Raw genomic sequence first — 57,671 nt, forward strand, 5'->3', positions numbered from 1 at the left:
TGTCTTCTTTGAGGGCTTACATCTGTAGCGGTGGCAAGGTGACGTCAGAACAGATAAAGAAAAAAGACCAAAAAGGTGAGAATGCGGACAAAAGACACAAATTCACCTTGAACCTGGAGGAGATCTTAGGTCCCGTTATAAGTGAGCTTGGATGCATAACGGTACTGAAAACGGGAAAGGTAACGCCCTTATACACGACCTTAAGGGGCATATGTCATGGCGGGTTTGATTTTTACCTAACCTAAAAGACGTTGCCCTTTAGGACACATGGGGAGTGGTTCCTAAAAATCCTACAAAAACTTGACGCGGTCGTTGGTGCCAAAGCACTTGACGAGAATCGCATGATCATGATAAACTTTGTATTGGTTGCGTCATGTGTTTATTATAATAAATCGTTAGGAGGATTACGTAATGTTACGTGATCATGAATACACATTAGATAAAGAATTGAGACTTGATAAGAACGAAAATCCCTTTGAACTTCCTCCATCTCCCAGGGAAGAGATGCGACAGATAATCTCTAAAATCGACCTAAATCGCTACCCCGATCCCCTTGCAAATAAATTACGAAGCAAATTAAGCATGAAGCTAAATTTCCCTCAGGAAAGAATCGTCATTGGCAATGGAGGCGACGAAATACTTTCCATGTTGTTTATGGCCTATGTTAAGCCTGGTGATAAAGTACTTACTTTATATCCTTGTTTTTCAGAGTACAAACGGCTTTGTAAAATATTTGGAGCCGAGCAACATGTAGTTCCCATTAATTTTAACGACAAACATATCACCCTGGATGTGGAGCAAATTTTAGATGCGATAGCAAGAATATCTCCAAAACTAATACTGCTCGATAACCCACACAACCCGACAGGGACGTTCATAGATCCCGCGCTTCTGATAAACATCGCAAAAATGTCACCCTGCCCCTTCGTGTTGGATGAGGCATACGTCGAATTCGCCTCCAGATCTTCTCTTGACGTTTTGAAGAAAAATTTTCCCTCCAATTTATGCATCTTAAGGACACTATCTAAGGCATGGGGGCTGGCGGGATTAAGGGTTGGTTACTCACTTTGTTCCGATGAAATTGCCAAGACATTGAATGAAATAAAAAGCCCTTTTAACGTTAACGTCATTTCACAGGAGATTGCCTGCATAATGCTAGATTACGACGAGTGGATGAAAAGCAGAGTTTACAGCATAAGATTTTTGCGCGACAAATTCATAGAAGAAGTTAATGAAATAGACACCTTCTATGCATATCCCAGTCAGAGCAACTTCGTTCTTATACGGTCAGAGCTCGACAGGGACTATATAAAGGCTTTCCTGCGGGATAAAGGAATAATGATAAATCTCCTGGACTTAGACATCGACGGCTTTACTTGGATGCGCGTTTCGATTGGAAAAGAGGAGGAATTGAATTATGTAATTCAAGCATTTCGTTCCATTGTACGACAACCAAATGCTGAATTTGTTATAGCTTAGATAATTCCCCCCTTGACAAATGCACGTTTAAAACTGTAGTATTTAATTCAGCAATGATAAGTCACACAGTAAAGTGTGAATCATCATGATATACGATAAAAAGGGGGGATAAAAGATGGCAGACAAATGGAAAGATCGGTTAACCGATCAACTCTGCAAAGCATTTTTGGCCTTGAAAAACGTCGATGAAATTTACAATTTCCTAGAGGATGCAGCAACGATTGGAGAAATCAGAGCCCTCGCCCAAAGGCTTGAAGTAGCTCGTTTGCTCGAAGAGGGATACACCTATCCTCAAATAGCACAACAGACAGGGGCGAGCACGGCTACCATAAGCCGTGTGAAGAAATTTCTGGAATATGGTGCCGATGGATACAAGTTGGTACTGGAGAGGCTCAAAAACTTCGAGGGTGATACGAGACCAGAATAGTTTGAAACTATATGATCTTGTGCGATAACAAAGAAAGGGGACATCGAAACGATGTCCCCTTTCTTTGTTATCGCGTCTTCCACCGAGAAGCGCTACTTACATCCTAAGGAACTTCATCAACATATTTTCATGGACTTCCATGGCTCCTGTAGGACACATCTCGTGACAACACAGACACTTAACACACATTGCTCTGTTTATGCGAGGAAGGGGGTCCATTCTGATAGCTTTCCGAGGACAGACATCGGCACAAATCCCGCACTTTACGCATTTCTCTTCCCGGAGGCGGGGAGATAATGCAACCCATCTATGCGTCCAACCTCTAAGCCATGTGGGCAAAAGCCTCAGAGATGAACTGCTTTTAATGAACCCCTTTGCTTCAATCTCATCAGGTTCCACACCTATAATTTCTATTTCATCGAAGGAAGATGGTCCAATTCCCCTTTTTGCCGCGATGTTCAGCAATGGTATGTTTAAGGGATTCTTATACCCCATAACCTTTGCCGCCACGAAGTCCAAGGCAAGGGCGTTTTTCGATGCCATAATAAGACCAACAAATCTGGGATGTCCGTGGGTAGGGCCGTTTCCCTCCATAGCATATATGGCATCTAATACGTTCAATTCCGGTGGCCTTGCTAAATATAGATCCACTATAGCGTTGCACAATTGATTTATAGATAGAGAAAAGTGAGCTCTTTTCCTGGTGCTGGTATCAGCTATCCCAAAACAATTCTTCACACATGCAGTGATCTCCGTTTCTGCATGTGTTTTCAGTTTGGCAATATTGATCACGAAAGGCGCCTCAAAATAGCGTTTCGAAACGGTAAGCTCTTTTAGTACCACGTTTTCATCTCGTCTGAGAACGACAAATCCGCCATCGGACAATATAGTAGCAGTAGCGTTATCATCGATTTCAACGGCACTTGTCATCCCTGTCAGCCTTAAAAGCTCCTCTTTCCTGTCGGCATAAAGATGCCCTGGCGAGTCTGCAACTGCAATTTCCCCCAAATGCCCTTTTTTTCTGGCCACTTTAATAAGAGCCTGAACGATGGAAGGATGAGTCGTTACGGCTAACGTAGGTTTTTTGGGAGCGAGGAGGTTTACCTTTAAAAGCAGTTTTTCGAACAAAAATCGGGAGGGGATCCATTCCTCAATAGCATCCAATGTGAAATTTAAAGCCTCATACACCTCATCGAGTTCATAGGACGAAGCTCGTCGAAGAGCTACTTTATATTTTTTCGTCACCTTTTTTCTCCTCCATGACAAAAAGGCATAAATTTCGAGCATTTAACGGACATATCGTGCACTTGGGTCTTCTTGAGACGCAGATATTTCTTCCGTGAGATATGATGTCCAAATGGGCCGACCAGTATAAATCCGAAGGTATAACCGATCCCATTATCTTTTGCGTCTCTTCAGGTGTGCTTTTAGGGCTTACCCAACCTATTCTTTTACAAAGTCGGTTGACATGTGTATCCACAGGAAAAGCCGGTATCCCGAGATCGAAGAGAAGGACACATGCAACGGTCTTAGGACCCACGCCCGGAAGAGAGCTTAAAAAATCTATTATTTCTTCTTTTTTCATGCCCTTCAAAGGCTTTAAAGAACAACTTCCAAATCGCTCGGCTATAAGGCCGAGCACGCTTTTTATCCTCGACGCTTTTATATTAGATAAACCTGCCGGTTTGATTACCTCAGCAAGCTCGGTTTCTGCTGTCACTAACACATCCTCCCATCGAGGATAGCGTGACCTTAAAAGCTCGTATGCACGATCTCTATTCTTGTCGTTCGTATTCTGGGACAATATGGTCAATATCAAACCGTCCAGGGGCTCGTCACTCGTCGTTTTAGCGGGCCGCAAGTGAGACCAAAGGCCCGCTAAAACATCGATCACGTTAAGAACCCATTCTCTTAAAGACAGCTCTGTAAGATTGCGCTCTATTAACATTCGATCAGTACCGCCAGAACTATTTACGGCTCCTTGTAATTTCGTCATTCTTAATTGTTCTCGTTGTTTTCTTCCCTTTCTGTCTTTTGAAGGGCTTTTTTAAGCTTTGCAGCTTCTTCCATGAAAAATCTAAGTCTTTCTTTGGCCTTGCCGTGAACAGTTTCGTCGGGATATTTGCCCGATTCATCCGGAACGCCCGCAGGAACACCTGTCAAAATTTCCAAACCCTCATCAACGGTATCGATTGCCCATATGTGGAATTTTCCCTCTTCTACGGCTTCTATCACTTCGTGATCCAACATCAGGTGTATCAAATTTTGTTTAGGAATCATAACACCCTGTTCGCCCGTCAATCCCCGTAACTTGCAATACCTGAAAAATCCTTCGATCTTTTCGTTAACTCCTCCAATAGGCTGAATATTGCCAAATTGATCTACCGAACCCGTCACTGCAATGCCTTGTTTCAAGGGATAGCCCGAAAGGGACGACAGAAGACAATATAGCTCCGTAGAGGAGGCGCTATCCCCTTCGATTTCTTCGTAGGTCTGCTCAAAGGCAATCCTGGCAGTTAGAGTGAGCGGCATATCTTGGGCATATTTCTTGCCCAAATAACTGGAGAGAATTAACAGACCCTTATTGTGAATTGGGCCCGTCAATTTTACCTCTCTTTCGATATTGACGATGCCCTCCTGCCCCATATAAACGTTAGAGGTTATTCTAACGGGATGACCGAAGGAATGTTCTCTCATATCTATCACGGTAAGACCGTTGATTTGCCCTACTCTCTCGCCATCGACTTCAACGCGAAGGATTCCATCCTCAAAGGCCTTGAACATACGGTCCTCTATTAAGCTGACGCGATAGCGCATTTCTTTGATAGCTTTCCTGACATCCGAAGCCTCTACTAACTCTTTACCTTCGGCCCTAGCCCAAGCGGTCGCTTCAACTAAAACTTCCGTTATTTTATTCATCTGGGTGGTCATACGTTGCTTGTGATCCGCCAAACGAGATGCATATTCTATGACTTCGCCCACTGCTTCTCTGTCATAGGGAAGCAAGTTTTCCTGCTGCGTATATTCTGCTACAAATACGGCCATATCATATTCGGTATTCTCGTTTCTCGGCATATCTACGTCGAAATCAGCTTTTATCTTAAAGAGCTCCGAAAACTCTTTATCGTACAAGCTCAATAAATAATAAATCAAACGAGTGCCTACTATTACTACCTTTATGTTCAGTGGGATAGGTTCCGGCCTTAGAGAGGATACGGGCAAAAAGCCTAATTGTTCTCCCAAGTTTTCGATCGTAAGCTTCTCATCTTTGAGGGCACGTTTCAAAGCATCATATGACAAATATTGCCTTAACAGCTCTTCGGCCTCCAGAACCAGATATCCGCCGTTAGCCCTATGAATTGCACCTGCAACTATCTTTCTGAAATCAGTATAAAGATAACCCTGTCTGCTCTCATATTCCACCTTGCCCATCAGGTTGTAGTAGGTCGGATTGGACTCTCTAATTACAGGAGCGCCCTCTTCGGGATCATTGCTGACAAAAACATTAACCATGTATTTACCGAAATCAACTTCAATGTTTTCATCCCTGGCCGCCGCAACGAAAATGTTGAAGTTTTTTATAACGTCCTCTTCCATCGAGGCGATCCATTCCAAAAGTTTCTGGGATTTTCCGTATTTTTCCCTTAATTCGCTGAGAAAAGGACTTATAGCGCTTCGCGAAATATTTCTCTCTAATTCCTTAATCCTGTCCTTAAGGTTTTTTTCTAAGTCCCTTATCTTTCTTAGGGTCTCAAGGGTGTGCTGGGAAATCTTCTCAGATATTTCCTGAAGCCTTTTCTGTTCCTCCTCGGGAAGTGCTTCAAATTCCTCCTGTTGCATTTCCCTTTGAACTACCTTTCCATCCTCTTCGACTTTAACTAAGGGGATATTCACGAAACCCTGAGGCGTACGTTTTATAAGGAATCCGTTTTGTTGCGCTATATTTCGCAAACGATCCATTAATTCATTGACCTGTTCTTGAAATTCTTTTACCAATTGCGCCTTTGCATCCTCGTATTGGCTATCTTCAAAGGCTTTGCTCAAGGTTGACTTAAGCTCCTCTATCATTTCGGTCATGGCCTGAGCAAACCGCTTGCCCTGCCCTGCCGGCATATTGATGGCAATTGGGGAGCTTGGGTTTTCAAAATTATGCATGTAAAGCCAGTCATCCGGCGCAGGTAACTTTTTTGCTTTGGCTTCTATCTGTCGCATAGCGTAGGTCATTCGTCCGCTGCCCGGGTTGCCAACTACAAAAATATTAAACCCCTTTTTATCGAGCGATAGTCCAAAAGAAACCGCCTTTGCAGCACGCTCCTGCCCTATCAACCTTTTATCGCTAACCAATTCAGCAGTGGTTGAAAACGAAAATTTCTCCATGGAAACCCTGGAGCGCAACGATTCTTTCGGTACTCTTTTTTCTTCTAAAATTGACGACATTTATCTATACCTCCTTTGCTTCACTACAGCCGGCTATAATACCTCCACCAACTACAACGTCTCCATCATAAAGGACGAGCGACTGCCCTGGCGCTACTCCCCAAAAAGGACTCTCCAAAGCCTTAACTGTAAACCCTTCTTCCCCACTATCCGTCAATACAACCGGTTTTGGCCTAGCCTTGTATCTGTGCTGAGCCCTATATACTTTTCCAATTTCGAGCCCTTCCAGCCAATGAGGAGAGTAACATTTTACAAATCGTCTTTGCAAATCCTCTTTTCTTCCAACTATTAGGGTGTTTTCTGAAGCGTTAATTTCCGATACATACCATGGACCGTTTGGCAAACCAAGACCCTCTCGCTGTCCGACGGTATAATATCCGACCCCCTTATGGCTGCCTAAAAACTCCCCTTGCAAAGATAAAATTGGCCCCTCTTTAATATCGATTCTCGAAGATAAAAAACCCCTTAAAGTTTCGTCACGCCTCAAAAAACATAAATCTGCGCTTTCTTCGACATCATCGAAGATATTCCCAAAAATCTCTCTGGCTTTCTTTTTCACTTCGGCCTTCGTCAGATCACCCAGTGGAAAGATTACACTGGTCAACCAATTTTTAGGGAGGCGGTAGAGCATGTAGCTTTGCTCTTTTTTGGGATCTCTCCCTCGGACGAGATGGTAACTCAAGTCATTTTTATAAATTCTAGCATAATGTCCCGTAGCTATGAAATCGGCATTATAGCAGTTGAGCAGATCGAATAATGTTTTAAATTTAATATTTGGATTGCAAAATACACAAGGATTAGGAGTTTTCCCATTGGAATAAGATGTGATTAAGGGCGCTATTACTTCACTTTTAAATTTCTCTCTTATATCAATTGCATAAAAGGGGACTTTTAACAATTCGCAAACCCTCCGCGCCCTATCGACATCTTCTTCGTGACCATCGGACATCACCAAAAAACAGCCGATTACTTCATGTCCTTGTTTCGTCAGCAAAGATAAAGCAAAGGAGCTATCTATTCCACCGCTTATGGCAGTAATTATCCTCAATTTCCATGTCACACACCTTTTATCAATTTATAAAATTGTAATACAAATGTAGGAATCAAAGCACCTATTAATACTATACCCCATTCACCTGCAGACAAAGGGACTATCCTCAATACTCTTTGAAATATAGGAATATAGGTTATGGCGACTTGAAGTAACATAGACGCCAGCACACCTAAAAAGAGATAAGGGTTTTTCAGCAGATCCGCAGGGTTTCTCAGGATACTTGATTCTCTAACGCTGAAGACGAAGAACAATTGAGTTAAAACTAAACTGTGAAAGCTGATCTCAGTAGCCTTCAAGCTAGAAAAGCCCAAATATTTTAGGGAATACAATGTAATGCCGAGAACGCCAAGAAACATTACAATCCCGAAAAAGCCTATCTTAATTTGGTGCGCCCTCGTGAGGATATCCTCGTCCTTTCTTTTAGGAAGCCTTTTCATCGTGTCTACCTCGGGCGGATCCAAGGACAAAGCCAATGCCGGAATTACGTCTGTCACAAGATTTATCCATAATATCTGCAAAGGCAACAGTAAAGCGGGAAGCTTTAACAATATCCCGCCGAAGACGACAAGCACTTCGCTTAAATTGCAGCAAAGCAGGTAAATAACGGCTTTCCTTATATTGTCGAAAATTCTTCGACCCTCGGCTACCGCATTAACGATGGTAGCGAACCGATCGTCCTCAAGAATGATATCGGCGGCCTCTTTGCTTACTTCAGTGCCTTGAATGCCCATAGCTATGCCAACATCGGCTTGTTTTAAGGCTACTGCGTCGTTCACTCCGTCGCCAGTCATCGCTACTACTTCGCCTGCTTTTTGAAGACCCTTTACGATCTTAGATTTATGTTCCGGAAATACTCTAGCTATCACTGCTACCTCTCTCGCTCTCCTTGCGATCTCTTCTTCGTCCATCTCAGATATTTGTCTGCCATCAAGTGCTTCCAGGCCATGATCGTCCATAATGCCCACTTCTTTTGCTATGGCAACAGCTGTGGTAACGTGATCTCCAGTAACCATGATTACATGGATGCCTGCATCTCTGCAGGAGGCGACGGCTTCTTTGACCTCTTCTCTGGGCGGATCCATTATCCCCACCACGCCCAAAAAGGCCAATTCATCAAGTGAACGTCCGAAAGCAAAGGCAAGGGTCCGCATCCCCATCTTGGCCAGCCTCTCCACATCATCCATCCATTTGTCCTTAAGTGTGGAAGAAAGGGGCTTCAACGCATCATTTTCGTATATAAAACTACAATCCTGGAGCAAGCGTTCGGGAGCCCCCTTGACTGCAATACCATCATCGTGGTATGTCGCCATCCTCATGATGGAAGAATCAAAAGGATCTTCCTTTAGTCGTGGATATTCTCGCCTTATTTCGTTGGGATCAAACCCACTATCATAAGCCCATTTGAGCAAAGCCACTTCCATGGGGTCGCCAATTTGATTTTCGTGATTTATTGAAGCATTGTTACATAATACGGCCACTCTAAATAGAAGTTCTCTCGCTTTATCGCTTGCGATGAGCGATTCTCGAACCGTCATCTTGTTAAGAGTGATCGTTCCGGTTTTATCTGTACATATAACTGAAGTGCTTCCCAAGGTCTCTACGGAAGCAAGATTTCGAACGAGGGCGTTAAGCTTAGCCATACGATGGACGCCCAGGGCAAGAGTCATCGTCGCTACGAAGGGAAGACCCTCGGGAATAGCAGCAACCGCAAGGGCAATACCTGTCTGAAACATAGCCAATAGCTCATTACCCTCGAGCACTCCTATGGCTACTATAAGAACTACGATAGCAAGTACGAGTTTAATGAGAAATTTGGTGAATTTGGCAAGGCGAGCTTCCAGGGGTATCTCTCTCTTTTCGACTTTTTGCAGCATAGTACTTATACGTCCAAGTTCTGTGTGAAGACCGGTAGCGCATACCAACATTTTGCCATTACCTCTTACCACGGCCGTTCCAGTATAAAGACAATTAATCCTATCCGGAAGCAATGTATCTTCGGGCAAAGTGTCGGTAGTTTTATCAACAGGTACGGATTCTCCCGTTAAAGTAGATTCGTCGACGGCCAATGAGAAAGCTTCTATTAATCTTCCATCGGCGGGGACGACATCACCGGCTTCCAGCAAGACTACATCACCTGGGACCAGCTCTTGTGAAGGTAGTAACCGTATCTCCCCGTCTCGAATAACCTTAACCTGCCTTACAACCATCGATTTTAAAGCCTGAAGGGCCTGCTCGGCTCGGTATTCAGTCAAAAAACCTATTACAGCATTGATCAATATGACAGCAACTATAGCCCCTGCATCCAGCCTTTCTCCCATAATGATACTGATACAGGCAGCTAAAGCTAAGACGTAAACCATCGGACTTTTGAACTGCCTCAAAAGAAACTTCCACCAGGGAACCTTCTCCTCCTCAGCCAATTCGTTGGGTCCAAAAAATTGAAGCCGTCTGGCGGCTTCATCTTGTGACAAGCCTCTTGTATCCGACGAGTTAAGTTCTGCGAAAAGTTCCTCCTCCGAAAGGCAGTGAAAGTTTTTCAACTGACTGGCGCTATTCAACAAAGGTCCTCCCTCTTTATTAATATTCTACGCCCTTTCTGGCCAATACATTTTTTTGATAGGGATGTTTTATCTCCACCATCTCAGTAACTAAATCGGCTACTTCTATTATTTCCTTTGGAGCATATCTACCCGTCAAGACCACTTCAATTGAGGCAAGTTTCGCGCTGATTAAGTTTAGCACATCCGAAACCTTCAGCAAATCAAAATGGACTGCAACATTTATCTCGTCCAACACTACCAAATCGTATTTTGGATCGGTCAGACATCTCTCAGCTATCTCTAATCCCCGCCTGGCTTCTCTTAAATCGACTTCGGTATGTTCGCCTTTTTTAAAACATCTATCGCTACCGGTTCGAAAGAGCTCCACACCCGGAAGATAGCTCAATCCCTTAATTTCTCCATAAAATGGCCATCCCTTCATAAACTGAACCATGGCCACCTTTCCTTCATGACCCACGCAACGCACTATTAAACCCATGGCTGAAGTGGTCTTTCCCTTACCGTTTCCCGTATAAACATGAATTAAACCCTTTTCAAACAAAGACAAGAATATCGCCTCCATTGAAACAAATTTATGATAGGATTACAATGCCTTTTGCAAGGAGGTATGTCAATAGAGATGAAAAAAATCTTTCTCGTTAAAGGTGTCGTGCAGGGCGTTGGTTTCAGACCCTTTTGCTCAAAATTAGCCAAGGAGCTAAAGTTAGGAGGAAGCGTTCAAAATAACTCTTCGGGCGTCTTGATAGAACTGCACGGCGACAGAAAAAGCATAGAATTATTCGCAGAAAAGCTCCTGTATGAGGCTCCGCCTCTTGCGATGATTCAGTCAGTAGAGTCGATATACGAGGATGAAGCCTCGACAGATTCCGAGGATTTCATAATAAGAGAAAGCGAAAAACAGGATATTCAAAAGGTCCTTATACCTCCGGATATAGCCACTTGCGAAGATTGCCTAAAGGAAATGAGAGATCCTAATGACAAAAGATATAGATATCCCTTTATAAATTGCACGAATTGCGGTCCCAGGTACACAATAATAAAAGAGCTTCCCTACGACAGAACAAAAACTACTATGGCATGCTTTCCAATGTGCGACGAATGCCGTAAAGAGTACTCCGATGTCTCGAACAGGCGTTATCACGCACAACCAAATGCATGCCCCAATTGTGGACCAACTCTGTGGCTTTGCGATGCCAAAGGAGAAAAATTTGCTATAAACGACGATGCCGTTTTATTAGCGAGCAAATACCTGAGGGAAGGCAAGATATTGGCAATAAAAGGAATAGGCGGATATCATTTGGCCTGCGATCCTAGAAACGACAGAGCTGTTAAAGAACTTAGAATTCGCAAAAAAAGGCCTGACAAACCCTTTGCTTTAATGGCAAGAGATCTCAAAGCTGCAAAAAGTATAGTGCTGATAAACGAAAAAGCGATGAAATTACTGTTTTCTCCTCGAAGGCCAATTGTCGTATGTCCAAAAGGCAAAGACGACAATCTATCCAGATATGTAGCCCCAAATATAGATACCTATGGAATAATGTTGCCCTACACCCCAATTCATCATTTGCTCTTGGAGGAACAGGACCTTCTCATAATGACGAGTGCCAACATCTCCGACGAACCCTTAGTTGCAGGAAATAGAGAGGCTTTGAAAAAGCTAGGTTCGATAGCCGATTATTTTCTGATGCACAACAGGGATATTTACATGAAAATCGACGATTCTGTAATCGCCATGGCTGGAATGACCCCGATTTTTACCAGGAGAGCACGCGGATATGTTCCCCAGCCTTATATTTCAAAAAAAGCGCTTCCACCTATATTTGGTGCCGGCGGCGAAATGAAATCGACCTTCTCTGTAACACATGATCATTACATATTCACAAGCCAATATCTCGGAGATTTAAAGGACATATCAAGCATTGCTTTATATGAACATGTAATGGACATGTTCTTGTCTCTATACGAAATATCTCCTTCATATTTAGTATACGATAAACACCCACTATACTTATCGACTCGAATAGCAAGCAATAAGCTGTCAAGCCTAAAATGTAAACTGTCCGTGCAGCATCATCATGCCCACCTGGCAGCCTGTCTTTGGGACAACGATTTCTCGGGAGAGGCAATAGGATTGATGCTTGACGGCACAGGCTTTGGTGATGACGAAAGTATATGGGGTGGCGAGATTTTGATCGGCAGTGCAAAATCTTTCTCCAGGGCAGGACATCTTTTGCAGGCTCCCCTTCCCGGAGGCGACAAGGCAGTTTTAGAGCCCTGGCGTTTTGCCCTTTCTTTGTTGCTACAAACTTTCGAAAAAATGGAAGCCCTCCAAATTGCTCTCCAGCTTTGGCCAAAGGAACAGGACAAAATAAAGCTCATTGCTCAAAACGCTGATAAATATGTCAAAACTTCTTCGACAGGGAGGCTCTTCGACGCTGCAGCCTCTATATTGGGCCTACGAAATAAAGTATCTTATGATGCTCAGGCCGCGATCGAGCTCGAGGCTATAGCAAAGGGAAAGGAATGCGCCCCCTTCGAAACTATAGAAAAAGGAGATGTATTGCTTATTGACTGGCGTCCCGCAATTCGCTGGTTGATAGAAGGCATGAATAAAAAAAATAAAGCCCAGCTTGCAGCCGGGTTTCACGACGGACTCTCCAAGGTTTTAGTAAATGTCAGCACAAAACTTGCTGCGCAATCGGGAATACGACATATAGCACTATCGGGAGGAGTCTGGCAAAATAGGAGGCTTTTAAACGTAACTTGTGCTCTGCTAAAAGATGCAGGGTTAATACCCTTAACCCACAAAAGGACTTCGCCTAACGACGAATGCATATCGCTTGGCCAGGTCGCCGTTGGGATTGCTCATTGGCAGTAAAAAACAAAGGGCGACGGTTGTCGCCCTTTGTTTTTTGCCTCGGATTTGAAGGGGGATTCTTAAACACGTTTTACATGCGCTGCTTGAGGTCCCTTAGCCCCCTCAACAACTTCAAACTCTACCTTGTCACCCTCCTCAAGGGTTTTGAAACCCTTCATATCAATAGCTGAATAATGCACAAAGACGTCTTTACCATCCTCCGACGTAATGAAACCATAGCCCTTCGTTGCATTAAACCACTTGACAGTCCCTAACATTCTTTGCTCCTCCCAATTACAAAAATCAACCGCACTCAACGATGCGATGTTGTCATTAACTATAACAACATTTTGCAGTTCCGTCAATAAAAAGTTGCCCCTCAGAGCTAATAACTGATGTTTCAAGTACCAAAATTTGCTTTTTCATTAAAGCAGTCACCCTACTCCATCCAATAATTAGGCGCTTCCTTGGTTACCACTACATCGTGGGGGTGACTTTCCTTAACAGATGCAGCTGTAATTTTGATGAATCTCGCCTTCTCCTGTAAGGACTTTATATCTAAAGCCCCAACATAACCCATTCCTGCTTTTAATCCACCGACCAGCTGGTATATGAGCGCTGATAACGGACCTTTATAAGGCACCAAGCCTTCTATCCCCTCAGGAACCAGCTTTTCATCAGCAACTCCTTCCTGAAAATATCTGTCCCTGCTTTTTCCTTCTTTCATAGCTGCTAGAGAACCCATACCTCTATAACTTTTGAAAGACCTGCCGCGATAAATTACCTCTTCGCCAGGACTTTCCTCTGTCCCGGCGAATAGCGAGCCTATCATTACCACATCAGCTCCGGCAGCAATGGCTTTAGTGATATCACCAGAATATCTTACCCCTCCGTCGGCTATTACTTTAACGCCTTTGGGCCTTGCTATTTTCGAGGCATTCATAATTGCGGCTATTTGAGGTACACCTATTCCAGCTACAACACGAGTCGTGCAAATAGAACCAGGCCCCACTCCAACCTTGACTCCATCTGCACCTGCATCTATCAAGGCCTGCGTTCCCTCAGAAGTGGCGACGTTTCCCCCTATAACCGGCAGGTCGTTATATCTTTCCTTAAGTTTGCGAATCGTTTCGAGAACAAGCTTCGAGTGTCCATGGGCAGTATCGACAACTATTGCATCTACTCCTGCAGCAACCAGCTGCTCGGCCCTGGCTATTGCCTCGGGGCCGACGCCTATGGCAGCTGCTACACGCAATCTGCCCTTCGTGTCTTTAGACGCATTAGGAAATTCCTTTGCCTTGATTATATCCTTTATAGTTATGAGTCCCTTCAGATGACCTTCGCCGTCGACAATGGGTAATTTTTCCACCTTATGCTTCATTAAGATAGCCTTGGCATCTTCCAGCGTGGTCCCGATATGTGACACTATTAAATTTTCCTTGGTCATCACGTCCTTTATGGACTGATCGTAATCTGTAATAAAGCGCAGGTCCCTATTGGTGATTATTCCAACGAGCTTCATTTCGGCATCGACAATTGGCACGCCGGAAATATGGTAGTGTTCCATTAAAGCAACGGCGTCACGAAGGGTATCTTCCGGGTGCAAATAAAAAGGGTCAACTATTACGCCCGACTCGGAACGCTTTACCTTGTCGACCTCCTCAGCCTGGGCTTCAGGCGTCATGTTTCGATGTATTACGCCAATGCCGCCCTCTCTCGCTATTGCAATGGCTAAACGGCCATCGGTTACTGTATCCATGGCAGCGCTACATATGGGAATATTAAGTCCTATCTGAGAAGTAAAGAAGCTTTTTACGCAAACTTGGGAAGGTATTACCTCGCTGTAGCTTGGTTCAAGTAAGACATCATCGAAGGTAAAGCCCTCGTATTCGACAAATCTTTCAGAAAGATCCATCGTTATAATCCTCCTTTAATTTTAATCTACTAATCTTGATATGACTTCCTCTTTGCCCAAGACTTCCATGATCAGCGGCAGAGGGGGACCCGAAATTTTACCTGTTACAAAAATTCGCAACGGATGAAAAAATTCCCTAGCTTTCAAACCAAGCCTTTTCTGAAAAGCCCTGAGCATATCCTCGATTTTAGCTTTATTCCAGTCACCTAATTTAGAAAGTTCCGCTTTTAAATCCCTCATCCAGGGAGGAACTGCTTCATGAACTTGAGGCCTTAGAAACAACCAATTTAGGCTTTCTAGCAGTTCAACTATGGTGGCTTGACCCGATAAAGCTTCAGGGAGCAGCAAAGTCAGCTCCTCGGTAGTAATCCTAACGGGCAAGCCGTCCTCACTGGCCTTTTTTACGATTACATCTGCCAGCCACTTCAAATCCTTTCTTTTGATGGCTTCACTCCCCCACCATCTCAATCTTTCCTCGTCATGTATTGGAGAAGATTTCGATATTGAGGAAAGTTCAAATCGCTTAGCCATTTCATTAAGGTCAAACAGAAAATCCTCGCCTTCAACCGCCCAACTTAATGTTGCTAAATAAGCCCTCACCGCTTCCGGGAGATAGCCCCTTTGCCTAAGATCGTCGATGCTTTCGGCTCCCTCCCTTTTGCTCAATTTCCTGCCTTCTCTGGAGAGTATCATTGGAATGTGAGCAAAGGATGGAGGTTGCCACGAAAGGGCCTCAAACACGAGCAGTTGTCTTGTTGTATTCGGAAGGTGCTCGTCACCCCTAATTACATGGGTTATCTCCATAAAATGGTCGTCTACCACTGCGGCAAAAAGATAGGTGGGAATTCCATCGGAACGCATCACGATGAAATCTCCAACTTCGCTATAAGACAGAGCATAAGTACCATGAACTTCATCGTGAAATTCTATTCTTCCATCCCTCTGCTGGACCTTGAAACGCCATGAGGGAACTCTCCCCTCCCTTTCTAGTTTCTTTCGATCCTCTTCGGTAAGATTTCTGCATTTTCCGGAATACCTCGGGGGCATGCCCCTGGAAAGCTGCGCTTTTCTTTCAGCTTCAAGCTCTTCTGGCGTACAATAACAGGGATATACGCAGTCGGTTTCTTCAAGTTTTTTTAAAATTTTAAGGTATAAAGGCAACCTTTCGCTCTGTCTGTATGGGAGGTGGGCTCCCCCCACGTCCGGACCTTCGTCCCATTCCAATCCCAACCACTTTAAATCTCTTTTTATTGAGTCTTCAAATTCAGGCGAAGAGCGGTCTCTGTCTGTATCTTCGATACGAAGCACAAATTTTCCATTCCATTTTTTGGCCCAAAGCCAATTAAATAGAGCTGTCCTTGCACCACCTATATGCAAATTCCCGGTAGGCGATGGGGCAAAACGTGTTTTGACGCTCATTACGCGAATGCTCCTTTCTGTTCTTTGGTTACTACTCCGGCAAGTGAAGAACCTCCATTCTTAATTTCGCAACACCTATACGGGTTATGCCCAACAGTTCAGCGGCAAGCCTGGACACATCTATTATGCCGCTTTTAGCGCAACGATCGTTAATCCTTACAATTATGCTCTTGTTGTTCTTCGGGTTATGAAGTTTCACTATGCTATTGAAGGGAAGATCATTTGAGGCAGCAGTCAGCTTCCAGTTATAAAAAATTTCTCCGTTGGCTGTTTTGTTTCCTTCCCACTTTGGGCCTCCATACCATGTAACCGTAACATAATCTTTATATATAGCTGTATCGTGCAAACCATAAAGAGCTTCGTAAACATTTGACAGCCAGATCCCTGCTAACAACTGTGGAGTGCTCTTGTGATATTCAGCGATATCGGAAGTTACGACAAAGATGTCCTTCCCGTTTTTGGAAGATATGACAAAAACATCCTCATCGAGCTTGTTTATTTTAAAGTACAAACCTTTATTGTTTCTTTCGAAGAGTTTTTGGAGCTTCTCGTTGGACGAATATATCATATCAGCCATTTCTGCGGGCGCAGAGGCAACTAACTTTCCATTAACGTATAATTTAACGGAGGTCCCCGCATTACTGACCCATGTGTAGGGGTTTAGGGCAATGGCTCTTTTTGGCAACAGGAGGGAGCACAAAATGAGCAAGGCCAATAAAAGAGATCTTTTAGTCAACACCTTTACCACTCCATCGCCCCCCTCATCGCAGCTACGGCATGACAACGCATGCAACGAGCTGTTCCTACGGCGCCCACTCCTTCACCAGACTTTATCTTCAAATTTACAATATCGCTGCGCCTACAAGTCAAAACTGACAAAGCCTTTTCGAGATTGGTTTTAAAAGTATCGACATAACATCCGAGTTTAGGCAGCTGTGCTTCCAATGTCACATCCAGAGAAATCAGGATCCAAGCTTTTTCGAACAATAGGTGTGCTATTTCCTCGAGAATTAGAAGGCTATTAGCGTTTTTGTACCGCTCATCGGAAGAAGGGTATAGACTCCCCAAATCCGGCTCTCCGGCAGCTCCCAACAAAGCATCGGCCACTGCATGAGAAATTACGTCGCCATCGGAGTGACCATCCAACCCTAGAGGAGCACTGGGAATGAATTCCCCTGCAAGAATGAGTTTTCTCCAGGGACGTAAAGGATGAATATCAAAGCCGTGGCCAACCTTAAGGGGGCTCATGCCCTCAACAATGTTATGACAAAGCTTGAAATCGCTTTCGTAAGTTATCTTCACGTTGCTCGGCTCGCCTTCGACAAAATTTATGTGACGTCCTGCCTTTATCCACGCTTCTGCTTCGTCAAATACGCCATCTCCTACCATCTCCATGACCGAGATCAACTCCCTTCTTGAAAAAGCCTGAGGTGTCTGTGTACACCAGAGGTTCTCTCTAGAGACTGGCACGATTTCTCCTCCTTCGGAAACCCTCTTTAACGAATCCCTTATGGGAATTAAGGGGATAACACCGGCTTCCGGAGATAGGGCCGATATAACTTTTTTGACTAAATTTGACGAAGCTAGGGGACGAGCTGCATCGTGAACGAGAACGTAATCGCCGTCGGAAACTTTGACGCCTAAAATTGAAGACATGGCCCTTGTATCGCCGCCATTTATGGCCTTAAAAGGCATCTTATGAGCTTGTAAAACCTCTACATGAAAAGAAAAATCATAGTCCTTTGGAAAAACTACGACCACCTCACAAATGAGGTTCATGTCGTAAAGTTTTCTCGCCAGCTTAACACCCCATACCCACAGAGGAATGCCTCCCAAAAGCCTAAATTGCTTAAAAGGGGTGTTCATCCTGGCACCTTTTCCGGCAGCTAGTATCACGAAAGAGCAGTTTTTCAAACTCATCAGCTCGTCACTCGTCTCACTCTGCCGAATATCATTCTCCCGGCAGAGGTTTGTAATAATGACGTTATAACTACCTCAACCCTTTTTCCAATATATTTTTCTCCATCTTCTACTACCAACATCGTTCCGTCGGTGAGATAAGCCACTCCCTGATTGGGCTCTTTTCCTTCTTTAATAACATCTACCTCAAGAGTTTCTCCTGGTATCAAAACCGGTTTAAGCGCATTGGCTAGATCATTAACATTTAAAACGTCAAGTCCCTGTATGCTTGCAATTTTGTTCAAATTATAATCAGTAGTAATTATCTTTGCCTTCAATTTTTTGGCCAGCTCGATCAAACCCTCATCGACAGTATCAACTTTCAGCTCTTTTAAAGGCTGTTCCAATATTTCGAGCTTGAAGTTGGGCAATTTTTGGAGTTCCTCGACAACTTCCATTCCCCTTCTCCCCTTTGCCCTCCTTAACGGATCCGTCGAATCTGCAATTGCTTGGAGTTCCAACAAAACAAACCCGGGAATGCACATAACGCCTTCTATAAATCCGACTTTTGCTATATCCAATATTCTGCCATCTATTAACGCGCTCGTATCAAGCAATTTAATGCTGTCATGGTCAAACTCCTCGCGCATTTTTTTGCCCTTTAAATGAAGCCTGTCCCTTAGAAGTTCAAAGGACGACCACATGCTGATGATTTCATCTTTTCTTTTTAAAAAGAGGATCAAACCCACATAACCTAATACTACATTCAAGAGAATTGCCAAATAAAATCCCAAATTCGGGATTGAAGATAGGGGCATGGCCAATAGATTTGCTACAATCAAACCTATAATTAAGCCTAAGATTGCAACGAACAAATCCTGCCATGCGAAAGTCTGCAAAGATCTTTCGAATATGATACCAATTCGGGCAATTCCTCGAACGAACAGGGGGGCAAGCAAATAGCCCAGAAGAGCGGGAATCATTATAACAAACCCCCACATCGCCATGCCCCAAATCCACGCACTTGTTGGCCACCACGAACTGGATGATAGATATTGTGCCAGTTGATATCCTGCTATGACGCCTAATATGCTGAGAATAGTTCTAGCTATTATGTTGACAAGTCGTCCCATGCCTTCTTGCATATAAACGTACCTCCTCTTACTGTCTGCCTTCGCCTCTTTTGATGTATGTCCTTGCTTCAAGGGCGGCGTGCAGGGTCGTCCTATCAGCGAAACTTACACTACCACCGACAGGTAGGCCATACGATAATCTGCTAACTGTTACGGGCAGGGGCTCCATGATCTTAGATATCAAATTCATTGTTAACTCTCCTTCGACCTTGGGACTAAAGGCTAATATGACCTCCTTAACCTCTTCTTCAGAAACCCTTTTCACCAAGCGCTCTAAAACTTGAGGGACTATTTCCTCATCGTCTAAAGGAGAATATAGCGATCCCAATACGAAGTAAAGTCCGTTATATATGCCCGCCTGTTCGATTGTAATGAGATCCTCGACCGATTCTACGATACATATGGTCGACTTATCCCTGAAGGGATCACAACATATAGAACATGGGTCCTCATCAGTTATATTGCCACACCTGCTGCAGGGATGGAGTAAGGAATTGCATTTTGCAATACACTCAGCCAATGATTCAGAAAAGCTTTTGGGCTGCTGTAATAAAAATAGCACCATCCTCCTCGCGCTTTTCTCGCCAATTCCGGGAAATCTCTCAAATAGACGTATTAAATCCTCCAATGCCTTTGCCAAAGCCAATTAGGTCACCTGCTTCACAAAAACTACATGAGCCCCGGCATGCCAAAACCTGCGCCAAACTTGCTGAGTCTTTCGTTAGCCAACTCCTTGCTCTTTCGTTGAGCGTCATTAATGGCCGCCAATATCAAATCTTCCAGCATCTCTACGTCTTCGGGATCGACGACATCCGGTTCGATGGATATGGAAAGGAAATCGCCCTGTCCGTTGCACTTTACCTTTACCACTCCTCCACCGCTTTCGCCTTCGACAACTTCCTTCGCGAGTTCCTCTTGAATCTTCATCATCTGTGCTTGCATTTTCTGAGCCTGTTTCATGATTTTGTCCATATTCATAACTAATTACCTCCTTTAAGTTCTCTTTTTTTCATCCAACTTTTCGTGACAAAGCGTTCTTGTCTTTCTCTTTCATTTAAGTAAAAAACTATCTGCCGTCTTTCCGCTTCAAGCTGTGGTATTAGGTTTTGTTCCATAGTGTTTATCTTCAAAAGCGTTTTTTTTAACTCCCTCTCAAGCGATCTCAATTTTACATGTAAATTTATATACTCCCAAAGCAGTTCTTTGGCCTCCGCCAGATCTTGTATCAATAAATCCACATAAAGGGAAAATAACATGGGATCGTAAAGTTGTGAAGTTGCCGGGAACCCGCCACTGGGGAAAAACGAAGGGTATTTGCATCCCATCGCTTGATTAATGCTCCTATCAACCTTATTTAAGGGTATGCTTATTCCAAGGAGCGATATGGAAGCCTCTCCATCGTGCAATCTGGCCAATGCATAGGAAGAATATATTTTTGCACAACTTTTTAAAAATGTCTCCCTTACCTCTCTGAATTTCTTCCTGTCGCTTTCAATCATTTGCAAAAGGGCATCCCTTTTTTTCTCAAGGATCTCCTTCCCTTTTTTCATTGATGAAATGGTTCGTTTAAGCTCTAACAATTGATCCCTGGTCGGCGGCCTTCGGCTCATGCCTTTGTTCCCCTTTTAAGCATCACTTCATCTATGAGATTTACAGGCAATCGATGAAGTTCGTCTTTGGGTAAAGTCAAGAGACAATTCCATGCATGTTCCAATGTTTCATCTAGGCTTCGACGTCTCTCCCCTTGATTTACAAATTCAGATTCAAATTTCTCTCCGAAACTTAAATACGACATCTCCGTAGGCGTGAGTCCCTCTTCGCCAATAATGGTTTTTAGTCTGACAAGATCCTTAAAATGCCCATATGCTGCATAGAGCTGGTCGGATAGGGCGCGATGTTCCGGAACGGTCGAGCCCTCCCCTATACCCTTGTTCATTAACCTGCTCAAACTAGATAATACATCTATGGGAGGATATATCCCCTTGCCGTGAAGTTCTCTGTCCATGACGATTTGCCCTTCGGTTATATATCCTGTCAAATCCGGTACGGGGTGGGTCAAATCATCATCTGGCATTGTAACGATAGGTATTTGTGTAATGCTGCCTTTGATGCCTGATATACAACCTGCTCGCTCGTAAATGCTTGCTAAATCAGAATACATATAAGAAGGAAATCCCCTACGTCCCGGTATTTCTTCTCGTGCTGAACTTATCTCCCTTAGGGCTTCACAATAATGTAACATATCGGTCAGAACTACAAGGACATCGTATCCCTTCTCAAAAGCAAAATACTCTGCCACTGTCAAGGCCATTCTGGGGGTTAATATCCTCTCAATTGAAGGATCTCCCGCCAGATTAAAGAAAAACACGCCTCTATATATGGAGCCGCTCTCACGAAAGGCTTCCCTAAAATAAGATGCTTCTCTTTGCGTTATGCCCAAAGCAGCAAATACTACCATAAATGGCGACGAATCCGCAGAGGTCGCAGGCGTTCGAGCGTACTTTACTATCTGGGCCGCTAATTTATCGGCTGGTAATCCGCTCCCCGTAAAAATGGGAAGTTTTTGCCCTTTAACTAAGGTATTCATCAAATCAATTGTCGATATCCCAGTCTCGATAAATTCATGGGGGCTTTTGCGACGCCAAGGATTTATAGCATTGCCCTGGATCGGGGCCCATTTTTCGATACATGATATAGGGCCTTCTCCATCTATAGGCATTGCTCTGCCGTTTAACATGCGCCCCTGAAGAGCTATACCTAAAGGAATCTTTACGACATCTCTTTCTAGCCATACTACCGTATTATTTGGTGCTAGCCCCATCGTTTCGCCAAAGACCTGGATGACGCATAAGTCATCGACAATTTGCAGTATTTGACCGTAATCTTCTCCAAAGTTGGACTCTATCTTTACTATTTCCCCTATACCGCCTCTCGCAACCTTGCTCACAAAAAGAAGGGGCCCTGCTATCTTTTCAATGGTCTTGTAGCCTTCTTTTAAAAGCTTCATCGTCACTACACCCTTCATCTATATAAGATCTGATAGCTCCTCTTTCAGCTTTGTAATATATGAAATCAAGCTGGTTTCGTAATCTTCAGCATTTTGAGATCTTAATTTCATTAAGTCCGCAACAAAAGCAAATTGAGAATCTATCTGTTCGAACAACGCCCCGCTATTAAGAGCCCATCTTATCTCTTCATCTAACAACTTTAAAGTGTTTAACATAACAAGCTGCCTGTTAGGATCGCAATAGGCGTCGTTCGAATCAAAGGCGTTCTGCTGCAGATAGAATATGTTTATCAGCTCCGACAATTTAAGTATCCACTTTTCCTCCTCGGTAAGCCCGTCTCTGCCCACGATCTGAACCATCTCCTGCAAAGACTTGCCGTCATGTAATATATTGAGAGCAAATTCTCGCAAGGGCACCCAATTTTCGGATATTTCCCTTGTAAAATAACGATCTAGGTTCTCGTGATATAAAGAGTAACTTTGAGCCCAATTGATGGATGGAAAATGCCTTTTTGTAGCCAGCCCCTTATCCAGAGCCCAGAAACACCCTGAAAGGCGTAACCCTGATTGCGTAACAGGCTCGGAAAAGTCGCCTCCCGGGGGTGATATAGCGTTTATGACGGATATTGAACCGTTGCGCTGAGGGCTGCCAAGGGGCACCACATTTCCGGCACGTTCATAGTAACGGGCCAACCTAGAGGCTAAATAGGCGGGATATCCCTCTTCTCCCGGCATTTCTTCAAGTCGGCCTGAAATTTCTCTCAACGCTTCAGCCCACCTGCTGATGGAATCCGCGATAATTGCCACATTGTATCCCATATCGCGATAATATTCGGCGATTGTCATTCCCAGGTATATACTCGCCTCCCTTGCGGCAACTGGCATATTGGACGTATTTGCGATCAGTATCATTCTGTCCATCAGTGGGATTCCCCTGCGTACATCCGTTAACGAAGGGAACTCCTCTAGAACTTCCGTCATCTCGTTACCGCGTTCCCCACAGCCAATGTAAATCACTATGTCCGCATTGGCCCATCTTGCTATGGATTGCTGTGTAACTGTTTTGCCTGTCCCAAATCCACCAGGAATCACAGCTGTTCCCCCCAAAGCGAGAGGAAAAAAAACGTCCAATATGCGAGTCCCCGTCAAGAACGGCTTGTCTAAATCGAGTTTTCTGCCGACATTTCGGGGTGTTCTTATATTCCACCGCTGAGACATCTTAACTGTCGTTTCACCGATTTTACATATTACATCGTCCACAACATACTCGCCCTTCGGTGCTATCCAACTGATCGTGCTGTTTTTGCCCCTAAAAGCCAAGGGGGCCATTATAAAATGTTTAATGCCCTTTTCTTCAACTTCTCCCAATATATCCCCTGGTCCAACGTCATCTCCCCTCTGCAGGCGGGGTATAAAATACCACTTTTCGCTGTCGTCTACGGCATCGATATGCGTGCCTCTGGATATATAGGGCGACTTTTTGCCAAGCCTTTCAAGAGGACGTCCTATGCCGTCTAATACCTGTCCCAATAACCCGGGGCCTAACTTCATAGATAACAACTCTCCGGTAAATATCGTATGGTCGCCAATTTGAAGGCCCGTAGTATCCTCATATACTTGAATATCAGCGACATCCCTTCTGACGCGTACCACTTCGCCAAGCAACCTTTCGCTGCCTACATACACAACTTCATATATGGAGGTATTGGGAAAACACGTAGATGTGACGACTGAACCGGAAATTCCCTTAATATATCCCCTATTGTCCTGCAACTAGGCTCTCCCCTTCTCGTAATAACGTAGGAAATTTTACCCATGCAGGAGCAACTGAGCGTTCTGCTAAGATTCGAAGCCTTAGTGGCATTCTGGCAAACCAATCTTCCTCCACGACGATCACAGCGAGATTCTCCGACATGAGTTCTTTCCATATCAAATACACATCATTGGGATTCTCGCATATTACGGATCTGAAACCGAATAATCTCCATAGATCAGTAAAGATCTCCTTGCCCAAGGCGATTACTTCGAATTCATCGGTTATATCTTTCATAATAATAAAATTCCTCCCAAAAAGATCACTTTACAGGGATTAGCCGGCCTATGATTTCATCTGGATGTAAACCAAAGGCAATTCCTATGGCAATCATATTTAAGTTGCTCCACTCCGCCAAAGCTTTTGCAATATATCCAAAAGGAACTTCGAAACCGAGAGGATCCCTGCGAAAAAGCGATACTTGCCATATCCAAAATTCCTTTTGGAGATGCCATTGAAATTCGTGAAACGTCATAAAAGCTCCTTTGCTTATTGCCCTTCGCCATGGAGTGCCCTGTACGGCTTCAGTTATAACTTTAGCCTTTGACAAAACTTTATCGTCAATCCACGCTCCTCCTGGCAAATATCCTACGCGAGTTTCTTTCGTCTGTATCCCGGATCTTTCATGGATCCAAAGATTTAAGTTCCAAAGATCAACTAGCCTTCCCAAAAATTCTTTAGCTATTGCACCGTTTTTATTTTGATATTTAGAAATAACGTCCTGATGGTATTTCAGATGATTTAATAGCAGTACTCTTTCGGCCTTAACCAAGTTTCCCGTACTCTGCAAAGCTACCATAGCCTCATCTAATATCATCCCATAGGGATCACCATACAAATAAATCCATTTTCTGGCTGAGCTAATGTCATCTGCCTCCCAAACGTTCTTGAAAAAATCCCTTGAAAGATTCCCATATAAATGCCATAGGTATTCCTCCGACTGACCGCTCCTATCGCTAGCAAATCGTCTTAAAATTATGCGAAAGTTATGGAGATCTCCCCTGCTTAATACCACAGACATCAATTCATGAGGTTCTCCTTCTGCTTTTAAATGAGCTGATCTTAAACGCTTTGTTATCTCGAACATTATTGCAAGCTCGATCTTGCGCAAGGGCGAAAAAAGCGAAGAAAGTATCTGGGAACGGTAACTTTCGCTGTAACGGCCCTCTAAAAATTCTGATTCCAAAGCTTTAAAGTCGCCTCGAGCTAGGGCGCACAGCTCATCCCATTTATAAAATCTGGCCGCCCTCGCTCTGAGGGCGGCACATAAGTAGCTATAATTTTCGCTATGCCCTCTCAATCTCCTCCAGAAGAGGAGACATGATCTCCCCAATCCTTTGTCGGACGAGGGGTGTGAGTTTTCCAAATCGACTTTTGATTGTATTTTCGACAATTCTTTCACCTTTTTCGTCGACCACTATGGGCCCTCCCCAAAAGTCGGAGTTGCCAGCGAATACTATGCTGTAAAATTTCGACAAACCTTTGGCTATCTCTTCTTCCTCCCGAGAGAGTTGAACCGTAATCTTATCGTCTGATATTGCTTCAACCGCTTCGTCGATGAGGGTTTTTAGCATCTTGGCATAATGTGATTGTTCTTTTCTGGCATCTTCCGTCCTTTGTTTGACCCTCTCTTCGATGGAACAAAAAAGTGCGTTTGCTTCTTTATTTATTATATCCTTTCCCAACTTAATTGCCTTAAGCCGAAAGAGGGTCAAACGCTCCTGTATTATCTTTGAATGAAGCTTTTCTATCTCACCCATTTGCCTTTCAAGTTCCAACATTTTAGAGGCAGCTATATCGGCCAATTCTTCCTCTATCCGTCGCTTATAGTCCTTTATGCGTTCATCATATTCCCTTTTTAGGTTTTCCTTAAATTTATTGAGTTCATTTAAATCCATGGACGGCCTCTTCGGTTCTTATCCTAATTGCAATATCAGCATTATAGCTACAACAAAACCTAATATTACCATAGTTTCTGGAATGGCCTCAAGTATTATCATTATGGCAGACGTTTCGGGCTTCTCCGCAACTGTCGCAGCGCCGGCACTTCCTATTTTCGCCTGAGCGTAAGCTGTAGCTAAGGCCGGAATCCCCACTGCCAACGCGGCAGCCAGCCCTATTAAGGCTTTCTCCAAGCGGTTCCCCTCCTTCGCTTAATAGGTTTATATTGTTTACCTTTGCCTTCGTAAAATTTACCAAAAAACTCGACATAATGTAAACGGGCCGAGTGCAATACCGATCCAGCTATAGCTATTATTAAATTAAGCAAGTGTATCAGGACGGCCAATAAAATTCCAAAAAAAGTCACTCCCAACACATCCACGAACTTTGTCGCTACCATAGCCAATATGGCAGAAGATAAACCTATAGCCGCAATTCTTATGTAACTTAATACGTTACCCACAGAACCAATGGTTTCCACAAATCCCGATAGATTTCCTCCTTTAATCAATAATGCAAGGCCGGTCACCAAAAGTGCAACGACAAAAGGTATCAGGTTGAGTTCAATTAAATTAAAGTAACCGACTACAAACAATACAATCCCCAGCAGCGTAAACAACGTTCCCAATCGCTCATATGTATGATGTTTGTTCTTGTATTTGACTCCTTCATATGCCCCCAAGGCCAAACCTAAGATAACGTGCGCAACACCCAAAGAAACGGTAAAACCCATGACAGGAATAATGCCATGCGTTCTCTCAACCCATAGAGGTTCCATATGAAATAACCTGTGGCCAAGATCACCAAAAAATTCCCCATATAGGAATCCCCATATAATGCTCATTACCGATATGTTTATAAGTATCTGCGAAACGCCTTTAAGGATCGGATTTTTCCGCCTGAATGCCTTTAAGCTAAACAAGCCGATAAGGAGAAAAATCAAGCCATAGCCAATATCGCCAATCATGCAACCGGCAAAAAGAGGAAAAAATATGGCTATAAAGGCAGTAGGATCCGTACTTTTATAGCCCGGCATGGGCATTAATTTTAGAAACAATTCAAATGGTTTAGCCCATCTTGGATTGTCCAGCAAAATGGGCACTTTAGGCCATTCGCGCGGCTCGGGTGATCTCCATGTAATTAAAACTCTCTCTCCAAACCTATTTTTCAGCGATGATTTTACCTTCTCAAACTCCGACGACGGTATCCATCCCGTCAAGGTAAAAATTTCCCCTTCGCTCGATAGTTTCTTTTCTAAAATTAAAGACTCCAACCTGTCATCAATTAATATATATAAAGCCGCTAAACGGGGACCCCACTCTTCTTTCGTCGAATCCAGCGTCTTCTTCGCTCGCTCCAACCTCTCCGGCAACCACTTAAGTTCCATTTGGGCCGCCATGGGGGATTCTATGGTAGACTCACCCGCAACTGTCTTGGGCATAGTGTAGGAAATACATCCAAACTCGTCCATAATTTCATGAACAGCAGAGATTTTATCCTGATCCACACTAAGGGCCATTATAGAGATGTTTTCTCCCTGGGAAAGCAACTTGTGGTTAACATAAGGCCTTTCCACAACAGGAGTCGCGGAACGAATTTTCCTTTCAAGCTTTTTCAGTAACCCGCTTATCTTGTCAGTTTCTACCAGCCAAAAGGATATTGCTTTCCCCCTTTTTTTCTCCTCAGTAAAAAAGTTATAGAAATGGTTAGCTATATAATGAACCTGCTTTAGGGCAAAAATTGATTCCTCCAATGCCTTTATCTCGTGAGCCATTTCGGATAGGCGCCCCTTAAATTCCACCAGACTTTTTTCTATTTCGTCTAAGGCTGCCATATCATCTAGATGAACAGCATTCCCTAAAGATTCCACGAGATCCTGGGGCAGGCTACTCCAATCGTTCCAACTAAGATCTTCTAAAAGGCCCAATATGCCAGCCCGCAAAAATTTCATCTTTTCGACCATTGGTTCATCGGCTATTTGCCTGTATTCGACGGCCTCTTCGATTTCCACATGGAAAACCCCAAGGTCACGAATATGCTCTATTAAATCTTTACTATCCTTTTGCAGGCCTATTATCTTGAGATGGATCATTTCCGCTATCAAACTTCATCCATACCCCTTTTCCAATCCTCAATATTGCCTTCCTCTTCGCTTCCCCTGTCGAGGTTTGGCCATAAATCCTGCGATATTTCCGATATAATGGCATCTATTAGGCCGGGCTTATCTATTTTACCCGTCATATCCTTTGCTAGATCCTGATATTTTGTTTCCAGCTCGTGAGCCTGAAGCAAAAGAGTCTCCTCTTCTTTTTTGAGCTCTTGTTTGAAGAGCTCCATCCTCTTCACATACATTTCCTGAATTTGCCTTAAGGTTTCCTCTCTCGTTTTGTTCGCTTCGGCTATCCTCTGCTTATATTCAATTTCCAGTAAATTTTTGAAGGACTCCAACTCTTCAGTTAAATCATCATAGATTCCGTCTGTTTCCCCATCCTTATTGTTCACCCAAAACTCCTCCTTCCATGAGAAACTCACAGAAAGCACTTCTGTCTATTATCCCAATATATTTCCCATCCTTTGCCACGGGAAGCCTTTTGATCCTTTTTCGAATCATCAAATCCGCAACGCTCATCAAACTCGCAGAAGGGTCTACGCTTATGACTTCTCTTGTCATGAATTCTTCGACTCTTCTCAGGCCGATATCATGTATCTTGTCAAAAAGGGATAATTCCCCATTATTGCTTAAAAATGTCGATGAGGTAATGGTTTCAAGATAGGTTGGGAGTGCCGCTTTCAGGATGTCGCTTTCGGAAATGAAGCCAACTAAATACCAATTCCCTTCTACAACTGGCACGCCTGTAACTTTATGAATATAAAACATTTTCACGGCATCTATAACCAAATCGTCTTTCGACAAAACCGTTAGATCTTTTTGCATCACCTCTTGAGCTTTTATGGCCATTAATCCATCCTCCTATTGCACAACCCCAACTTTGTCAAAAAAACCAATACCACGAACAGGGGCAATCTCATTATGCGCTTTAGCCTCCACGGTTCCTGTATCGTCCGGTACAACCACTCTAAGCCCAATCTTTGCCAGGCAACAGGAGCTCTCTTTAAGCGTCCCGAGATCACGTCAAAACTTCCACCCACCCCTATTGCAATTACACCCTTTAAATGCTTCAAGTTTCGATAGATCCATATTTCCTGCTTAGGCACCCCAAGGCCAACGAAAAGTATCTTGGCCCCGCTTTCGTTGATCAATTTACAAATATCAGAATCCCTCTCCTCGGAAAAGTAGCCATGATGAAAACCTGCTATTTTTAGGTTTGGGTAGCTTTCGTTGAGGCGCGCCGAGGCCTTTTCGACCACATCTTTGCTACCCCCAAGTAAGAATATAGACATACCCCTGTTTTCTGCCATTTCACACAAATTGTTCATAAAATCGATGCCGGCTATTCGTTGCTGTATTCTCACGCCCAATAACTTAAAGGCCCACACTAACCCCATTCCATCCGGTAAAGACAAATCGGCGGATTTTACAGCTTCTCTAAGCTCAAAATCATACCTCGATCTTTCGGCAACTAAAGCATTGGGGGTGACGATCATGTAACTTTTATCATCTTCTTGACTTGCCCAGAATATCACTTTATTTAAGACATAATCCAAAGAGACGTTATCGACGAATATACCCCATAAAGATGGTCTGCGCTGATCCTTGGGTGCAGCATTTTTTGCAACATAAATCAGAAATACCACTATTCCTGCCGCAAGAGCGGTCATTGATATTTTCAACCCCCATGGCGATGGGACAAGCTGAAACAAAGCCACCGAGGTCCCTATGGTCATACAAAAAGCCGCGACCAACCTAACAGCCTGGGGGTGATCTATGCCTCGAGACACTAATTTCTCATAAAGAGAGACATTTCTCCAGCGGGCACTATCGGCAAAAGTCTTTCCAACAAAACCGAGAGAGGCTTCCATTAGCGGCAATGCAAATAGCGACAGAGGCAACAAAATAGTCGCAAAAGTAACGCCCTTACTAACCCCTATGAGGGACGTACCGGCAATTAGGGTAGACCAAAAATACACCAACGGATCGCCTAACCTCCGATAAGTATGGCCAATCCTGCTCCAAAATATAAGACAGAGCGATATCCCAGCAAAGGAAATCCACATAGAATCTTTTAAACCTTGGTCCAAAAAGAAACTGACACCCCATAAAAGCACCCACGTTATGGCCATCAGGTGCCCGGATAACCCCGATATTTCATCGACCTCTGACAAAAAAGTCTGGCATAATAGCAACCAAGTCGCCGTAGCAATTATTGCCACACCTGAAGACAGATAGTAAAAATTCTCATTGCCCAAAGTTATGAATTGTATTCGCGGCCCCACAAGAGCAAATGCTATAGCCAAGGCAATCCTCAAAAAAGGCCAAAACGGTGAAGAATACAACCTTTCCGCTGTAGCCACAACGGCGAAAATAATCCCAAAAGCCATTATAATGGAGGAGGTTTTTGTCCCAATTACAAGGGACAATAAAGACATGCTGGCAATCATAAGCATATCTCTTGTATAATCCCATTGGTCAGTCGTCAATCGTCTTTTTGTGATTTTTTCAAAGATCAAGCAAGCCAAAGCCGTAACTGCGATCAAGAGGTAATCTGTGTCCATCTGAGATACACTCCTCCTTCGATTGGTTTGTTTATTAATTTTATCATGAAAGGGTCGGTGTATAGAATGAAGTTAAAGAAAAAAACAATTTCTTCAATATTTAGAAGTTTTTTAAAGATTTGTCTTGCCTGCTCGATAATAACCCTTATTTTGCCCTTCAATCGAGCCTACGGTTCATCGGTAGAAAAACTTGCGACGGCCTTCACTAAAGAACTTACTCCAGAGCAAGCTATTATAATCGTCGACAACCCACCGACAGATGACGGATATGTGGGTCATTTGTATGTAAACTTAAAGGGGGCAGTTTTAGAAGGTTTAAGGATCGATGAAATATCACTCGAAGCAAAGGACGTATACTTTAACCCTCCAGCAAAATGGGATGAAAAACTGCGCCCCCAAAAAGTAGCAGAAGTATCATTTGAAGCCCGATTGCTTGAGGACGACATTAATAAAGCTTTAAAAGAATACGAACTAAAGGACAAAAAATGGAGCAACTTCAAGTTCGATTTGAGAGATGGCCAGATTGTCGCCATTGCCGTCTATGAGCAACCCCTGCTTCTTTTTAAACTCAACGTGCTGGTCAAGCTATCGGGTAAACTGGAAGTAGTCGATAAAGATAAGATATATTTGGTAGATTACAAACTTTACGCTGACGGCTTCCGACTTCCCGAACAGGCGACACGAGATCTCGTTGAAAATGTACAACCACTTCTTGACTTCAGTGAGTTTATGTTTCCCGTTAAACTGGACTCTGTCTATAATGACGAAGAAGCTCTATTTATACGCACTAAAGAAAAACCTGAACCATTTGACAGCGCCCACCAATGGACTTACTCCTTAGCTAGCGAAAGTGTCGTATCTCGGTAAGTCCTTTCATATAAGGCACCAATGCATCGGGGATTTTGATCGATCCATCGGCCTGCTGATAATTTTCCATTATCGCTATGAGACACCTGCCAACGGCTATGCCTGAGCCATTTAAGGTGTGAACGAAGCGTGTTCCCTTCGCACCCCGAGGTTTATAACGCGTATTCATGCGTCTGGCTTGAAAGTCTTCGCAATTACTGCAAGAACTGATTTCCCTGTATGTATTTTGAGAGGGCAACCATACCTCCAGGTCATAGGTCTTGCTGGCAGCAAATCCCATATCGCCGGTACACAAACATACGACGCGATAGGGAAGTCCTAGTCTTTTCAACACCTCTTCTGCATTTTGAGTGAGCTTCTCCAATTCATCGTAACTCGTCTCCGGCGTGCATATTTTTACAAGCTCTACTTTATCAAATTGATGCTGTCGAAGCATGCCCCTCACATCCCGACCGTGACTGCCTGCTTCTCTTCTAAAACAAGGCGTGTATGCAGTATAATAAAGGGGCAATAGGTCTTCATCCAAGATTTCTTCGGCGTGCATATTGGTAAGGGGGACTTCGGCTGTAGGAATCAGCCATAAGTCATCGCTGTCGCAATGGTACAGATCATTGGCAAACTTTGGCAATTGTCCCGTTCCCGTCATGGTTTTAGAGTTCACGATGAAAGGGGGTTCAAATTCCAAGTAGCCATGTTCGCGCGTATGCAAGTCCAACATGAAATTTATCAGCGCCCTAGCTAAACGCGCTCCATTTCCTCTCAAAACTGTAAACCTGCTTCCAGCCAACTTTATGCCAGCCTCAAAATCCATCATACCCATCTTTTCGCCCAGTTCCCAGTGAGGTTTGGGCTCAAAGTCAAACTTTGGCAGTTCACCCACAGAACGCACTACAACATTATCTTCCTCCGATTTGCCGACAGGAACGGATTCATGAGGCTTATTAGGGATCTGGAGCAATAAATCTCTAAGATTTTCTTCGATATCCTGAACTTCTTTGTCCAGGACTTTGATGTCTTCGTTGATATTTCTTATTTCTTCCATCAAGTCAGAGGGGTCTTCGCCCTTAGATTTTAACTTAGCAACCTTTTTGGATCCCTCGTTTCTTTTTGCTTTTAAACCCTCTACCTCAATTAACTTTTGTCTACGCAAAGAATCCAGATCTAAAAGTTCATCAAGAGGATATTCGTAGCCTCTGTTTTGGAGCATCCTCCTTGCCACATCCGGATTTTCTCTGATCCATTTGATATCAAGCAATTTGAGTACCACCTTTCTGATTTCGTATCTGAGAGAGCAAATTGACCATTTCTAAAGCCGCCATAGCCGCTTCCGCGCCCTTATTCCCCGCCTTGCTGCCTGCCCTGAGCAAGGCCTGCTCCAAATTGTCGCAGGTAAGCACGCCAAAAACAACAGGTACTCGTTGTTCCAGTGCAATCTTTGCCAAGCCCTTCGAGACCTCTGAGGCCACGTAATCGAAATGAGGAGTATCTCCTCGAATAATTGCCCCTAAGGGGATAACTGCGTCGTAGTCGCCCGATAGAGCCAACTCCTCGGCTATCAAGGGTAATTCCCAAGCACCGGGAACCCAATATAAATCGACATCCTGCGGCCTGACGCCATGTCTAAATAAAATATCCTTGGCCCCTTCGATTAATTTATTTGTTATCAACTCATTAAATCGAGAGGCCACCAATGCTACCCTTTGGCCTTCTCCTATAAGATTGCCCTGAAGAACACGCATGACATCATCCTCCTAAGTTATTGTTATAGATCTCGGTCTTCTATTCAATCAAATAGATGCCCCAGTTTTTCTTTTTTAGTCTTTAGATAATTTAAGTTATAGGAGTTTGCCTCCACCTCGATAGGTACCCTATCGATAACCTCCAAGCCATATCCCTCTAAACCAATAACTTTCTTGGGATTATTGGTCATTAGGCGCAGCTTTCTTACCCCTAAATCGAAAAGTATCTGTGCACCAACGCCATAGTCCCTTAAATCGGGGCTCACTCCAAGTTTAATATTGGCCTCAACAGTATCCAATCCTTTTTCCTGAAGTTCATATGCCTTTAGCTTTTTATATAACCCTATTCCCCTGCCCTCTTGTCGCATATAAAGCACAATACCTTTTCCTTCTTGTTCTATCATCTGCATTGCCCTATGAAGTTGTGGCCCACAATCGCACCTCAAGGATCCAAAAACATCTCCCGTGAGACATTCGGAATGAACTCGCACCAACACTTCATCGTCTTCCTTTATATCTCCTTTAACAAGAGCTATATGCAACATGTCAGGATCATCGTCCAATATCCATCTATAGGCATGGGCAACGAATTTACCATACTCAGTGGGAAGATCCACAGTAGAAACTCTCTCAACGAGCTTCTCCCGTAAGTGTCTGTAGCGTATTAAACTCTTTATAGTCATTATTTTGAGCCCGAATTTTTTTGCAAATTCAATTAACTGGGGCAACCTTGCCATGGTGCCGTCATCGTTCATTATCTCGCATATTACCCCAACCGGCTCTAAACCTGCAAGTCTTGCCAAGTCCACCGCAGCTTCAGTGTGGCCAGCTCTTTTTAATACTCCACCCTTCCTGGCTATAAGGGGAAACATATGGCCAGGACGGCGAAAATCCGAGCTTTTAGCGCATGGATCCGCCAGGAGTTGGGCAGTGGCAGCTCTATCTTCAGCGGATATTCCCGTCGTTGTACCATTTTTCGCATCGACAGAAACGGTAAAAGCTGTACCGTGAGGGTCCGTGCTGTGCGTAACCATGGGCTCTAAATCCAATTGTCTTGCCCTTTCCTCCGTCAGGGGAACGCACACCAACCCCCTTCCGTATTTGGTCATAAAATTGATGGACTCCGACGTGACCTTCGAGGCCGCCATGAGCAAATCCCCTTCGTTCTCTCTGTCCTCGTCGTCTACAACAATTATCATCTTACCCTCTTTGATAAGATCGATGGCTTCTTCCGGTGAAGCGAAAACCTCATCTGATAGGGCCATTTTTCCATTCCCCCTTCCATTTTCCATTAACTCCAACCGTAACGAGCTAATTTTTCCCATGTTAAATCGTTTTGTCTTTCTCCGCTAGAACTAAGCGGACCCCTCAAAAACCGTTCTATATATTTGCCTATTATATCCGTTTCAAGATTCACCATATCCCCCACCTTGAGATCGCCAAGGGTCGTAAGCTTTAGCGTGCTTGGAATGACACCAACAGTAAATAAATTTTCTTCAACATCTATAACCGTCAAACTAACGCCATCGACGGCAATGGATCCCTTTGGGAGAATATAACGAATCAGAGAAGGGTCGGCTTTAACTCTCAACACGATAGTCTCCGTCTTCCTCGATATCCCGCTTACAAAACCAACACCTTCCACATGACCCAATACTATATGACCACCCAGGCGATCGCCTACTTTTAAAGCCCTCTCTAAGTTTACTTTATCAAAGGGCTTTAAAAAGCCCAACTTGGTCACAGTAACTGTTTCTCCCATCATTTCAGCCACAAAACAGGAGCGTTCTCTTTTGACGACGCTTAGACATGCACCCGATACAGAAACGGATTCGTTTAGGGCAAGTTCCCCCGAAATCTCTGGAGCTTCAATCGTCAAGTTCGTTACATCGCCACGCCTATCCAGGGACAACACTATGCCAATTGTTTCGACTAAGCCCGTAAACATTACATATCGACCTCCAAAAAGAGATCATCGTCCAGTTTCTTCATGCCCCGTATCCTTCCAATGGGAATTTCGGACATGGACATTAAGGATAATCCCGAAAAGGCGCCCTTCCCTCGGCCCATTATCTTGGGAGCGTAGAACAGAGCCATCTCATCGAACAACTTAGCATCAAAAAAAGAAGATAGCACATTTGGCCCACCTTCGACCAACAAATAGTGCACGTCCATAGAGGGCAACTTATAGACCATTTCCTTTATATCCAGGAACCCTCGGGAATCGGTAGGAATCTGCATTACTCCTGCCCCTCTCGAAATTATCTCCTCCACCTTCTGAGGGGAGGAGTCTTTGGATGTCACCACTAAAACATCGCCCTCTTTAAACACTTTGGCGTTGATAGGAATTCTTAAATGTGTATCCAAGATGATCTTAAGGGGGTGTTCTCCGTCTACATATCTTACGGTCAACTCCGGGTCATCTTTCAATATTGTCCCTATTCCTACGAGGACGGCATCCGCTTCGGCACGAAGCAAGTGAGATCGTTTGAGAGAGCTTGGCCCAGTTATCCAACGGCTGCTTCCGTCCGAAAGGGCTACATCGCCATCCAAACTCATTGCAGCTTTCAAGGTAATCCATGGCCGACCATCTTCAAATACTTTTAAAAAACCTCTGTTCAGCCATCTCGCCTCATCGCTGAGCACGCCGGAGACAACCTCCACACCATGCGTACGAAGATACTCAACCCCTCTTCCCCTGACCTTGGGAAAGGGGTCTTCCGTTGAAATGAACACCCTTTTTATTCCCCTTTCAACTATCAAAGGAGCGCAGGGAGGGGTGCGGCCATAATGTATACATGGTTCCAAATTTACGTAAAGCGTCGCCCCTCTAGACATATCCTTGGCCATTGACAAAGCCATGACCTCAGCATGTGGAGATCCGGGGCATCTATGAAAACCCATGCCAACAATTTTATCGTCCTTAACAACGACACAACCGACCCTCGGATTTGGGCTTGTCCTGCCTGTCCCCCTTCTGGCCAAGCTGAGTACAATACGCATATAATATTCATGTTGTCTTTTTTCCGATGCTTTCATTATCATTATCACCTTTTAAATACATAAGAATATGTCTTGCCAACCTTGGTCCGATATTGTCTACCTTTTCCAATTCCTCCGGAGTTTTAGAAGCTATGTGGGATACGCTGCCAAAAGCAGCGAGAAGGGCTGCCGCTCTTCTTTTTCCCACTCCGGGAATGTCTTCCAGGGCCGAACGACTATAGCGTTTATTGAATTTGTTGTTGTGCGACGAAAGGGCAAACCTGTGAGCTTCATCTCTGATCCTTCTGAGAAGGTTCAACCCCGGGTCATCCAAAGGGAGCTTCAGAGGTCTCCTGGAGTCGGGCAAATAAAGCTCTTCTTCCTCTTTGGCCAAAGCAACTGCATAAATGTTCTCTATTCCCAGTTCATTTAAAGCCTTCAAAGCAAAAGAAAGTTGTAGCGCACCACCATCTACCAATAGAAGTTGGGGCAAAGGCATGTTTTTCTCTACGAGCGACGAATATCGCCTTCGGACTATTTCTTCAACTGAACGAAAATCATCTATTCCCTCCACCGTTTTAATGACATAACGACGATATAAAGAAGGATTTGGCATACCCTGTTCGAAAACCACAAAGACTCCATAGGTCTCCCTTCCGGACAAATGGGAAATGTCGCATCCTTCTATTCTCCAAAGGGGGGAGGCTATATCCAAGACTTCCTGCAGCCTTTCGAGTGCTTTCCAAATCTCTTTATCCAAAGGATCTCGAAGGGCAAAAGAGATCTGTTGTCTGCTTAAACGCCAAATGGCCCTTATTGCATCTCTATAAAAGGCTGCCTTCTCAAAAGCAAGAGATTCCACGGCTTCATTCATTTTCTTTCTGAGGCTTTCAACCAATGCACTTGTTTGCCCCCTCAAGAAAAGTATTACATCATCGACCAATTCCTGATATTCCCTTTGAGTGCAAAGACCCGCACATGGCCCAAGGCATTTACCCATGTTATACCTGAGACAGGGTCGACTTTGGACGGGAGCTTCCTTCAAATTCAAACTGCAGTTTCTCAAAGGAAAATAACGCTCCATAAGTCTCAAAACCTGTCTAAGTTCCTTTACTCTTGTATAGGGGCCGATGTAAGTGGAGCCATCATCGGCCTTATGTCTGGTTATCTCCACTTTGGGGTAGGGATCCCTGGTAATTTTAATATAGGGATAACGTTCTCCCATTTTAAGTTCTATATTGAAAAAAGGTTGATAATGCTTTATCAAACGGGCTTCAACAACTAGGGCTTCTGCCTCCGTTTCCGTCCTTATGAAGGATATGTCTCTGATTAGCTCCACGAGCTTTCTCAATCTTGGGGAGGCAAACCCATTATGTCGAAAATATGACGAAACTCTTTTTTTCAGGGATTTAGCCTTCCCGACATACAATATCTTGTCTTCCTCGCCGTGAAATATATAAACCCCCGGCCTGTTCGGAAGGTTTCTTACCTTTTCAGATAAATAAGTTGGCACGCTTTGTTCGACTTCTTTTTTTCTGGGCATCTTATATTTTCCCATCTACCTCCGGGCTTCCTAATTCTTCGTTCTTATTATAGGATTATTATTGGGATTTTGTCATATAAGAAGGGAGAGAGCAACATGGGTTTAGTATTATATAACGACCTAACGCGACGTAAGGAGGAGTTCGCTCCTGTAAGTCCGGGCAGAATCGGCTTTTACGTTTGTGGCCCAACCGTTTACGATTACATACACATCGGTAACGCAAGACCCTTTGTCGTCTTCGATGCCCTGAGACGATACATGGAATACAAAGGTTTCGAGGTCATTTATGTGCAAAACTTCACGGATATAGATGACAAGATGATTAATAAAGCTAATCAACTCGGAATAACCGTCAAAGAACTAGCCGAACAATTCATAGAAGCCTATTTCGAGGACATTATACCATTGGGAGTAAGACAAGCTACAATACATCCAAAAGCTACAGAGCACATTGACGACATCATTCGACTCATATCCCGCATTATAGAAAATGGGCATGCTTATATCATAGATGGTAACGTTTACTTCGATGTCAAAAGTTATCCCAATTATGGAAAGTTGTCCGGTCAAAGCTTGGAAGAACTCCAGGCAGGGGCAAGAATTGAAGTTGACGAAAGAAAAAGACACCCTCTTGATTTTGTCCTATGGAAGGCCAAAAAGGAAGGCGAGCCCTGGTGGGACAGTCCTTGGGGTCACGGAAGACCGGGATGGCACGTAGAATGCAGTGCCATGGCCATGAAATATTTAGGTGATACCATCGATATTCATGGAGGAGGAAGTGATCTTATCTTTCCGCATCACGAAAACGAAATTGCCCAAGCGGAGGCGGCAACGGGTAAACAGTTTGTGAGATTCTGGATACACAATGGTTATCTATTGATAAACAAAGAAAAGATGTCCAAATCTTTAGGCAACATTCTCACCGTACGCGAGATTAGGAAGAACTTCCAGCCCTTGGCCGTAAGGCTTTTCATATTGGCTGCCCACTACAGAAGTCCCCTCGATTTCTCGGACGACTCTCTAATTCAGGCCACAAAAAGCTTGCAGCGACTTCGCAATTGTTATTCCGATCTCTTGTTTTATATGGAGCGAAGCCAAGAAAAAAATACTCCCGATACGTGGCTCGAGGATGTCGTAAATAATGGTTACAAGAGGTTTTGCAACGCCCTGGACGATGATTTCAATACGGCCGGAGCGTTGGGAGCGGTTTTCGAAGTTGTCAGAGATCTGAATAATTATTTGAAGGAAAATGAGACATTAGATAAACAGGCCTTGATCAAGTCCAAGGATTTTTTTGAAACCGTTGAGAACATATTAGGAGTTATTGGAATAAATACGATAGGAGAAGAGTTTGCCGGAACATTATCGAGCAGTGAGATCGAAGGGCTCATAAAAGAAAGGGAGGCGGCGAGAAAAAAACGGGATTTCGCAAGGGCAGATGCTATACGGAACGAACTGGCCTCTAAAGGGATAATATTGGAAGATACTCCTCTAGGTACGCGTTGGAAAAAGAAAGAACAATGATAGAGAGGTTTGCGCCCTCAAATATTACAATTACTGCGTTTTGCCGAGGATTTCGTAAAATTGGTCGGGGCTGTATTGAGCAAGCCCCGCCTTCCACGCAAAAACGGCGGCCTGCGTTCTGTCGGGAAAATCGAGTTTCTTCAGAATGCGACTGACGTGGTTTTTAACGGTTTTTTCGGACAAAAACATTATCTGAGCGATATTCTGGTTTGAAAAGCCCTGGGATAACCAATAGAGGACTTCCTTCTCCCGTGGAGTAAGGTGATCAAGTTGAGCTGTATCTTTCTCGATTAGCGAGACAGGTTTTTTGTATGTCTCCAATCTTGGATCATTATAAGGATCGGCCTTGGCCACGTTACGAATTGCCGACAAAAGATCCTCTGCCTTGGAAGATTTCAGTATACACCCATATATGCCTAACTTCCTCAGATTCTGCAATCTATCGTGATAATTATTCTCTTTGGAAGTCAATAAAACACACCTGAAGGGCGCAAACTCTTTGGAGAGTTCGGGGATGGGTCCAATGCTACCTTTATCCAGAAGCTCATCGTCATACACAATGACATCTGGGCGCAGGGAACTAATAACATCCCGCATCTCTTCAGCACGGCATATCTCTCCCACCACCGAAATATCCATTTCCAACTCCAACACACGCTTTATGCATTCACGATATAATCTATGCCTGTTTGCGATGACTACTTTAATAGTCTGCAATAGGTTAATCCTCCTTGGCGGAGGCGCGTGGGGATCGAACCCACCCGGGCCAGCCCTCACTGACCCACACCAGATTTGAAGTCTGGGGGCCGCACCAGCGACCAACCGCCTCCTCGATCCCTTAAATATTATAGTCATTCCCCTTCCTTGTCCAGTTTCATTAAAAGCCTTGCCTTCTTCCTGACCCTTGTTATAGCATTCTCCGTCTTTTTGTACGGCCATGACAACAGATTCGCAGCGTCTGCGATATTGCCGCTGATTAGGAGGGCCCTTAAAGCCTCCCTCTCCATTGACGTCAACAAATCGAACAGATCTTTCAAAAACTCCTTTTGTTTCAACTTCTCATCCACGTCCAAATCGTCCGATACTTCCGCTGCAGCGTCCAAAGAAACGTAATCCTTCGTCTTGTTTTTTCTCAAGTAGGATATCATGGCATTACGGACGCAGGTTCTTGCAAATGCCGGAAAATGCCCTCTATTTTCATCATATTTTCTAATAGCGTGATATAATCCTATATAACCTTCTTGAACCAAATCTTCTTTCAAATGTGGGTCGCCGTTAGACAGCATAGAAGCCATCTTCAACACTAGAGGCATATAATTGATAAATATTTTGTTCAACCCAATAATGCTCCTTTCATTTCATTGCCGATAGGAGGTCTGATATATGATGACGGATATTATAGAAAAACTGAAGGCCGAAAGCTACAGAAAAAACGATAACGTCGTTATTCCTTTTGAATCTATAAAAAATTTATCGAAGGAGTACAAGACGCCCGTCAAATCGATAGAAATAGAGCTTCTCGAAAACGGCTTAATTCCAGAACGTTACGAGAGAAACATTGGCACTTACGGAATATCTGGACAACTCGTTTTATTAAAGAGCAAAATCCTTATAGTAGGCTGTGGCGGCTTAGGAGGGTGGAACATAGAAATATTGGCACGAGCAGGCGTTGGATATCTGCGATTGGTAGATGGCGATCGCTTCGAACCACACAACCTAAATAGGCAAATCATTGCAACCGAAAATGATCTATATAAACCCAAAGCTCTTATTGCTGCCAAAAGGGTTAAAAATATAAACTCCGGGATTGAAGCGGAAGCTTGTTCGTGCATGTTCGACGAAAGTACAGCCCAAGGGTTGGTGGATGGAATGGATCTAGCTATAGACGCTTTGGATAACAACCGCTCCAGATTCCTTCTTTTCCAGGTCTGCAAAGCAAAAGGAATACCTGTCGTTCACGGCGCCATAGGAGGATTTGTGGGACAACTGAAGGTGGTAATGCCTGGAGAGTCGCATCCCTTGGAAGCTTTTGGTAACGACGCTCCAGACAAAGGAATAGAGGTAAAACTCGGCAACCCTCCCCAAACACCAGCCTTAATAGCTACTTTGCAGGCCAACGAAGCTATTAAGCTACTTTTAAAAAAAGAGGGGTTATTGACAGATCATCTGTTGTGGATCGACCTCGAGCATAACGAATGGATGCGTTTGAAATTATGATTACTCTTTGCGGGACTATCCGCTACAATAATTGCAAAGACCACGTAAAAGGACCTTTAATTTTTTCGATGCTTTTTTCATTTCTTCCAACACTTCTTCATGGGTTAACGGTTTAGCCTCCATCCCTGCAGCATAATTCGCGACGCATGAAATGGCACATACTCTCATGCCCATCTGCCTAGCCACCATGGCTTCCGGAACAGTAGACATGCCCACCACATCTGCTCCCATTATTCGTGCCATTCTGATCTCAGCAGGAGTCTCGAAAGAAGGCCCGCTGAAGGCTATGTATACACCCCGTTTTAACGATATGCCGTTATCGGATGCTATTTTTTCGCAATGCTTCATTAATTCTTCATCGTAAAGAAAGGTCATATCCGGAAACCGCGGCTCAAAACCATCTAAATCTTTTCTTCTCAAAGGATTGACGCCCATGAAGTTTATGTGATCATATGTCAACACCAGATCGCCCGGAGACAGCCCATAATTGATGCCTCCGGAGGCGTTGGTCAATATTAGAGTTTTCACACCAAGCATGCCGCAAACGCGTACAGGAAAAGTCACTTCATCCATGGAATAGCCTTCGTAATAGTGCACCCTCCCATTCATCGTTACGACGTAATTTTTACCTATATTTCCGCAGACCAGCTGCCCGGCATGGCCGGGAACAGTGGATTCGGGCCAAAAGGGAATGTCTTTGTAGGGTATTACTATCGAACTTTCGATTTCTTCGACGAAATCGCCAAGACCGGAACCCAAGACTATAGCCATCTCTGGAGTTTTTGGAATATTTTCCTGCAGAAAATTCACTGCTTCAACTATTTTTTCCCTGTATGTCAAGAATGCTCACTCCTCATTATGTAATATCTAGCGCTTTAAGATCTCAGGAGCCAAAGATATGCCATCCAATTCCCTATCATCAACTCCATAAATATCCGCCAAAGTCTTTCCAAGACAACAAAATCCGTTGCAGGTCCCGAAGTTTCCTGGACGAACCATGTCCCCATAGAATAGCAATGGAACATATTCTCTACTGTGGTCAGTGCTTTTAGTGAGAGGATCATTACCATGATCGGCAGAGATAATCAATAAGTCAGTCGGTCGCATGCCCTCTATAAATGTCACGAGCCAATCGTCGAACTTGAGCAAAGCTTTAGCATAACCGGGAGGATCATTGCGATGACCGTATTTCATGTCGAAGTCAATTAAATTGCAAAATAGCAACCCGTTAAAGTCTTTATCTTGGTACTCCTTAAGGTATTCCATACATTCATCGTTATTAGAGCAGTGTATTGGTTTCGTGATACCACGATTGGCGAAAATGTCATCGAGCTTGCCTAAAGTTATAACGTCATAACCGCTCATCGACAGCTTGTCAAGAAGCGTGTCCTTAGGCGGGGGGAGCGAAAAATCCCTTCTACGCGGTGTTCTGTAAAACTTCCCAGGAGTTCCTGCAAAGGGCCTAGCTATAACGCGAGCCACGCCATTTGGACCCTGCAGTAAATTGCGCGCTATCCTACACCATTCGTATAAGGTTTCAACGGGTACTACATCTTCATGTGCAGCAATCTGAAAGACGCTATCCGCAGACGTATAGACTATGGGGCAACCGGTCTTCAGATGTTCCGGGCCGAGATCTTCTATTATCATCGTTCCCGACGCGGGATAATTTCCCAAGATGTCTCGTCCGATTGCTTGTTTAAAGCTTTCTATTACTTCGCTTGGAAAACCTTTTGGGAAAGTTGGAAAGGGTTTGGTTAAAATAATTCCTGACAGTTCCCAATGCCCCGTCGTCGTATCTTTGCCAGCCGAAAGCTCGCGCAGCCTTCCAACAGCTGCCAAAGGAGGCCACATGACGGCCGTTCCTGGCAAATCGACAATCAAGGGCAATCCCAATTTACCGAGGTTAACCAAATTAATGCCTCCCATAGCTAAAGCCACATGATAGGCAGTATTGCTGCCTTCATCACCGTAACAATTCGCGTCAGGAGACTCACCTATGCCGTACCCGTCTAGAATTATTATAAAAGTCCTCAATGAAATACCTCCAATCATGGGTTAAGCTCTGGGATGGCATTTATCGTATATGTCGCGTAGCTCCAAATCAAGATGGGTATATCGTTCCGTTGTTGATATTGAAGCATGGCCTAAAAGTTCCTGTAGTGTTCTTAGATCCAGTCCCCGCCTCAACATATGAGTAGCCAGCGAATGACGCAACACGTGGGGATGAAGCCTTACGGACGGTATTCCTGCCGTCTTTCCTCTTCGCCGAATAACCCTCCACAGGTCCTCTCTATGCAGTTTTCTTCCCGTCCTTGTCAAAAATAACCAACGTTCTTCTCTCCTGTTAAGAAGTGGCCGTATGGCATCGACATAATGTCTCAACTTTTCTTTCACGGAACCAAGTAAAGGAACTACCCTCTCCTTATCGCCTTTTCCTATCACTCTAAGGGTTCCGGCACGCCAGTCTATATCTTCAAGGGCTAGAGAACAAACCTCTGAGGCTCTTAATCCACAACCGTAAGCCAATTCAAACAAAGTTTCATCTCGCCCCCCAAGAACAGACCCGTCTCTGCAGGAAGAAATCAGGCGCTCTATTTCTCCTTCGCTCAAAATTCGAGGCAACTTTTGCTCCTTAGAGGGCAATGATGGCAACCACTGTTCGCCGTCAACCCACCCTTCTATGGTCAGATAGCGATTCCAAGATCGTATAGCCGCAGCATATCGTTGCAGAGAAGCTTTGGATTTTCCTTCCGATGCCATCGCCTTTAAAAAACGTGACATATATTCGTGCCTGGGAGGGATTGGATCCAGATTTTGATTGCTGCAAAACTTGATCCATTTGGCTATATCGGTCATATAAGCTTCTATGGTGTTTTCGCTATAACCCCTTTCCAGGCGCAGGTAGCCTGCAAAGTCGCGGACCAGCTTATGACTTTCTTCAGGCACCTCTATCATCTCCCTTTAAAATAAACCTACGCCCTTTGAACATAGGGGGCGTAGGTTTATTTTACATTAAAATTGAGCCTAAAAGCTCTTTTCTCCGGGATAAGGGATTGCAAATGATCATTGATCCCTGCGACGATTCAAATACCACATTAGCGCTGCAAAAGTTTTTGCGTCCTCAATTTTTTTGGCTTCGATAAGGCGTTGGCACTCTTTAGGAGCAACTATCACCTTTTCTATTATTTCATCTTCATCGCCATCTAACTTAGAAGGAAATATTTCCGTTGCATAGAAAAGATGAATTATCTCGTTCGCAAAACCGGGAGAAGAGTAAAAACTAGCGATGTGTTCTATATTTCTTGCATCGTATCCAACCTCTTCCCTAAGTTCGCGCTTTGCCGTCTCCGCTGGCGATTCTCCTTCTTCCATTATCCCAGCAGGTACTTCCAGCAACTCTCTTCCTGTCGCATATCTGAATTGGCGAACTAACACAATTTCGCCTTTGTCATTAACAGCCAGAATTGCCACCGCCGGAGCATGTTTGACCACTTCTCTTCTGGTTACGTGGCCATTGGGCAACCTTACTTCATCGACGCTTAATTTAACTATCTTTCCACTATAAACTTCCCTAGAAGATATACATTGCTCGTCTTTATCCATGATTAAGAATTGGCCTGGGCTACGGACTGCTTACCAACTTCCTGCCCCTTTTCAAAAGCTTTCATGTTGATCTCAAGAAGATGGGCTTTTTTCGCACCCAATATTTCTTTTACAGCTTCTTTAAGGGCATCCACTGAAGCTATATCGGCAGCTTCCGCCAAAGCCCCAAGAACTACGATGTTTGCTACCTTCTCGTTGCCCAATTCCATAGCGATACTGTTTGCCTGCACTTTCACTATATTTATATCATCCCGCGGATCATTGTAAGTGACGAGATCTTCGTTGTAAATTAAAACCCCTCCCTTTTTTAAGTTTCCAACAAACTTCGCAAGGGAAGGCTGATTCATGATGATCAGGACATCAGGAGAAGAAACCAGGGGAGAAGCTACCTCACCATCGCTTACAATGACACTGCAATTAGCCGTACCACCACGCATTTCCGGTCCATAAGAGGGAATCCACATCACATTATTGCCCTCGTTTAAAGCCGCATGAGCAACTATTTGACCTAGAAGCATTACCCCTTGGCCACCAAAACCTGCTGCAATCATTTCTCTATAAAAGCTCATCTGATTCACCTACCTTAATTAGGGAGCTTAAACTCGCCCAAGGGATAGTAAGGGATCATATTCTCCTCTAGCCATTTCAAGGCTTCCGTGGGCCGCATACCCCAGTTGGTCGGGCATGTGGAAAGCACTTCCACTAGAGAAAAGCCCTTACCGTCGATCTGGGTTTGGAAGGCCTTTTTAATGGCTTCCTTTGTTTTTATTACGTACTTTGGCCTTGCCACGGTAACGCGAGCTATGTAGCCCGGAGCCTCCAATGTTGCGAGCATCTCTGCCACTCTTATAGGATAACCATTTGCCTTTGGATCCCTTCCGAAGGGACAAGTGGTAGTTCTTTGCTTAAGAAGTGTCGTTGGGGCCATTTGGCCACCAGTCATGCCATATATTGCATTATTGATAAAGATGACAGTTATATTTTCACCCCTATTGGCAGCATGTACTATCTCAGCCGCACCTATAGAAGCAAGATCCCCGTCTCCTTGATAGGTGAAAACCGTCAAATCAGGCCTTACTCTCTTGCAGCCTGTGGCAACTGCAGGAGCTCTTCCATGGGCCGCCTCATACATATCTGTATTGATGTAATTATAGAGCAACACGGCACAGCCAACCGGTGCTACACCAACTGTCTTCTCCTGGATTCCTAGCTCATCTATAACTTCGGCCACTAAGCGATGAACGATGCCATGAGTGCATCCCGGACAGTAGTGTGTTGAAACATCGGTCATTGATTTAGGGCGCTCAAATATCTTCACTTCAGCCATCTCTGTCCCCCCCATATTAACCTAGCAGTTTCTTAGCGGCTTCTTCGATCTCTTCGACCGATGGTGCCATTCCGCCGCACCTTCCGTAAAAGCTAACCGGAACCTTGCCCTGCACACCCAGCTTCACGTCCTCTATCATTTGGCCACAGCTCATCTCGACGACCAAAACGTGTTTGACTCCATCGGGAAGATCGTTAAATGGTTTGTAAGGGAAGGGATACAGGCTTTGCGGTCTTATTAAACCAACTTTCATGCCCTGATCCCTCAATTTCTTTATCGAGGACTTGGCAATTCTTGCAGTGGTCCCATATGCAGCAATTACTACATCGGCATCTTCTACGCCAACGGACTCGTATCGCACTTCTTTCTCTTCCATCCTGCGATATTTTTCTTGAAGTTCTTGATTGTGTTTCTCAAGCATCTCGGGGTCTAAGGATAAGCTCTTTATTAAAGCTCTCTTGCCTCTTTCGGCCATATATCCTATTGCCCATTCCTTCGGATCGGGAATATCGTAATTCAGTTTTACCTTTTTGAATTCTATTGCCTCCATCATCTGCCCCATGAACCCGTCGGCCAATATCATGACCGGATTGCGGTAATATTCTGCTAAATCGAAAGCCATCATTATAAATTCCGTGGCTTCCTGTAAAGTTCCCGGAGCAAGTGTCAATAATCTGTAATCGCCATGGCCACCGCCCTTGGTCGCCTGAAAGTAATCTGATTGAGCGGGCAAGATACCGCCTAAACCCGGCCCCCCGCGCATCACATTTATGATGACACAGGGTAACTCTGCGGCTGTAATGTAGCTTATACCTTCGCTCATCAAAGAAATCCCGGGGCTCGATGAGGAGATTAAGGTCCTAAAACCAGTTCCCGCTGCCCCAAAGATCATATTAATTCCGGCAACTTCGCTCTCCGCTTGAAGGTATACCCCACCAACTTCAGGCAATCTCTTTGACATGTATTCCGGTATTTCGTTCTGCGGCGTTATCGGATATCCGAAGAAATATTTACATCCCGCTTGCACGGCGGCTTCGGCAAATGCTTCGTTGCCTTTCATTAAAACTCGATTGGACACTGATCACACCCCCACTTATTTAAGATTCTACGCGGTATACCTCGATTGCTACATCAGGACACATCATAGCGCACATTTTGCATGCAACACATCCTTCTTTGAACTGCTCTGCGGGCCTGTAGCCCTTACTGTTAATGCGATCGGAAATTTTGAGCACCTTGTTCGGACAGGCTTCGACACAAAGACCACAGCTCTTGCACTTTTCCTCCAAAACCTCAACTCGCCCTTTAGGCATTTAAACCTCACTCCTTTCCCAAGGCATTAGAATTTTTCGGGTTAAAGGCCAAATAACTGCATCTCTAACCCTTTCTGCAACTTCGTCATAATTCGGGGTCGTGGTGCTAAGATAATACAGAGGTATTTGGTCCCTCATGGAATAATTTCTTACCACCTCATACCCCGAAACTACATTTTCAACTGCTGTATCGTTTCCCAAATGGGGATTACAAATAACGCCGTCAATCGATAAACCGGAAACATTTTCGATGTTCTGTTTTAATTTTTCTATTTCCTCTTCGGTAGAACTCATAGGTCTAAAGGGATTGACGACATACAAAACCGTGTGGTCCTGTTGTTCTATCTCGGGAAGAAGTTGTGTAAGGGCTAGAGCACCCTTTTCATCTCCACCTATATCCAACAAAACCCTTTTGTTGTCCATAATGGCATTATGAACTTCGGCACTAACAAGGGGTAAATCGCTCCATTTCGTTTCTCCCGGCGGAGTAATGACTTTATAACCCTCTTTCTGTAAAGTCGAGGCTATATCTCTTAGGCAAAAGTAAGGATTTGTGATATCGACGTCAACTATGGTAATTTCTTCCCCTTTTGCTTTGAATGCGCTGGCCAGATTTAGCAAAAACTCCGTCTTTCCCGAGCCTAACCTCCCAGTTACAGCAATTATTTTACCCCATCTATATTTCTTTAAAGCTTCATGCCTGATATTATCCCAAATTAACAAGTCAAAACATCCCCCTCACGCAATCGCAAACCATTTAAAAAGGAGCGTCCATTAACGACCTTTTTACCCTCTCGTTGCACTTCAAGGAGCAAAACAGCACCCTTTCCACATGCCACTGCGGGAAAACCGTCAACAATCTTAAATATTGTTCCAACAGGAGCAAATATTTCATCGTTGTTGATCAGTTTTGTTCTCCAAACCTTAAGCCTTTTGTTGTTTATAAGCGTATATGCTCCCGGTTCCGGATTAAGCGCTCTGACCTTATTATGGATCTTCAAAGCCTCTTCGTTAAAATCGAAAAGGGCCTCTTCGTTAGTTATTTTTGGGGCGTATGTCGCTTCAGATTCGTTCTGTTCTCTAAATTCGTAAATTCCTTTTGGAAGGGCGTCTAATGTATTTATAAGAAGTTCTATACCTCTGCAACGAAGTTTTTCGCCTAAAGTTCCGGCAGTGTCGTCTAAATCAATGTATACTTTATTTTGAGCTAAAATAGGACCGGCATCCAATGATTCAGTTAACCTAAATACCGTGACTCCTGTGGTTTGTTGTCCATCCATTATCGCTCTTTGAATTGGAGCAGCTCCCCGGTATTTTGGTAAAAGGGAAGGGTGTAAATTTATACAGCCAAACTTAGGTGTAGACAGAAAGGGCTCTTTGATCTTCTGTCCAAAATCAATTACAACTATTAAATCGGGAGAATTTAACATCAATTTTTCCTTAATAATAACGTCGTCATTGATATTCTCGCTTCGCCTTACCTCTATATCCAACCAATACGCCATCTCTTCAACATCATTCGGTTTTCGTCTCAAGCCTCTGCCTGAAGGCCTTGGTCCACTCGTTATAACCAATTCAGGATTGTATGATAGCTTCGCCAATTCCCTTAAGCACTGCGCCCCCCAAGATCCTGATCCCATATACCACATCTTCAATGTGTTACACCTTTTTTTAGCCTTTTGAATTTTTTTTGTATCATATTTCTCTTTACGGGCGACACCAGATCGATTATGAGCCTTCCGTGCAAATGATCAATCTCGTGGCAAAAAGCTCGAGCCAGCAAGCCAGAAGCTTCGATCGCATATTTTTCGCCATTTTCATCGAAGGCTTCGATTTTGACTATTTCCGGCCTTTCGATATCTTCGAAGACCTCTGGGAAGCTAAGGCATCCCTCTCGCCCTGTTTGTTCTCCCCTCTTTTCTAAAATAACGGGATTGACGAGAGTGTATTTCTTTCCTTCATAATCCACCACTGCAACCATTAAATTGATCCCGACTTGAGGGGCAGCTAAGCCCAATCCGTCATTTGCATACATAGTTTCATACATATCTTCTATCAATTTTTTTAAATCGTCATTAAAAGCTGTGACGATTTTATTTTTGGAACGCAATATCGGGTTTGGATACTTTATTACTTCCAAAATAGCCACCGTTAGATTACCCCTTTCCCGAACAAAGAGGCGCTAAAAAACGCGCCTCTTTGTTACCATTAGTACCAACTAGTACCAACTTGATTTCCTTTATTATAGCATACACAATTATATCATGCACACATTGAGAATGGAAGAGCTAAACTTTAAATTGATCCCTCAGAACATCCCCTATAGTAACGATTGCGCCATCTTCTTCGGTTTGTTGTACGTTATTGTTCTTGTTTTCCGTTACCCTGTTCCTCCCCTCGGCTTTTTCCTCCCGCTGTACCTGTTCTTTTTCTTCTTCCTCCAGCGCCTTAATGCTTAATCTAATCCGCTTCTCATTGGGATCTATCTCCAATATCCTGGCTTTTACCTCGTCACCTTTTTTTAGGACTTTTGAAACGTCATCTATATGGCGTCTCGATATCTGCGATATGTGTATAAGCCCTTCTACTCCACTTTCTATCTCAACAAAGGCACCGAAATCGACAATTTTTACAACCCTAACAGTGACATCCTGTCCCTGCTGATAGCGTTCCATGATCGTGCTCCAAGGGTCATGAAGCTGCTTATAACCTAGGCTGATTCTTTTTTGATCTAAATCAATATCCAATACCTGTACTTCTATGTCCTGTCCCTTTTTCAAAACTTCCCTGGGATGATCTATATGCCCCCAAGAAATATCGCTAATGTGAATCAAACCTTCGACTCCGGGTTTAATCTCTACAAAGGCACCGAAGTCTACGGTATTCGTTATTCGGCCGTGGATCTTGTCGCCTGGTTTTACGCTTTCGCCTATGACTTCCCAGGGATCCGGTTCAGTTTGTTTGATGCTCAATGAAATTTTTTCCTGTTCGGGATCGATATGCAAAACTTTTACCTTCACCTTGCTGCCCTTCTTGACGACATCGCGCGGTTTTACGTTTTTGCTCCAGGAAAGTTCGCTTATGTGTACCAAACCCTCTACGGGGCCCAAATCGACAAATGCTCCAAAGGAGGTGATACTCGTCACAACACCTTCCAGAACATCTCCTTCTTCGAGGTTTTCAAAGAATTCTTTTTTCTTTCTGGCCAATTCCTCTTCGAGGAGCAATCTCCTGGAGAAGATCAGTCTTCTTTTCCTACGATCCTTCTCCAATAATTTTACCTCAATTTCCTGGTTTACAAATTTGGATGGATTTACCAACTTGCCCTCTTCAGCCAGATGGGATATGGGCACGAAACCTTCTAGGCCATAGGCATTTACTATGAGTCCTCCTTTTACCTTCCGCAGTCCCATTACAGCAATTGTTTCTCTCTGCTTCAATGCGTTTTCCAGCGCTTCCCATCTTTCATCAAAAAGCAAACGCCACCTGCTTAAGAGAACTTGAGATTCCTCTCCTTGTACTACCTTGGTGACCTCTGCACGCACTTCATCACCAATACGTGGCTCAGCGTTATCATCCACCAATATGCTATGCGTCCATTCACGCTTAGGCAAAAAACCCTCGCATTTAAAGCCTATGTCGACCAGCCATCCGTCGCCGCTTTTGTCAATTATGACACCTTCGACAACCTTGCCTCTGTGGATATTCTCAGGTCCGTGCTGCGTAATGAGATCTTCCATCGTTTCCTGTGATTCTTGCGCGGAAGGGCCTGCCATTTCCGATTCGATATGTTCTTGCCCTTCTCGCCTTTCTTCCTCAACCATTACCAACCATCCTCCTTAACTACCTACGTGATAATAAACTAATTACTTCTTTTATTAGCCAATCTGGAGTAGAAGCTCCAGCAGCTATTCCAATTATATGCTTGCCATAAAGCCAAGATTCGTCTATCTCCTGGGGGTTAGCTATCCAAAGAACATCGCACCCCTCCCTCTTGGCAACTTCAACAAGCTTCGCCGTATTAGTGCTGTTATGCCCGCCAATAACGATAACCCCCTCTGTATCAGCTGCCAATTTTCTTACGGCTTCCTGTCTATGCAAGGTAGCCTTGCAAATAGTATTGTAAACACGCAATTCCCTAGCCTTGGGTACTAGGGCGCTAACTACAGAGAGTAACGCCCCTTCTTCTTGGGTAGTTTGAGAAACCACGCCTATTTTATCTTTGTTGGGAAAAGTTGCAACATCCTTAGATGAATTTATCACACTAGCATAAGCAGATACACAACCTTTGATACTTTGAACTTCAGGATGGTTTGGATCTCCAACAATTACAACTTCATAACCCTCTTCAGACAGAAGACGCGCCTTCTCTTGGGCATTTTTTACCGACGGGCATGTACCATCTATAATTGTGCATCCTTTATGTTTTGCCTGCTTAAGAACTTCTGGAGTGGTACCATGAGCTCTTATGAAAACTATCGACTGAGAGGGTAATTCTTCTACGCTCTCCACCAATCTAAGGCCCAAGGATTTCAACCTTTTAACTTCTTCCTCGTTATGAATTGGGCTGCCCAGGGCATAGATGTTTCCATACTTCTTCAACGCTTTTTCGAGCTCGTCTATCGCTCTCTTCACTCCAAAACAGAAGCCCAATGGTTTACCTATTATCAATCTCATTCAAATTCACACTACTCCCAAATGTCTTTTAATTCTCCCTTTCAAATCTTCGAGAACCTTTTCTTCGTTCTCTTCCTTTAGATCATACCATAAAGCGGGTTTAAATTTCCTAAACCAAGTCATCTGTCTTCTATAAAAGGCTTTCGTGGCTTTTATATAGTACGATAGTGCTTCTTCCATGCTATAGACTCCCCGTATATACTTAATAACCTCCCTATATCCGAATCCTTGCATAGAATGGAAGCGCTCGTCAAATCCGTTCTTCAGCAGCCATTTTACCTCTTCGACTAGTCCACTTTGAAATTGCTTTTCCGCCCTTAACTCTATATTTTTGTAAGCTAATTCTCTAGGCCTAATTATACCAAGATAGAGGACATCGTAAGGTTTTTTTATTTTCTTTCCATGTTTATGCCACCATGAGGCAGGCTTGCCTGTCGTATGAAATATTTCAAGACCTCGTATAATTCTCACCAAGTCGTTGGGGTGTACTTTCAAAGCCAGATCGGGGTCAACTGTCGCCAATTTATTGTACATGTGCTTTTTCCCCTTAATTTCCGCCTCGTGAAGCAACTTTTTCCTGATCTCTGGATCGCTTTCGATGGAAACCGTTAACATTTCTCCAAGTAAAGCGCTGTAGTAAAAAGGCGTTCCTCCAACAAGTAACGGTATCTTTTTTCTTGCGATAATTCTATCGATAGCCCCAGCTGCCTCTTCGACAAAACGGGCTGCTGTAAAAGTCTCATCGGGATCGGCAACATCTATATTATGATGTACTGTGCGCAATCTGTCCTCTCTTGATACCTTATCGGTACCAATATCCATATATCTATATACCTGCCTAGAATCGACGGAAATTATCTCGCCCGAGATAGCAGGCGCTAGCTTTAGGGAAATGGCCGTCTTCCCGATAGCGGTGGGACCTATGATGGCGACCAGCTTAATTCTGCCTCTGTTATGAAGGTGCATTTTTTTCTCCTGAAGTTTCATCGACTTGAAATGTCCTTCGTTAAATTACTATAATCCAAATAACTTTGAAGCAGCAACGTTGCAGCAATCATGTCCACTTTGTTCCTTTTTTTCTTGCCCGACATCCCGCTATCGCGCAAATAATTCTGCGCGATAGTTGTGGTAAATCGCTCATCCCACAAAATAAAGGTTATATCGGGAAATTTTTTCTTCAATTTATCGGTCAACTCACTGATAGCATCAGCTTCCCTGTCTTTTTTTCCGTTTGTGCGAATGGGAAGCCCTATAACCACCTTTTTCACATTATGTTTTCTTATAAGCAAGGTTAAATCTTCGAGCCAGCTGCCCTGGGCATTCAAAAAGCCAACCCCTTGGGCAAATATGCCAAGGGGGTCGCTGATTGCAATTCCTATACGCACGCTCCCTATATCTAAAGCCAAAATGTGCTCCAACCGACTTATACCCCCAATAATTCGGTTAAAATCCTAGGTACGGCATTTAGGGCATCTTCCAGTTTTTCGACTTCCTTTCCTCCGGCCTGGGCGACATTAGGTCTCCCTCCTCCTCCACCGCCAACTATTTTCGCAATCCTATCGATAAATTTACCGGCATGTATACCATCTCTTACAGCATCCTCGTCTGCCATGGCGACAAGAACTACCTTCCCTTCAAAAGAGCTGCCTAAAACCAGTAAGACCTTTTTGAGTCCCTTTTTGAGATGGTCTCCAACTTGGCGCAATATATCGGCATCCAAATCCTCGAATTTGCCTGTCAACACGGTAAAACCATTTACTATTTGGCGTTGAGATAGTATTTTATCACATTGCGATAAAGCAAGTTTCAAATTAGACCTTTGCAATTCTGATTTTAAATTTTTAATATCCTGAAATACATCGGTAAACTTTTCCTTTAAAGATCCTGCTTCGACGCCGGAAATTAAGGTCAAATCCTTTACAAGATCAAACAACTCTTGATAATGACTTACGGCTGCCATCCCTGCCAGGGCTGTAATTCGTCTCAAACCCGATCCTATGCTTTCTTCTTCGACTATTTTTATCAAGCCAATGTCGCCGGTAGCATTAACGTGCAATCCGCCGCAAAGTTCGGCACAATAACCTGGTATCTGAATGACGCGCACTCTATCCCCGTATTTTTCATCGAAAAATGCCTTTGCACCTATTTTCTTAGCTTCTTCCATCGATGTCTCGAAGATGTTCAACTTGATATTGGCCTGTATGACCTCATTAGCAATTTGTTCTATTTTTACTATGTCGTCGCGAGATATTGCATCAAAATGGGTAAAATCGAACCGTAAGTAATCAGGAGAAACGTAGGAGCCTGCTTGACGAATGTGGGGGCCTAAGACACGCGTTAAGGCTTCGTGAACAATATGGGTAGAGGTATGGTGGCGCCTAATGGCATTTCTTCGTGAAAGGTCAACCTTAGCTTTCGCTTCATCATCGGCTGAAACATATCCCGACTTAACCCTGACACGATGAGCTATAAGCACATCGTGATAGTAATATGTATCAAGCACCTCCAATTTACCTGTGGACGTTTCTATCCATCCTTTATCTCCCACCTGTCCGCCCTTTTCGGCATAAAAAGGGGTTTCAGCCAACAGGATTTCTACCTCTTCCCCTTCATGAGCTTCCTCTACCTCCCGAGAATCCTTTAATATGGCCAAAACTTTCGATTCAGCTTCATCGCTCTCATATCCTACGAATTTCGTCGGACCAAATTTAGCCAAAAGGGCAGAATGAACTTCTTTCTGCACCGTCGATGCAAGCTGTTTGCTCGCAGTTCTTGCCATTTCCCTCTGACGCTCCATGCATCTCTCAAATTCTTCTCTATCGACTTCAATGCCCTGCTCTTGACATATCTCTTCGGTCAATTCAAGGGGAAAACCATATGTGTCGTATAAAGTAAAAGCTGTTTCTCCCGATAGTACCGAGCTACCGGATCTTACTACCCTTGATATCTCCTCTTCAAGCAAAGCGCTCCCCTGATCTAAGGTCCTGCTAAACCTTTTCTCCTCCAGATTAATAACAGATTCTATGGTGGATCTATATTCCACTAATTCTTTATAGTGATCGGCCATGATCTCAAGCAATTCGGGCATCAGTTCAATCAAAAAAGGCCTATCGAGGCCGAGCACTCTTCCATAACGCGACGCCCTTCTGAGCAACCTTCTAAGGACATATCCTCTACCCTCATTAGAGGGAAGCACGCCATCGGCTATCATGAATGCCAATGCTCTTAAATGATCGGCAATTACCCGCATGGCCGTATCAAAGCGTTTATTTGCGGCATATTCAACTCCTGACAAGCGCGATACCTTTTCAATTAAAGGCAGGAACAGATCGGTCTCGAAATCAGATCTGGCCCCCTGAACAATAGATGCCAGACGCTCCAATCCCATTCCCGTGTCAATGTTTTTCTTTGGCAAAGGCGTAAGGTTGCCTTCTTCGTCTCTGTTATATTGCATAAACACCAAATTCCACACTTCAAGATACCTATCACAATCGCACCCTACAAAACATTCGGGCTTTCCGCAAGAAAACGCCGGGCCTTGGTCGTATATCAGCTCCGAGCAGGGGCCACAAGGACCTATCGGGCCGGCAGCCCAAAAATTGTCCTTCTCTCCCATGCGCACAATTTTACTCTCAGGGAGGCCAACAACTTTATTCCAAATTTCGAAGGCTTCGTCGTCGTCCAAATAAATCGTAGCATACATTCTCTCCGGATCGAGACCAATTACTTCCGTTAAAAATTCCCACGCCCATGGAATGGCTCGTTCCTTAAAGTAGTCCCCAAAGCTGAAATTTCCCAACATCTCGAAAAACGTATGATGCCTCGAGGTCCTTCCTACATTTTCTATGTCGTTGGTCCTCAAACATTTCTGTGATGTGGTGGCTCTCAGAACCTCAGGTTTCTTCAACCCCAAAAAATAGGGCTTAAAGGGAACCATGCCCGCTATGGTAAACAGCAAGGTTGGATCATCCGGAATAAGACTGAAACTTGGAAACCTTTTATGTTCTTTTTGCTCGAAATACGATAGAAATAGCTCTCGTAATTCCTTTCCGCTTCGCTTTATCACAATAAAATGAAGCCTCCTTCTTAACAAGCACAAGACTTGATCTTGAATTATAATTCATTGACTGCTAATTGTTCAACAAATTCTTTCTGGCCACTTTAGAATCATGGATGACCCTTTCGTAGTCTACAGTCGTGTATTCGCCATTCCTATACACCCATTTGCCGTTCACAACTGTTCCCCACACATCCCTAGATGTTCCCGCAAAAACAATAAAACCGGCAAGGTTTTTTAAATCCCAACCAACGTAATGGGGTTTGTCGAGATCGACTAAAATAAAATCTGCCTTCCAATCTTCCCTTATCAAACCCGCCTTCGAAAAGCCCAAAGCCTTATAGCCGTTAACAGTAGCAATTTGGATTGCCTCTTTTGACTTTACCAATGTAGGATCTTTGTGCAACCCCTTCTGGATAAGAGATGCCGTCCGCATCTCAAGCCAAGGATCCAATCTGTTGTTGCTGGCAGCACCGTCACTTCCTAATGCCACATTTACCCTTTTTTGGATCATCTGTGATAGGGGGGCAAATCCGCTTCCAAGTTTCATGTTGCTACTTGGATTATGGACAATGGTTATGTTATCCTTCGCAATCTCAGATAACCTGTCTGCGGGGAACCATACTCCATGAGCCAAAACTAAGGATGCGACATTGGCAAGTCCCGTCTCATATAAAAGGCCGATCGGATCCTGTTTTAATTCGTTTATAATATAATTTCTCTCCCACTCCGTCTCAAGCCAATGAGTATGTATCCCTGCATGTAATCCTCTGGCGATTTCCGCTATTCTTGCCAACTTCTTGGGCGAAACGGTATAAGGTGCGTGGGGACCGAGCTGAACGGTTATCATTTCATCTTTGCCATGCCAATTATCGTAAAGCTTAATACCCTCCTTAAGCTTCAACGAAAAGAGAGGATCTTTGCCGATTAAACCCTGGCAAAGTCCACATCTCACACCTATTTCCAGGGCCGCATTTGCAACTTCGTCCATGTGAAAATACATGTCGCCAAAGCAAGTAACTCCGGCACTTATCATTTCTATAATTCCCAGTTGGGTGCCTATTCGTATGTGATTGGACTTGAGCTTTCCCTCAACAGGCCATATGTGTTTTTCTAACCAATCTTTCAAGGGAGCTTCTTCGCCAAGGCCTCGCAACAGCGTCATAGCCACATGGGTATGGGCGTTCACGAACCCCGGCAATA

Annotated in this window: 56 protein-coding genes, 1 tRNA gene and 1 pseudogene (1 of these 58 running past the window's edge); 7 read left to right on the forward strand and 51 right to left on the reverse strand. The window is 44.0% G+C overall.

The window, feature by feature from the left end; genetic code table 11:
• The 3 genes and pseudogenes from BLU12_RS07555 to BLU12_RS07565 form a co-directional block, all read left to right on the forward strand.
• Positions 1 to 245, forward strand: a pseudogene (locus BLU12_RS07555) (ISLre2 family transposase); the annotation flags it as partial.
• A gap of 166 nt (positions 246 to 411) precedes the next feature.
• Positions 412 to 1,479: a pyridoxal phosphate-dependent aminotransferase gene (locus tag BLU12_RS07560; RefSeq protein ID WP_009201119.1), complete on the forward strand. Its 1,068-nt coding sequence runs from the start codon at positions 412 to 414 to the stop codon at positions 1,477 to 1,479.
• Between the two features lie 115 nt (positions 1,480 to 1,594).
• Positions 1,595 to 1,906 (forward strand): YerC/YecD family TrpR-related protein, encoded by a 312-nt coding sequence (locus BLU12_RS07565; protein ID WP_009201120.1) that lies wholly within the window; start codon positions 1,595 to 1,597, stop codon positions 1,904 to 1,906.
• Between the two features lie 96 nt (positions 1,907 to 2,002).
• Here BLU12_RS07565 and BLU12_RS07570 read toward each other — a convergent pair whose 3' ends face one another.
• Genes BLU12_RS07570 through cobO form a run of 6 tightly spaced genes read right to left on the reverse strand, consistent with a single transcriptional unit; the run spans position 2,003 to position 10,505 of the window.
• Positions 2,003 to 3,151, reverse strand: a complete 1,149-nt coding sequence (locus tag BLU12_RS07570; protein ID WP_091461789.1) for a DUF362 domain-containing protein — start codon at positions 3,149 to 3,151, stop codon at positions 2,003 to 2,005.
• Complete coding sequence (locus tag BLU12_RS07575; protein ID WP_091461791.1) at positions 3,135 to 3,902, reverse strand: endonuclease III domain-containing protein; 768 nt, start codon at positions 3,900 to 3,902, stop codon at positions 3,135 to 3,137. The genes BLU12_RS07570 and BLU12_RS07575 overlap by 17 nt, the downstream gene beginning before the upstream one ends.
• 2 nt (positions 3,903 to 3,904) lie before the next feature.
• A complete protein-coding gene (locus BLU12_RS07580) occupies positions 3,905 to 6,343 on the reverse strand; it encodes a Lon protease family protein (RefSeq protein WP_268753514.1) in 2,439 nt (812 codons plus the stop codon).
• Positions 6,344 to 6,347: 4 nt separating this feature from the next.
• Entirely contained in the window at positions 6,348 to 7,391 is a 1,044-nt protein-coding gene (mnmA, locus tag BLU12_RS07585; RefSeq protein WP_234945551.1) for a tRNA 2-thiouridine(34) synthase MnmA, read from the reverse strand.
• Between the two features lie 8 nt (positions 7,392 to 7,399).
• The gene (locus BLU12_RS07590) at positions 7,400 to 9,955 is read right to left on the reverse strand and encodes a calcium-translocating P-type ATPase, PMCA-type (RefSeq protein ID WP_091461794.1); all 2,556 of its coding nucleotides are present in this window, start codon (positions 9,953 to 9,955) and stop codon (positions 7,400 to 7,402) included.
• Between the two features lie 19 nt (positions 9,956 to 9,974).
• Positions 9,975 to 10,505: a cob(I)yrinic acid a,c-diamide adenosyltransferase gene (gene cobO, locus BLU12_RS07595; RefSeq protein ID WP_234945552.1), complete on the reverse strand. Its 531-nt coding sequence runs from the start codon at positions 10,503 to 10,505 to the stop codon at positions 9,975 to 9,977.
• Positions 10,506 to 10,577: 72 nt separating this feature from the next.
• On the opposite strand from cobO, the gene hypF reads away from it, so the two are divergent.
• Positions 10,578 to 12,836 carry a carbamoyltransferase HypF gene (gene hypF, locus BLU12_RS07600; protein ID WP_234945553.1) on the forward strand — a complete coding sequence of 753 codons (2,259 nt, stop codon included), beginning with the start codon at positions 10,578 to 10,580 and terminating at the stop codon, positions 12,834 to 12,836.
• Between the two features lie 59 nt (positions 12,837 to 12,895).
• Here the strand turns inward: hypF and BLU12_RS07605 are convergent, their stop codons facing one another.
• From BLU12_RS07605 to BLU12_RS07695, 19 genes are all read right to left on the reverse strand, one after another.
• Positions 12,896 to 13,093, reverse strand: coding sequence for a cold-shock protein (locus tag BLU12_RS07605; RefSeq protein ID WP_009201128.1), 198 nt, complete (start codon positions 13,091 to 13,093; stop codon positions 12,896 to 12,898).
• A gap of 161 nt (positions 13,094 to 13,254) precedes the next feature.
• Positions 13,255 to 14,730 carry an IMP dehydrogenase gene (guaB, locus tag BLU12_RS07610; RefSeq protein WP_091461799.1) on the reverse strand — a complete coding sequence of 492 codons (1,476 nt, stop codon included), beginning with the start codon at positions 14,728 to 14,730 and terminating at the stop codon, positions 13,255 to 13,257.
• 21 nt (positions 14,731 to 14,751) lie between these two features.
• Positions 14,752 to 16,149, reverse strand: coding sequence for a glutamate--tRNA ligase (gene gltX, locus BLU12_RS07615; RefSeq protein ID WP_057940955.1), 1,398 nt, complete (start codon positions 16,147 to 16,149; stop codon positions 14,752 to 14,754).
• 31 nt (positions 16,150 to 16,180) lie between these two features.
• Positions 16,181 to 16,897, reverse strand: coding sequence for a septal ring lytic transglycosylase RlpA family protein (locus tag BLU12_RS07620; protein ID WP_057940954.1), 717 nt, complete (start codon positions 16,895 to 16,897; stop codon positions 16,181 to 16,183).
• On the reverse strand, positions 16,891 to 18,069 hold the full coding sequence (gene ispF, locus BLU12_RS07625; RefSeq protein WP_009202538.1) for a 2-C-methyl-D-erythritol 2,4-cyclodiphosphate synthase: 1,179 nt from the start codon (positions 18,067 to 18,069) through the stop codon (positions 16,891 to 16,893). Before ispF ends, BLU12_RS07620 begins: the two co-directional genes overlap by 7 nt.
• Entirely contained in the window at positions 18,069 to 19,193 is a 1,125-nt protein-coding gene (locus BLU12_RS07630) for a PIN/TRAM domain-containing protein (protein ID WP_091461801.1), read from the reverse strand. Before BLU12_RS07630 ends, ispF begins: the two co-directional genes overlap by 1 nt.
• A 16-nt stretch (positions 19,194 to 19,209) precedes the next feature.
• Positions 19,210 to 19,827: a recombination mediator RecR gene (gene recR / locus BLU12_RS07635; protein WP_091461802.1), complete on the reverse strand. Its 618-nt coding sequence runs from the start codon at positions 19,825 to 19,827 to the stop codon at positions 19,210 to 19,212.
• 23 nt (positions 19,828 to 19,850) lie between these two features.
• Positions 19,851 to 20,159: a YbaB/EbfC family nucleoid-associated protein gene (locus BLU12_RS07640; protein ID WP_009201136.1), complete on the reverse strand. Its 309-nt coding sequence runs from the start codon at positions 20,157 to 20,159 to the stop codon at positions 19,851 to 19,853.
• A gap of 2 nt (positions 20,160 to 20,161) precedes the next feature.
• The gene (locus tag BLU12_RS07645; protein WP_057940951.1) at positions 20,162 to 20,791 is read right to left on the reverse strand and encodes a V-type ATP synthase subunit D; all 630 of its coding nucleotides are present in this window, start codon (positions 20,789 to 20,791) and stop codon (positions 20,162 to 20,164) included.
• Positions 20,788 to 22,188 carry a V-type ATP synthase subunit B gene (locus tag BLU12_RS07650; protein ID WP_057941033.1) on the reverse strand — a complete coding sequence of 467 codons (1,401 nt, stop codon included), beginning with the start codon at positions 22,186 to 22,188 and terminating at the stop codon, positions 20,788 to 20,790. The genes BLU12_RS07645 and BLU12_RS07650 overlap by 4 nt, the downstream gene beginning before the upstream one ends.
• Before the next feature lie 18 nt (positions 22,189 to 22,206).
• A complete protein-coding gene (locus tag BLU12_RS07655) occupies positions 22,207 to 23,961 on the reverse strand; it encodes a V-type ATP synthase subunit A (RefSeq protein ID WP_091461807.1) in 1,755 nt (584 codons plus the stop codon).
• Complete coding sequence (locus BLU12_RS07660; RefSeq protein ID WP_091461809.1) at positions 23,948 to 24,238, reverse strand: V-type ATP synthase subunit F; 291 nt, start codon at positions 24,236 to 24,238, stop codon at positions 23,948 to 23,950. The genes BLU12_RS07655 and BLU12_RS07660 overlap by 14 nt, the downstream gene beginning before the upstream one ends.
• 25 nt (positions 24,239 to 24,263) lie before the next feature.
• Positions 24,264 to 25,301 (reverse strand): V-type ATPase subunit, encoded by a 1,038-nt coding sequence (locus BLU12_RS07665; protein ID WP_091461810.1) that lies wholly within the window; start codon positions 25,299 to 25,301, stop codon positions 24,264 to 24,266.
• Positions 25,288 to 25,899, reverse strand: a complete 612-nt coding sequence (locus BLU12_RS07670) for a hypothetical protein (protein ID WP_057940947.1) — start codon at positions 25,897 to 25,899, stop codon at positions 25,288 to 25,290. The genes BLU12_RS07665 and BLU12_RS07670 overlap by 14 nt, the downstream gene beginning before the upstream one ends.
• An 18-nt stretch (positions 25,900 to 25,917) precedes the next feature.
• Positions 25,918 to 26,136 (reverse strand): ATPase, encoded by a 219-nt coding sequence (locus BLU12_RS07675; RefSeq protein ID WP_009201143.1) that lies wholly within the window; start codon positions 26,134 to 26,136, stop codon positions 25,918 to 25,920.
• Positions 26,121 to 28,046, reverse strand: a complete 1,926-nt coding sequence (locus BLU12_RS07680; RefSeq protein WP_234945554.1) for a V-type ATP synthase subunit I — start codon at positions 28,044 to 28,046, stop codon at positions 26,121 to 26,123. The genes BLU12_RS07675 and BLU12_RS07680 overlap by 16 nt, the downstream gene beginning before the upstream one ends.
• On the reverse strand, positions 28,043 to 28,444 hold the full coding sequence (locus BLU12_RS07685) for a hypothetical protein (RefSeq protein WP_091461812.1): 402 nt from the start codon (positions 28,442 to 28,444) through the stop codon (positions 28,043 to 28,045). Before BLU12_RS07685 ends, BLU12_RS07680 begins: the two co-directional genes overlap by 4 nt.
• The gene (locus BLU12_RS07690) at positions 28,434 to 28,901 is read right to left on the reverse strand and encodes a CBS domain-containing protein (protein ID WP_091461814.1); all 468 of its coding nucleotides are present in this window, start codon (positions 28,899 to 28,901) and stop codon (positions 28,434 to 28,436) included. The genes BLU12_RS07685 and BLU12_RS07690 overlap by 11 nt, the downstream gene beginning before the upstream one ends.
• Positions 28,901 to 30,616, reverse strand: coding sequence for a WecB/TagA/CpsF family glycosyltransferase (locus tag BLU12_RS07695; RefSeq protein WP_091461816.1), 1,716 nt, complete (start codon positions 30,614 to 30,616; stop codon positions 28,901 to 28,903). The genes BLU12_RS07690 and BLU12_RS07695 overlap by 1 nt, the downstream gene beginning before the upstream one ends.
• 66 nt (positions 30,617 to 30,682) lie before the next feature.
• Between BLU12_RS07695 and BLU12_RS07700 the strand changes: the two genes are divergently transcribed.
• A complete protein-coding gene (locus tag BLU12_RS07700; protein ID WP_234945555.1) occupies positions 30,683 to 31,483 on the forward strand; it encodes an LmeA family phospholipid-binding protein in 801 nt (266 codons plus the stop codon).
• Here the strand turns inward: BLU12_RS07700 and serS are convergent.
• Genes serS through BLU12_RS07730 form a run of 6 tightly spaced genes read right to left on the reverse strand, consistent with a single transcriptional unit; the run spans position 31,458 to position 37,762 of the window.
• Positions 31,458 to 32,738, reverse strand: a complete 1,281-nt coding sequence (gene serS, locus BLU12_RS07705) for a serine--tRNA ligase (RefSeq protein ID WP_091461817.1) — start codon at positions 32,736 to 32,738, stop codon at positions 31,458 to 31,460. The two genes, BLU12_RS07700 and serS, sit on opposite strands and share 26 nt — an antisense overlap.
• Positions 32,731 to 33,222 (reverse strand): 6,7-dimethyl-8-ribityllumazine synthase, encoded by a 492-nt coding sequence (ribH, locus tag BLU12_RS07710; RefSeq protein WP_009201150.1) that lies wholly within the window; start codon positions 33,220 to 33,222, stop codon positions 32,731 to 32,733. The genes serS and ribH overlap by 8 nt, the downstream gene beginning before the upstream one ends.
• A gap of 44 nt (positions 33,223 to 33,266) precedes the next feature.
• Positions 33,267 to 34,487 carry a bifunctional 3,4-dihydroxy-2-butanone-4-phosphate synthase/GTP cyclohydrolase II gene (locus BLU12_RS07715; RefSeq protein ID WP_091461819.1) on the reverse strand — a complete coding sequence of 407 codons (1,221 nt, stop codon included), beginning with the start codon at positions 34,485 to 34,487 and terminating at the stop codon, positions 33,267 to 33,269.
• Positions 34,488 to 34,513: 26 nt separating this feature from the next.
• The gene (locus BLU12_RS07720; RefSeq protein ID WP_091461821.1) at positions 34,514 to 35,170 is read right to left on the reverse strand and encodes a riboflavin synthase; all 657 of its coding nucleotides are present in this window, start codon (positions 35,168 to 35,170) and stop codon (positions 34,514 to 34,516) included.
• On the reverse strand, positions 35,170 to 36,261 hold the full coding sequence (gene ribD / locus BLU12_RS07725) for a bifunctional diaminohydroxyphosphoribosylaminopyrimidine deaminase/5-amino-6-(5-phosphoribosylamino)uracil reductase RibD (RefSeq protein WP_234945556.1): 1,092 nt from the start codon (positions 36,259 to 36,261) through the stop codon (positions 35,170 to 35,172). Before ribD ends, BLU12_RS07720 begins: the two co-directional genes overlap by 1 nt.
• Positions 36,233 to 37,762, reverse strand: a complete 1,530-nt coding sequence (locus BLU12_RS07730) for an excinuclease ABC subunit UvrC (RefSeq protein WP_327020383.1) — start codon at positions 37,760 to 37,762, stop codon at positions 36,233 to 36,235. The genes ribD and BLU12_RS07730 overlap by 29 nt, the downstream gene beginning before the upstream one ends.
• 81 nt (positions 37,763 to 37,843) lie before the next feature.
• Here BLU12_RS07730 and cysS point away from each other — a divergent pair, with 81 nt between their 5' ends.
• Positions 37,844 to 39,271, forward strand: coding sequence for a cysteine--tRNA ligase (gene cysS / locus BLU12_RS07735; protein ID WP_091461824.1), 1,428 nt, complete (start codon positions 37,844 to 37,846; stop codon positions 39,269 to 39,271).
• Positions 39,272 to 39,301: 30 nt separating this feature from the next.
• Here the strand turns inward: cysS and BLU12_RS07740 are convergent, their stop codons facing one another.
• The 3 genes from BLU12_RS07740 to BLU12_RS07750 form a co-directional block, all read right to left on the reverse strand.
• Positions 39,302 to 39,988, reverse strand: a complete 687-nt coding sequence (locus BLU12_RS07740) for a response regulator transcription factor (protein ID WP_234945557.1) — start codon at positions 39,986 to 39,988, stop codon at positions 39,302 to 39,304.
• A gap of 15 nt (positions 39,989 to 40,003) precedes the next feature.
• A tRNA-Sec gene (locus tag BLU12_RS07745) sits at positions 40,004 to 40,101 on the reverse strand.
• A gap of 21 nt (positions 40,102 to 40,122) precedes the next feature.
• Positions 40,123 to 40,608 carry a sigma-70 family RNA polymerase sigma factor gene (locus BLU12_RS07750; protein WP_234945558.1) on the reverse strand — a complete coding sequence of 162 codons (486 nt, stop codon included), beginning with the start codon at positions 40,606 to 40,608 and terminating at the stop codon, positions 40,123 to 40,125.
• A 46-nt stretch (positions 40,609 to 40,654) separates the two neighbouring features.
• Here BLU12_RS07750 and BLU12_RS07755 point away from each other — a divergent pair, with 46 nt between their 5' ends.
• On the forward strand, positions 40,655 to 41,488 hold the full coding sequence (locus BLU12_RS07755; protein ID WP_091461826.1) for a HesA/MoeB/ThiF family protein: 834 nt from the start codon (positions 40,655 to 40,657) through the stop codon (positions 41,486 to 41,488).
• Positions 41,489 to 41,503: 15 nt separating this feature from the next.
• On the opposite strand, the gene BLU12_RS07760 is transcribed toward BLU12_RS07755, so the two are convergent.
• The 17 genes from BLU12_RS07760 to BLU12_RS07840 all read right to left on the reverse strand — a co-directional run.
• The gene (locus tag BLU12_RS07760; protein ID WP_091461827.1) at positions 41,504 to 42,328 is read right to left on the reverse strand and encodes a purine-nucleoside phosphorylase; all 825 of its coding nucleotides are present in this window, start codon (positions 42,326 to 42,328) and stop codon (positions 41,504 to 41,506) included.
• 27 nt (positions 42,329 to 42,355) lie between these two features.
• Positions 42,356 to 43,525, reverse strand: a complete 1,170-nt coding sequence (locus BLU12_RS07765; protein WP_234945559.1) for a phosphopentomutase — start codon at positions 43,523 to 43,525, stop codon at positions 42,356 to 42,358.
• 21 nt (positions 43,526 to 43,546) lie between these two features.
• Positions 43,547 to 44,446, reverse strand: a complete 900-nt coding sequence (locus tag BLU12_RS07770; RefSeq protein ID WP_091461831.1) for a tyrosine-type recombinase/integrase — start codon at positions 44,444 to 44,446, stop codon at positions 43,547 to 43,549.
• A gap of 108 nt (positions 44,447 to 44,554) precedes the next feature.
• On the reverse strand, positions 44,555 to 45,094 hold the full coding sequence (locus BLU12_RS07775; RefSeq protein ID WP_091461832.1) for an NUDIX hydrolase: 540 nt from the start codon (positions 45,092 to 45,094) through the stop codon (positions 44,555 to 44,557).
• Between the two features lie 2 nt (positions 45,095 to 45,096).
• Positions 45,097 to 45,663, reverse strand: a complete 567-nt coding sequence (locus BLU12_RS07780; protein ID WP_091461834.1) for a 2-oxoacid:acceptor oxidoreductase family protein — start codon at positions 45,661 to 45,663, stop codon at positions 45,097 to 45,099.
• A 14-nt stretch (positions 45,664 to 45,677) separates the two neighbouring features.
• Positions 45,678 to 46,421 (reverse strand): thiamine pyrophosphate-dependent enzyme, encoded by a 744-nt coding sequence (locus BLU12_RS07785; RefSeq protein WP_009201164.1) that lies wholly within the window; start codon positions 46,419 to 46,421, stop codon positions 45,678 to 45,680.
• 16 nt (positions 46,422 to 46,437) lie between these two features.
• Positions 46,438 to 47,499 carry a 3-methyl-2-oxobutanoate dehydrogenase subunit VorB gene (vorB, locus tag BLU12_RS07790; protein WP_268753515.1) on the reverse strand — a complete coding sequence of 354 codons (1,062 nt, stop codon included), beginning with the start codon at positions 47,497 to 47,499 and terminating at the stop codon, positions 46,438 to 46,440.
• 19 nt (positions 47,500 to 47,518) lie between these two features.
• Positions 47,519 to 47,734 carry a 4Fe-4S dicluster domain-containing protein gene (locus tag BLU12_RS07795; RefSeq protein WP_009201166.1) on the reverse strand — a complete coding sequence of 72 codons (216 nt, stop codon included), beginning with the start codon at positions 47,732 to 47,734 and terminating at the stop codon, positions 47,519 to 47,521.
• Positions 47,735 to 48,457, reverse strand: coding sequence for a nucleotide-binding protein (locus BLU12_RS07800; protein ID WP_091461835.1), 723 nt, complete (start codon positions 48,455 to 48,457; stop codon positions 47,735 to 47,737). It abuts the gene before it with no gap.
• Complete coding sequence (fmt, locus tag BLU12_RS07805; protein WP_091461837.1) at positions 48,451 to 49,383, reverse strand: methionyl-tRNA formyltransferase; 933 nt, start codon at positions 49,381 to 49,383, stop codon at positions 48,451 to 48,453. The genes BLU12_RS07800 and fmt overlap by 7 nt, the downstream gene beginning before the upstream one ends.
• 2 nt (positions 49,384 to 49,385) lie before the next feature.
• The gene (gene def / locus BLU12_RS07810; protein WP_091461839.1) at positions 49,386 to 49,883 is read right to left on the reverse strand and encodes a peptide deformylase; all 498 of its coding nucleotides are present in this window, start codon (positions 49,881 to 49,883) and stop codon (positions 49,386 to 49,388) included.
• A gap of 139 nt (positions 49,884 to 50,022) precedes the next feature.
• A complete protein-coding gene (locus BLU12_RS07815) occupies positions 50,023 to 51,558 on the reverse strand; it encodes a S1 RNA-binding domain-containing protein (RefSeq protein WP_091461840.1) in 1,536 nt (511 codons plus the stop codon).
• Positions 51,559 to 51,577: 19 nt separating this feature from the next.
• Entirely contained in the window at positions 51,578 to 52,411 is an 834-nt protein-coding gene (ispH, locus tag BLU12_RS07820; RefSeq protein ID WP_091461842.1) for a 4-hydroxy-3-methylbut-2-enyl diphosphate reductase, read from the reverse strand.
• A 6-nt stretch (positions 52,412 to 52,417) separates the two neighbouring features.
• Positions 52,418 to 53,377, reverse strand: coding sequence for a tRNA (adenosine(37)-N6)-dimethylallyltransferase MiaA (gene miaA / locus BLU12_RS07825; protein WP_234945560.1), 960 nt, complete (start codon positions 53,375 to 53,377; stop codon positions 52,418 to 52,420).
• 17 nt (positions 53,378 to 53,394) lie between these two features.
• Positions 53,395 to 53,829, reverse strand: coding sequence for a Holliday junction resolvase RuvX (gene ruvX / locus BLU12_RS07830; RefSeq protein WP_091461845.1), 435 nt, complete (start codon positions 53,827 to 53,829; stop codon positions 53,395 to 53,397).
• A gap of 5 nt (positions 53,830 to 53,834) precedes the next feature.
• Positions 53,835 to 56,477 (reverse strand): alanine--tRNA ligase, encoded by a 2,643-nt coding sequence (gene alaS / locus BLU12_RS07835; protein WP_091461846.1) that lies wholly within the window; start codon positions 56,475 to 56,477, stop codon positions 53,835 to 53,837.
• Positions 56,478 to 56,541: 64 nt separating this feature from the next.
• A protein-coding gene (locus tag BLU12_RS07840) for an amidohydrolase (RefSeq protein ID WP_091461848.1) crosses the window boundary here: on the reverse strand, positions 56,542 to 57,671 show its 3' portion. It continues 205 nt past the right edge of the window; the window shows 1,130 of its 1,335 coding nt (coding positions 206-1,335); the start codon falls outside the window, past its right edge; the stop codon is at positions 56,542 to 56,544.

Origin of the sequence: Acetomicrobium thermoterrenum DSM 13490, from assembly GCF_900107215.1 — a bacterium.
GTDB lineage: Bacteria > Synergistota > Synergistia > Synergistales > Acetomicrobiaceae > Acetomicrobium > Acetomicrobium thermoterrenum.

Coding starts and splice junctions, on each gene's coding strand:
- BLU12_RS07700 (WP_234945555.1), top strand. CDS start 30,683: ATGAAGTTAAAGAAAAAAACAATTTCTTCAATATTTAGAAGTTTTTTA.
- fmt (WP_091461837.1), bottom strand. CDS start 49,383: ATGTGGTATATGGGATCAGGATCTTGGGGGGCGCAGTGCTTAAGGGAA.
- BLU12_RS07660 (WP_091461809.1), bottom strand. CDS start 24,238: ATGAAAGATATAACCGATGAATTCGAAGTAATCGCCTTGGGCAAGGAG.
- BLU12_RS07695 (WP_091461816.1), bottom strand. CDS start 30,616: ATGGACACAGATTACCTCTTGATCGCAGTTACGGCTTTGGCTTGCTTG.
- BLU12_RS07780 (WP_091461834.1), bottom strand. CDS start 45,663: ATGAGCTTTTATAGAGAAATGATTGCAGCAGGTTTTGGTGGCCAAGGG.
- BLU12_RS07565 (WP_009201120.1), top strand. CDS start 1,595: ATGGCAGACAAATGGAAAGATCGGTTAACCGATCAACTCTGCAAAGCA.
- BLU12_RS07650 (WP_057941033.1), bottom strand. CDS start 22,188: ATGAAGCTTTTAAAAGAAGGCTACAAGACCATTGAAAAGATAGCAGGG.
- BLU12_RS07720 (WP_091461821.1), bottom strand. CDS start 35,170: ATGTTTACGGGCTTAGTCGAAACAATTGGCATAGTGTTGTCCCTGGAT.
- BLU12_RS07670 (WP_057940947.1), bottom strand. CDS start 25,899: ATGGATTTAAATGAACTCAATAAATTTAAGGAAAACCTAAAAAGGGAA.
- BLU12_RS07715 (WP_091461819.1), bottom strand. CDS start 34,487: ATGGCCCTATCAGATGAGGTTTTCGCTTCACCGGAAGAAGCCATCGAT.
- BLU12_RS07645 (WP_057940951.1), bottom strand. CDS start 20,791: ATGAGCCGAAGGCCGCCGACCAGGGATCAATTGTTAGAGCTTAAACGA.
- BLU12_RS07755 (WP_091461826.1), top strand. CDS start 40,655: ATGATGACGGATATTATAGAAAAACTGAAGGCCGAAAGCTACAGAAAA.
- BLU12_RS07640 (WP_009201136.1), bottom strand. CDS start 20,159: ATGAATATGGACAAAATCATGAAACAGGCTCAGAAAATGCAAGCACAG.
- ispH (WP_091461842.1), bottom strand. CDS start 52,411: ATGAGATTGATAATAGGTAAACCATTGGGCTTCTGTTTTGGAGTGAAG.
- hypF (WP_234945553.1), top strand. CDS start 10,578: ATGAAAAAAATCTTTCTCGTTAAAGGTGTCGTGCAGGGCGTTGGTTTC.
- BLU12_RS07605 (WP_009201128.1), bottom strand. CDS start 13,093: ATGTTAGGGACTGTCAAGTGGTTTAATGCAACGAAGGGCTATGGTTTC.
- BLU12_RS07630 (WP_091461801.1), bottom strand. CDS start 19,193: ATGCAAGAAGGCATGGGACGACTTGTCAACATAATAGCTAGAACTATT.
- BLU12_RS07580 (WP_268753514.1), bottom strand. CDS start 6,343: ATGTCGTCAATTTTAGAAGAAAAAAGAGTACCGAAAGAATCGTTGCGC.
- BLU12_RS07690 (WP_091461814.1), bottom strand. CDS start 28,901: ATGGCCATAAAAGCTCAAGAGGTGATGCAAAAAGATCTAACGGTTTTG.
- BLU12_RS07575 (WP_091461791.1), bottom strand. CDS start 3,902: ATGACGAAATTACAAGGAGCCGTAAATAGTTCTGGCGGTACTGATCGA.
- BLU12_RS07795 (WP_009201166.1), bottom strand. CDS start 47,734: ATGCCTAAAGGGCGAGTTGAGGTTTTGGAGGAAAAGTGCAAGAGCTGT.
- BLU12_RS07770 (WP_091461831.1), bottom strand. CDS start 44,446: ATGATAGAGGTGCCTGAAGAAAGTCATAAGCTGGTCCGCGACTTTGCA.
- BLU12_RS07560 (WP_009201119.1), top strand. CDS start 412: ATGTTACGTGATCATGAATACACATTAGATAAAGAATTGAGACTTGAT.
- BLU12_RS07730 (WP_327020383.1), bottom strand. CDS start 37,762: ATGGGAAAATATAAGATGCCCAGAAAAAAAGAAGTCGAACAAAGCGTG.
- ispF (WP_009202538.1), bottom strand. CDS start 18,069: ATGAGTTTGAAAAACTGCTCTTTCGTGATACTAGCTGCCGGAAAAGGT.
- BLU12_RS07815 (WP_091461840.1), bottom strand. CDS start 51,558: ATGGTTGAGGAAGAAAGGCGAGAAGGGCAAGAACATATCGAATCGGAA.
- guaB (WP_091461799.1), bottom strand. CDS start 14,730: ATGGATCTTTCTGAAAGATTTGTCGAATACGAGGGCTTTACCTTCGAT.
- BLU12_RS07785 (WP_009201164.1), bottom strand. CDS start 46,421: ATGGCTGAAGTGAAGATATTTGAGCGCCCTAAATCAATGACCGATGTT.
- ribD (WP_234945556.1), bottom strand. CDS start 36,261: ATGAAAGCATCGGAAAAAAGACAACATGAATATTATATGCGTATTGTA.
- miaA (WP_234945560.1), bottom strand. CDS start 53,377: ATGCACCTTCATAACAGAGGCAGAATTAAGCTGGTCGCCATCATAGGT.
- BLU12_RS07775 (WP_091461832.1), bottom strand. CDS start 45,094: ATGGATAAAGACGAGCAATGTATATCTTCTAGGGAAGTTTATAGTGGA.
- ribH (WP_009201150.1), bottom strand. CDS start 33,222: ATGCGTGTTCTTCAGGGCAATCTTATAGGAGAAGGCCAAAGGGTAGCA.
- cysS (WP_091461824.1), top strand. CDS start 37,844: ATGGGTTTAGTATTATATAACGACCTAACGCGACGTAAGGAGGAGTTC.
- gltX (WP_057940955.1), bottom strand. CDS start 16,149: ATGAGCGTCAAAACACGTTTTGCCCCATCGCCTACCGGGAATTTGCAT.